Origin of the sequence: Staphylococcus schleiferi, from assembly GCF_025558325.1 — a bacterium.
GTDB classification, from domain to species: domain Bacteria; phylum Bacillota; class Bacilli; order Staphylococcales; family Staphylococcaceae; genus Staphylococcus; species Staphylococcus schleiferi.
In genome coordinates this window covers 576,715-634,385 of sequence record NZ_CP094712.1, presented here as the reverse complement: position 1 = coordinate 634,385, position 57,671 = coordinate 576,715, and the positions used below count along the sequence as shown (strand labels likewise).

General features: G+C 36.9%; 50 protein-coding genes and 2 pseudogenes (1 of these 52 running past the window's edge). 15 read left to right on the top strand and 37 right to left on the bottom strand.

From position 1 onward, the window contains the following. A protein-coding gene (locus tag MUA40_RS02655; protein WP_016426276.1) for a hypothetical protein crosses the window boundary here: on the bottom strand, nucleotides 1-56 show its start. It extends 220 nt beyond the left edge of the window; 56 of the gene's 276 nt are visible here — the first part of the coding sequence; its start codon is at nucleotides 54-56; its stop codon lies off the left edge, out of view. 177 nt (nucleotides 57-233) lie between these two features. Next, the gene (locus MUA40_RS02650; protein ID WP_262569848.1) at nucleotides 234-1,169 is read right to left on the bottom strand and encodes a bile acid:sodium symporter family protein; all 936 of its coding nucleotides are present in this window, start codon (nucleotides 1,167-1,169) and stop codon (nucleotides 234-236) included. A gap of 201 nt (nucleotides 1,170-1,370) precedes the next feature. Here MUA40_RS02650 and MUA40_RS02645 point away from each other — a divergent pair, with 201 nt between their 5' ends. After that, nucleotides 1,371-1,898 carry a hypothetical protein gene (locus tag MUA40_RS02645; RefSeq protein WP_262569847.1) on the top strand — a complete coding sequence of 176 codons (528 nt, stop codon included), beginning with the start codon at nucleotides 1,371-1,373 and terminating at the stop codon, nucleotides 1,896-1,898. Nucleotides 1,899-2,186: 288 nt separating this feature from the next. Next, the gene (locus MUA40_RS02640) at nucleotides 2,187-2,567 is read left to right on the top strand and encodes a transposase family protein (protein WP_262569846.1); all 381 of its coding nucleotides are present in this window, start codon (nucleotides 2,187-2,189) and stop codon (nucleotides 2,565-2,567) included. 381 nt (nucleotides 2,568-2,948) lie between these two features. Here MUA40_RS02640 and MUA40_RS02635 read toward each other — a convergent pair whose 3' ends face one another. The 8 genes from MUA40_RS02635 to MUA40_RS02600 all read right to left on the bottom strand — a co-directional run bounded on the left by MUA40_RS02635 (nucleotide 2,949) and on the right by MUA40_RS02600 (nucleotide 11,952). Next, complete coding sequence (locus MUA40_RS02635) at nucleotides 2,949-3,455, bottom strand: SRPBCC family protein (protein WP_126496114.1); 507 nt, start codon at nucleotides 3,453-3,455, stop codon at nucleotides 2,949-2,951. A gap of 117 nt (nucleotides 3,456-3,572) precedes the next feature. After that, nucleotides 3,573-4,874: a Na+/H+ antiporter NhaC family protein gene (locus tag MUA40_RS02630; protein ID WP_016426271.1), complete on the bottom strand. Its 1,302-nt coding sequence runs from the start codon at nucleotides 4,872-4,874 to the stop codon at nucleotides 3,573-3,575. Nucleotides 4,875-5,087: 213 nt separating this feature from the next. After that, nucleotides 5,088-6,218 (bottom strand): amidohydrolase, encoded by a 1,131-nt coding sequence (locus MUA40_RS02625; RefSeq protein WP_262569844.1) that lies wholly within the window; start codon nucleotides 6,216-6,218, stop codon nucleotides 5,088-5,090. Then, complete coding sequence (locus MUA40_RS02620) at nucleotides 6,208-6,750, bottom strand: SulP family inorganic anion transporter (protein ID WP_262569843.1); 543 nt, start codon at nucleotides 6,748-6,750, stop codon at nucleotides 6,208-6,210. The genes MUA40_RS02625 and MUA40_RS02620 overlap by 11 nt, the downstream gene beginning before the upstream one ends. After that, entirely contained in the window at nucleotides 6,737-7,408 is a 672-nt protein-coding gene (locus tag MUA40_RS02615) for a SulP family inorganic anion transporter (protein ID WP_262569842.1), read from the bottom strand. The genes MUA40_RS02620 and MUA40_RS02615 overlap by 14 nt, the downstream gene beginning before the upstream one ends. A gap of 312 nt (nucleotides 7,409-7,720) precedes the next feature. Then, a complete protein-coding gene (hutI, locus tag MUA40_RS02610; RefSeq protein ID WP_262569840.1) occupies nucleotides 7,721-8,959 on the bottom strand; it encodes an imidazolonepropionase in 1,239 nt (412 codons plus the stop codon). Then, entirely contained in the window at nucleotides 8,959-10,623 is a 1,665-nt protein-coding gene (gene hutU, locus MUA40_RS02605; RefSeq protein ID WP_126496111.1) for a urocanate hydratase, read from the bottom strand. Before hutU ends, hutI begins: the two co-directional genes overlap by 1 nt. Nucleotides 10,624-10,641: 18 nt before the next feature. Next, the gene (locus tag MUA40_RS02600) at nucleotides 10,642-11,952 is read right to left on the bottom strand and encodes a YjiH family protein (protein WP_167732763.1); all 1,311 of its coding nucleotides are present in this window, start codon (nucleotides 11,950-11,952) and stop codon (nucleotides 10,642-10,644) included. A gap of 187 nt (nucleotides 11,953-12,139) precedes the next feature. Between MUA40_RS02600 and MUA40_RS02595 the strand changes: the two genes are divergently transcribed. Then, nucleotides 12,140-13,012, top strand: coding sequence for a LysR family transcriptional regulator (locus tag MUA40_RS02595; protein WP_016426265.1), 873 nt, complete (start codon nucleotides 12,140-12,142; stop codon nucleotides 13,010-13,012). A gap of 73 nt (nucleotides 13,013-13,085) precedes the next feature. Here MUA40_RS02595 and hutG read toward each other — a convergent pair whose 3' ends face one another. Then, on the bottom strand, nucleotides 13,086-14,024 hold the full coding sequence (hutG, locus tag MUA40_RS02590) for a formimidoylglutamase (protein WP_167732761.1): 939 nt from the start codon (nucleotides 14,022-14,024) through the stop codon (nucleotides 13,086-13,088). A gap of 525 nt (nucleotides 14,025-14,549) precedes the next feature. On the opposite strand from hutG, the gene sdpC reads away from it, so the two are divergent. Continuing rightward, nucleotides 14,550-15,722, top strand: coding sequence for a peptidoglycan release complex CPBP-like subunit SdpC (gene sdpC, locus MUA40_RS12060; RefSeq protein ID WP_016426262.1), 1,173 nt, complete (start codon nucleotides 14,550-14,552; stop codon nucleotides 15,720-15,722). A 35-nt stretch (nucleotides 15,723-15,757) separates the two neighbouring features. Here sdpC and MUA40_RS02580 read toward each other — a convergent pair whose 3' ends face one another. Next, a complete protein-coding gene (locus MUA40_RS02580; protein WP_016426261.1) occupies nucleotides 15,758-16,459 on the bottom strand; it encodes a ribose 5-phosphate isomerase A in 702 nt (233 codons plus the stop codon). A gap of 121 nt (nucleotides 16,460-16,580) precedes the next feature. On the opposite strand from MUA40_RS02580, the gene MUA40_RS02575 reads away from it, so the two are divergent. Continuing rightward, the gene (locus MUA40_RS02575; protein ID WP_126496108.1) at nucleotides 16,581-17,231 is read left to right on the top strand and encodes an MOSC domain-containing protein; all 651 of its coding nucleotides are present in this window, start codon (nucleotides 16,581-16,583) and stop codon (nucleotides 17,229-17,231) included. 78 nt (nucleotides 17,232-17,309) lie between these two features. Here MUA40_RS02575 and MUA40_RS02570 read toward each other — a convergent pair whose 3' ends face one another. The 7 genes from MUA40_RS02570 to MUA40_RS02540 all read right to left on the bottom strand — a co-directional run bounded on the left by MUA40_RS02570 (nucleotide 17,310) and on the right by MUA40_RS02540 (nucleotide 23,965). Continuing rightward, nucleotides 17,310-17,519 (bottom strand): helix-turn-helix transcriptional regulator, encoded by a 210-nt coding sequence (locus tag MUA40_RS02570; RefSeq protein WP_016426259.1) that lies wholly within the window; start codon nucleotides 17,517-17,519, stop codon nucleotides 17,310-17,312. A gap of 245 nt (nucleotides 17,520-17,764) precedes the next feature. Next, the gene (locus MUA40_RS02565; protein WP_016426258.1) at nucleotides 17,765-18,787 is read right to left on the bottom strand and encodes an aldose epimerase family protein; all 1,023 of its coding nucleotides are present in this window, start codon (nucleotides 18,785-18,787) and stop codon (nucleotides 17,765-17,767) included. Between the two features lie 35 nt (nucleotides 18,788-18,822). Further along, the gene (locus MUA40_RS02560; RefSeq protein ID WP_016426257.1) at nucleotides 18,823-19,155 is read right to left on the bottom strand and encodes a YnfA family protein; all 333 of its coding nucleotides are present in this window, start codon (nucleotides 19,153-19,155) and stop codon (nucleotides 18,823-18,825) included. A gap of 190 nt (nucleotides 19,156-19,345) precedes the next feature. Next, a complete protein-coding gene (locus MUA40_RS02555; RefSeq protein WP_016426256.1) occupies nucleotides 19,346-20,596 on the bottom strand; it encodes an ABC transporter permease in 1,251 nt (416 codons plus the stop codon). Further along, complete coding sequence (locus tag MUA40_RS02550; RefSeq protein WP_126496106.1) at nucleotides 20,589-21,488, bottom strand: ABC transporter ATP-binding protein; 900 nt, start codon at nucleotides 21,486-21,488, stop codon at nucleotides 20,589-20,591. Before MUA40_RS02550 ends, MUA40_RS02555 begins: the two co-directional genes overlap by 8 nt. A gap of 258 nt (nucleotides 21,489-21,746) precedes the next feature. After that, nucleotides 21,747-23,132, bottom strand: a complete 1,386-nt coding sequence (locus MUA40_RS02545; protein WP_016426254.1) for a YfcC family protein — start codon at nucleotides 23,130-23,132, stop codon at nucleotides 21,747-21,749. A gap of 155 nt (nucleotides 23,133-23,287) precedes the next feature. Continuing rightward, nucleotides 23,288-23,965, bottom strand: coding sequence for a DUF805 domain-containing protein (locus tag MUA40_RS02540; protein ID WP_262569837.1), 678 nt, complete (start codon nucleotides 23,963-23,965; stop codon nucleotides 23,288-23,290). A gap of 179 nt (nucleotides 23,966-24,144) precedes the next feature. On the opposite strand from MUA40_RS02540, the gene MUA40_RS02535 reads away from it, so the two are divergent. Further along, a complete protein-coding gene (locus tag MUA40_RS02535) occupies nucleotides 24,145-24,759 on the top strand; it encodes a DNA-3-methyladenine glycosylase (protein ID WP_016426252.1) in 615 nt (204 codons plus the stop codon). A gap of 56 nt (nucleotides 24,760-24,815) precedes the next feature. Here the strand turns inward: MUA40_RS02535 and MUA40_RS02530 are convergent, their stop codons facing one another. The 5 genes from MUA40_RS02530 to MUA40_RS02510 all read right to left on the bottom strand — a co-directional run bounded on the left by MUA40_RS02530 (nucleotide 24,816) and on the right by MUA40_RS02510 (nucleotide 29,016). Next, nucleotides 24,816-26,138: a Na+/H+ antiporter NhaC family protein gene (locus MUA40_RS02530; RefSeq protein WP_155976516.1), complete on the bottom strand. Its 1,323-nt coding sequence runs from the start codon at nucleotides 26,136-26,138 to the stop codon at nucleotides 24,816-24,818. Between the two features lie 159 nt (nucleotides 26,139-26,297). Further along, on the bottom strand, nucleotides 26,298-27,119 hold the full coding sequence (locus MUA40_RS02525; protein ID WP_016426250.1) for a DUF4097 family beta strand repeat-containing protein: 822 nt from the start codon (nucleotides 27,117-27,119) through the stop codon (nucleotides 26,298-26,300). Further along, a complete protein-coding gene (locus MUA40_RS02520; protein ID WP_016426249.1) occupies nucleotides 27,116-27,673 on the bottom strand; it encodes an HAAS signaling domain-containing protein in 558 nt (185 codons plus the stop codon). The genes MUA40_RS02525 and MUA40_RS02520 overlap by 4 nt, the downstream gene beginning before the upstream one ends. Continuing rightward, nucleotides 27,670-27,990 carry a PadR family transcriptional regulator gene (locus MUA40_RS02515; protein WP_016426248.1) on the bottom strand — a complete coding sequence of 107 codons (321 nt, stop codon included), beginning with the start codon at nucleotides 27,988-27,990 and terminating at the stop codon, nucleotides 27,670-27,672. The genes MUA40_RS02520 and MUA40_RS02515 overlap by 4 nt, the downstream gene beginning before the upstream one ends. Nucleotides 27,991-28,152: 162 nt before the next feature. After that, nucleotides 28,153-29,016, bottom strand: a complete 864-nt coding sequence (locus tag MUA40_RS02510; RefSeq protein ID WP_016426247.1) for a hypothetical protein — start codon at nucleotides 29,014-29,016, stop codon at nucleotides 28,153-28,155. 135 nt (nucleotides 29,017-29,151) lie between these two features. Between MUA40_RS02510 and MUA40_RS02505 the strand changes: the two genes are divergently transcribed. Together MUA40_RS02505 and gltS are read left to right on the top strand one after the other, a co-directional pair. Then, nucleotides 29,152-29,985, top strand: coding sequence for an AraC family transcriptional regulator (locus MUA40_RS02505; RefSeq protein ID WP_016426246.1), 834 nt, complete (start codon nucleotides 29,152-29,154; stop codon nucleotides 29,983-29,985). 145 nt (nucleotides 29,986-30,130) lie between these two features. Continuing rightward, nucleotides 30,131-31,342, top strand: a complete 1,212-nt coding sequence (gltS, locus tag MUA40_RS02500) for a sodium/glutamate symporter (protein WP_167732759.1) — start codon at nucleotides 30,131-30,133, stop codon at nucleotides 31,340-31,342. Nucleotides 31,343-31,709: 367 nt separating this feature from the next. On the opposite strand, the gene MUA40_RS02495 is transcribed toward gltS, so the two are convergent. Next, nucleotides 31,710-32,915 carry a GTP-binding protein gene (locus tag MUA40_RS02495; protein WP_016426241.1) on the bottom strand — a complete coding sequence of 402 codons (1,206 nt, stop codon included), beginning with the start codon at nucleotides 32,913-32,915 and terminating at the stop codon, nucleotides 31,710-31,712. A 261-nt stretch (nucleotides 32,916-33,176) separates the two neighbouring features. Continuing rightward, a pseudogene (gene fni, locus MUA40_RS02490) lies at nucleotides 33,177-34,207 on the bottom strand (type 2 isopentenyl-diphosphate Delta-isomerase). 176 nt (nucleotides 34,208-34,383) lie between these two features. Here fni and MUA40_RS02485 point away from each other — a divergent pair. Next, nucleotides 34,384-34,869, top strand: coding sequence for a thioesterase family protein (locus tag MUA40_RS02485; protein ID WP_016426239.1), 486 nt, complete (start codon nucleotides 34,384-34,386; stop codon nucleotides 34,867-34,869). Between the two features lie 142 nt (nucleotides 34,870-35,011). Here MUA40_RS02485 and MUA40_RS02480 read toward each other — a convergent pair whose 3' ends face one another. Further along, the gene (locus MUA40_RS02480) at nucleotides 35,012-35,998 is read right to left on the bottom strand and encodes a PTS sugar transporter subunit IIC (protein ID WP_228480302.1); all 987 of its coding nucleotides are present in this window, start codon (nucleotides 35,996-35,998) and stop codon (nucleotides 35,012-35,014) included. Here MUA40_RS02480 and MUA40_RS02475 point away from each other — a divergent pair. Beyond that, a pseudogene (locus tag MUA40_RS02475) lies at nucleotides 35,961-36,044 on the top strand (hypothetical protein); the annotation flags it as partial. The gene MUA40_RS02480 and the pseudogene MUA40_RS02475 overlap by 38 nt on opposite strands. A gap of 475 nt (nucleotides 36,045-36,519) precedes the next feature. Here the strand turns inward: MUA40_RS02475 and MUA40_RS02470 are convergent. Next, complete coding sequence (locus tag MUA40_RS02470) at nucleotides 36,520-37,422, bottom strand: alpha/beta hydrolase fold domain-containing protein (protein WP_016426237.1); 903 nt, start codon at nucleotides 37,420-37,422, stop codon at nucleotides 36,520-36,522. A gap of 101 nt (nucleotides 37,423-37,523) precedes the next feature. After that, the gene (locus tag MUA40_RS02465; protein ID WP_126496043.1) at nucleotides 37,524-37,850 is read right to left on the bottom strand and encodes a thioredoxin family protein; all 327 of its coding nucleotides are present in this window, start codon (nucleotides 37,848-37,850) and stop codon (nucleotides 37,524-37,526) included. Between the two features lie 311 nt (nucleotides 37,851-38,161). Here MUA40_RS02465 and MUA40_RS02460 point away from each other — a divergent pair, with 311 nt between their 5' ends. Continuing rightward, nucleotides 38,162-38,785 carry a hypothetical protein gene (locus tag MUA40_RS02460; protein WP_016426235.1) on the top strand — a complete coding sequence of 208 codons (624 nt, stop codon included), beginning with the start codon at nucleotides 38,162-38,164 and terminating at the stop codon, nucleotides 38,783-38,785. A 104-nt stretch (nucleotides 38,786-38,889) separates the two neighbouring features. On the opposite strand, the gene tenA is transcribed toward MUA40_RS02460, so the two are convergent. The 4 genes from tenA to MUA40_RS02440 all read right to left on the bottom strand — a co-directional run bounded on the left by tenA (nucleotide 38,890) and on the right by MUA40_RS02440 (nucleotide 42,694). After that, nucleotides 38,890-39,567 carry a thiaminase II gene (gene tenA, locus MUA40_RS02455; RefSeq protein WP_016426234.1) on the bottom strand — a complete coding sequence of 226 codons (678 nt, stop codon included), beginning with the start codon at nucleotides 39,565-39,567 and terminating at the stop codon, nucleotides 38,890-38,892. 141 nt (nucleotides 39,568-39,708) lie between these two features. Then, nucleotides 39,709-40,251: a TetR/AcrR family transcriptional regulator gene (locus MUA40_RS02450; RefSeq protein ID WP_016426233.1), complete on the bottom strand. Its 543-nt coding sequence runs from the start codon at nucleotides 40,249-40,251 to the stop codon at nucleotides 39,709-39,711. Between the two features lie 476 nt (nucleotides 40,252-40,727). Further along, nucleotides 40,728-42,188 carry a membrane-associated protein TcaA gene (locus MUA40_RS02445; protein ID WP_228446250.1) on the bottom strand — a complete coding sequence of 487 codons (1,461 nt, stop codon included), beginning with the start codon at nucleotides 42,186-42,188 and terminating at the stop codon, nucleotides 40,728-40,730. A 41-nt stretch (nucleotides 42,189-42,229) separates the two neighbouring features. After that, complete coding sequence (locus tag MUA40_RS02440; RefSeq protein WP_016426231.1) at nucleotides 42,230-42,694, bottom strand: MarR family transcriptional regulator TcaR; 465 nt, start codon at nucleotides 42,692-42,694, stop codon at nucleotides 42,230-42,232. A 308-nt stretch (nucleotides 42,695-43,002) separates the two neighbouring features. Here MUA40_RS02440 and MUA40_RS02435 point away from each other — a divergent pair, with 308 nt between their 5' ends. Next, entirely contained in the window at nucleotides 43,003-43,788 is a 786-nt protein-coding gene (locus MUA40_RS02435) for a YdcF family protein (RefSeq protein WP_016426230.1), read from the top strand. A 122-nt stretch (nucleotides 43,789-43,910) separates the two neighbouring features. Here MUA40_RS02435 and MUA40_RS02430 read toward each other — a convergent pair whose 3' ends face one another. Both MUA40_RS02430 and MUA40_RS02425 read right to left on the bottom strand, forming a co-directional pair. Next, a complete protein-coding gene (locus MUA40_RS02430) occupies nucleotides 43,911-44,612 on the bottom strand; it encodes an ABC transporter ATP-binding protein (protein ID WP_016426229.1) in 702 nt (233 codons plus the stop codon). Continuing rightward, complete coding sequence (locus tag MUA40_RS02425) at nucleotides 44,609-45,673, bottom strand: ABC transporter permease (protein WP_016426228.1); 1,065 nt, start codon at nucleotides 45,671-45,673, stop codon at nucleotides 44,609-44,611. Before MUA40_RS02425 ends, MUA40_RS02430 begins: the two co-directional genes overlap by 4 nt. A 229-nt stretch (nucleotides 45,674-45,902) precedes the next feature. On the opposite strand from MUA40_RS02425, the gene MUA40_RS02420 reads away from it, so the two are divergent. Both MUA40_RS02420 and MUA40_RS02415 read left to right on the top strand, forming a co-directional pair. After that, nucleotides 45,903-46,580 (top strand): response regulator transcription factor, encoded by a 678-nt coding sequence (locus MUA40_RS02420; protein WP_016426227.1) that lies wholly within the window; start codon nucleotides 45,903-45,905, stop codon nucleotides 46,578-46,580. Continuing rightward, a complete protein-coding gene (locus MUA40_RS02415; protein WP_016426226.1) occupies nucleotides 46,573-47,943 on the top strand; it encodes a HAMP domain-containing sensor histidine kinase in 1,371 nt (456 codons plus the stop codon). Before MUA40_RS02420 ends, MUA40_RS02415 begins: the two co-directional genes overlap by 8 nt. 248 nt (nucleotides 47,944-48,191) lie before the next feature. Here MUA40_RS02415 and mqo read toward each other — a convergent pair whose 3' ends face one another. Then, nucleotides 48,192-49,697 (bottom strand): malate dehydrogenase (quinone), encoded by a 1,506-nt coding sequence (mqo, locus tag MUA40_RS02410; RefSeq protein ID WP_016426225.1) that lies wholly within the window; start codon nucleotides 49,695-49,697, stop codon nucleotides 48,192-48,194. Between the two features lie 601 nt (nucleotides 49,698-50,298). Here mqo and MUA40_RS02405 point away from each other — a divergent pair. After that, complete coding sequence (locus tag MUA40_RS02405) at nucleotides 50,299-51,480, top strand: glycosyltransferase family 4 protein (RefSeq protein ID WP_016426224.1); 1,182 nt, start codon at nucleotides 50,299-50,301, stop codon at nucleotides 51,478-51,480. 136 nt (nucleotides 51,481-51,616) lie between these two features. Here MUA40_RS02405 and MUA40_RS02400 read toward each other — a convergent pair whose 3' ends face one another. Next, on the bottom strand, nucleotides 51,617-57,559 hold the full coding sequence (locus MUA40_RS02400) for a Rib/alpha-like domain-containing protein (protein ID WP_262569828.1): 5,943 nt from the start codon (nucleotides 57,557-57,559) through the stop codon (nucleotides 51,617-51,619). Nucleotides 57,560-57,671: the final 112 nt, after the last annotated feature.

Below are 57,671 nucleotides of genomic sequence, written 5' to 3'. Positions count from 1 at the left end.
AACATCATTAATAATACAGTGAGCGTTATAAAATAATTTTGAAGGACTTTGACCATCGTTTCACAACCTTTCCTAGCCTACTTTTCGATATATTCAAATCATATTTTCGCACAACCTAACAAAAAAGTAAAATATGCTTTACTAAAGTTATTGCTAAGCTAAAAAAGTTTTGTTCTGATTCGTTCAATTGTTGGACATCTTTCTTATGGTTGAGACAAGTGCTTCTCCTTGATTTATAACTCCAAATCTTCCTTTGCTCTAGCCGCCCAATAACGTGCAAGTAATGGGCCTGTCACTAAATGAATAAAACTAAATACCGCTCCTGGTACTGCAGCTAATGGATTAAAATGAACCGTTGCCAGTGAGGCAGCTAATCCAGAATTTTGCATTCCGACTTCGATTGCTACTGTCTTTTTATCTTTATAATTAAGTTTAAAAAGATGTGCTAAAGCATAACCAATTGTATAACCGAGCACATTATGTAAGATGACGACAACAAAGATGAGTATCCCTGTTTCCACAATCAAAGCTTTACTAGAAGCGACCACCGCACCTAAAATAATAGAAATCGCAACAACAGAAATGAGAGGTAAAATGTCCGTCCCTACATGTGCAACACGCTTCATATATTTTTGAATAAGAATACCTAAAAGCAATGGAAATAAGACAACTTTTACAACTGAAAGAAACATTGCAAGTAATGAAACATTCATCCATTCCCGAGCAAGTAGAAACATCAGAACAGGTGTCAAAATAGCCGCTAAAATTGTTGAGATTGAAGTAATCGTAACGGATAACGACACATTCCCTTTAGCGAGATAACTGACAACATTGCTCGATGTTCCGCCTGGACAACAGCCGACGAGTAAGACACCGATGGCGATATCAGCGGGTAGATGAAACAATTTTACAACGGCGTATGCAGCAAATGGCATAATCGTATATTGCAAAAATACGCCGATAATCACGGGTTTGGGTTCTTTTAAAATGAGCTTAAAATCATCCAAAATAACGGTCAATCCCATCCCTAACATAACAACACCTAATAAATAAGGAATGATGCCTCCAAAACCTATAAAAATGCTGGGAACAAAAAATGCGAGTAGACTTGCCAGTAACATCCAAAATAAAAATGTTCGAGATGCAAATTGGCCAATACGTTGTAACATGGGCTTCACTCCTTAATTGTTATAATAATCTGAATATTAGCATAATTATAGATAGCTCACAACCTCTTTTTTACACTTATCCAACTAAAATAACGAATCAATATCGTCCAATACATTTTATTTTTACATCTATAGTCTTACTGATTTCAAAAATTTATCATGCTACAATAGATATGAGAAAAATTTAAATGAGGAATTGCAATGATTATTGATAAACTAGAAACTTTTATTTTAAATATAGATCAAATGCACCATCGTATGGCGCGACGTAAATTGTTGAAGTTACTACGTCAAGCTAACCTCCAAGTCGTCATTCATACTGAATGGATTAAGCATCAACAAAAGCACATGCTTAAGATTCAAATTCCTAAGCGTGCGCTTCCTTATGTCATCAGTTTTATCAGCTTTCACCATTATCGTATCTATCAAATCGTGCCTCTATCATTACTCGAATTAATGGAGCCCCTTCAACTCCGACCTCGTGAAGAAAGTCGATTTGAATTACACATTGATGGATTGAATGATCCTTTTATTAAAGATAAAGTCATTGATATTTTAAATGTCTTTCAAAACAAACGTATTCACTATAGCTTTGCAAAAGACAAACTGAAAGTCACAACAACGCCAGAAGTGCTTTGTCAACTCATTGCTACGTTAGCAACGCGTCATATTGATATTTGCCAAGCAAGCGCACCTGCTCGTTGTTATCGTCAATCTCGTATTTCTTAGTGCGGTATAATGATATGTGCTCGATATGAAACCACTCACAATAAAACATCTGTTCATAAATTTAGCGGGGCAGAAATTGATTTCTGCCCCGCCTCATATAGACTCGCTCGAATTGTGCACAGCGGAATATAGACCGATGCATATTTCGAGCATTTTTCGTTATTTTAAGGTTCTTCATTTTTTATGGTGGGATGACATAAGTCATCCTGCTTTTTTGTACAAAAATAGCGCAAATGCCTCTATAATTTTAAGTGACTAAACCAAAAATAAAGGAGACATATTGCGCCTATGTGTAATGATATATTAAAGTTACTAAAAATTAAAGATAATAATATTAAAATCACTAAAGTTGAAGAAGATGTAGTTATTAGAGGTAAGAAATCTAACGTCATCTTTGGTACCCTTTCATACAAGCCTATGACTTGTCCTCACTGTTATCATACGAATCCAAACCGAATACACAAACACGGAAAACGTTTATCGCGAATTACTTTTTTAAGATTCCAAGAGATAGCAGTGTATTTAAATCTGTTAAAACAACGTTTTAAATATATGGATGGAAAGTGTTACGCTTCTACAGAAAGTATGAGGATATCATTGCTTATACGATTGGAACCCCTCAATTCAATAATGGTGCGATTGAAGGAATTAATCAAAAAGTTAAACTGATTAAATTTCATATGGCTATCGCAACTTTTATAACTTCAAAAATCGCATTTTTATTATTTTTAGACTGTATAAAAGATCAAAGAAAAAAGCAATGCCACTTTTCAATAGTGAAATTGCTTAAATAGATTGCGTACCGAGTCGAGACTCCCGAGGCATAGAGCCGAAACCGAAAATCCATTTTGGCTTCTTATGAGCTACAATAAAAGCCAAAATTAGTTGAGGTAAGGCGCCTGGGAAAGCGAGACTCGAAGAAGCAATCGGAAGTTTGCGACTTAATTATTATAGACACATAACCACCATATAAAGTGTACAGCCTATTTTAATAGTACATGCTTTTGTCAATGACGGGTCATTACTCCCGAAACTTAAAATAGACACGTTTTAATTTACATCTTGCTGCGCTTCTAGTTCTTGTTGTAACGTATCAAACATCAATTCAAAGCCATGTGCCGTATGATCGTGATAAGCTTTTTTCTTTTGCTTGTATTCTAAGTTTGTCAATCGTCTTTCTTTAGGTACTAAGCCTTTATAATAAAACGTCATCTGTGTAATGCCTGGACTTCTTTCTTCAAAGTAAACTTCAATTTCATCCGCTTCATCGCTAAACTCAGGCATTTGAATCGTTTGAATGATATGGGTATCTTCAACTAATGTTTGATAAACGCCTTCAATTTCTAAGCGCTTGCCTTGACGTTGATCAACGATTCTATAAGTGCCACCCTCGACTGGATGGTTTTCTATTTCTTGATTCGTACGACGTGAAGTCATAAACCATTCTTTCAATTGCTCTGGCTCTAACCAAGCACGATACGCGCTTGTTGGTGTCGTCTTCATGAGACGTACAAGTTTTATTTCAACCCATTCATTTTGCATATGCTTCACTTCCATTCTCCATACTTTTCCCGATGCACCCCATCATCTTTATTGTAACTTAAATCCATACGCATACCGAACAAATTGAACATCTCACAACCTATTCCTAAACTTTTATAAAGAGAGATGTCGCTATTTTTTGCGTTCTAGTCTTGGAAGGTTAAAAATGATAGCCACCACACCACATAAAGCAAGCATAATCGGATAAATAGAATAAGGTAACAGCATAACAGGCGATATACTCGCGACACCCGCTGCCGCAATCAACTGAGGACTGTACGGTACAAATCCTTGAAACGCACTGCCAAAAATATCCAAAATACTTGCCGATTTACGCGCATCGATTTGATACTCATCTGCTATCTCTTTTGCTAAGGGACCTGCCATAATAATGGAAATCGTATTGTTTGCAGTTGAGATATCTGCAATACTCACTAATCCCGCAATACCAAATTCAGCGCCACGTCTAGATTTAACACGACTTTTAACAAAGTTTAACAGCCAAGTAATACCTCCGTGGTGCTCAACAAGGCCAATCATACCACCAATCAATAAAGCAATCATGGCGATATCTTGCATACCTATAATGCCTTCCGATATCACTTTTAATAAACCTGCAAAACTAAATGCATGATCAATAAGTCCTATGACACCTGCAAGCGCAACGCCACCTAATAATACTAATATGACGTTCACACCGATAATCGCAAGAATCAATACAAGTAAATAAGGGATGACTTTAAACCATTCGTAATCATAAGTTTTTGTATGATCAATTTGATAGCCCATTGTGAGCCACCAGAGTAATACAATGGTGATCAGTGCACCTGGCACTACAATTCTAAAGTTCACTTTAAACTTATCACTCATTTGCGTTTTTTGCGTGCGAACCGCAGCTATTGTCGTATCAGAAATCATAGACAAGTTGTCTCCGAACATTGCGCCACCAACAACTGTTGCCATTGCTAACGCTGCTGGGATTTCGGTAGCTTGGCTAATCCCAAAACCGACGGGCGCAATCGCAGCCACTGTTCCAACGGATGTCCCCATTGAAATAGAGATAAACATACAAATGATAAATAGACCGACTATCAAGTAATTTTGCGGGATTAATGATAGACCTAGATTCACTATTGAGGTTACACCCCCCATAGCTTGGGCTGTCTTTGAAAACGCACCTGCAAGGATAAAGATAAACATCATTAAAATAATATTGGGATGACCTGCTTTTTGAGCAAACACTTCAACTTTAGTCGTCAATTTCTCTTGACGATTCATCATAAGTGCAACAACGACACCAATAATTGCGGCAACATTTAACGGCATAAAGGTGAAATCTTTCGTAATGATACCGGCGCCTAAAAAAATACTTATAAATACAACGAGCGGTGTTAATGCCCATGGATTATTTTGATCTCGATATGGTTTAGACATTTTGAAACTCCTTATTTATAAAAAGTATAGTCCCCTTTTTTTCAATTTCATCAACAGAATTAAACTTTCCTTATATCAAAATCATTCATTGTGCATCTGTCCTTTTAAACATCCCTTTAAAAATGACTTTAAAAGTCAACATATGATATACGTATTGATTTAAAATTGAATTTTACTGTTAAACAATACATGAAATCTAATTTAACATCAATGTCAACTTGAAGCCTCCCAAATCTCTTGAATTAAAGCCACAAAATAAGCTGGTACTTTTTCTAAAATGACTTCATTAGGATTGTATTGTGCATGGTGAAGCGGAAACTGACTTTCAGAACCTATCATCGCAAAGTGAACTGGCGCGATATCTTGATAACCTGAAAAATCTTCTCCTATCGTTAAGGCACGAGGTAAAACATCAGCTTGATACCCTACATGTTGCGCGCTTTTTAATGCTATTTGTTGTAAAGTATCATCATTAAACACCGCACCTGCTAAACGTTGGTAGTCTAACTCAACTTGAGCATCAAATTGGAGTGCGAGTCCTTCACAAATTTGAGTCATACGCGCTTCAACCTGATCCCTAATATCCTTTTTAAAACTTCGAACTGTGCCCTCTATCATAGCATCTTGTGGAATGACATTCCAAGTATGGCCACTATGCACTTGCCCGATTGTCACAACCGCTTCATCATGTGGGGCAATGTTTCGACTGACAATCGTTTGCAAACTCGAAATGAGCTGACTCAATATCACGTGAGGATCTTTCGCATTGTGTGGCATCGCAGCATGTGCACCTATACCATGGATTCGAATGATAAAACGATCCACATTCGAAGTCATAAATCCAGATTTAGCACGCCATTCACCTACTTTTAATGTTGGATCATTGTGAAATCCTAAAATTGTCTTCGCACCATCTAGCACACCCGTTTTGACCACTTCAAAAGCCCCTTCACTAATTTCTTCTGCGGCTTGAAAAATAACGCGAACACGGCTTTTCAACTGCGCTTCCTGTTCTTTCAATTGAATAGCTGTGCCTAATATGGCAGCCATATGAATATCGTGACCACAAGCATGCATTACATCTTTATTTTCAGAACGAAATTTTAATGCGGTTTGTTCTTCAATAGGTAAGGCATCAATATCAGAACGGATGACGATAAAGTCTTCCCCATGACCGATTTCAGCAACTAATCCTGTTGAAAGCGGCGTATTTAATATTTTTATATCATAATGTGTTAAAATTTCACGAATCCGCTGTGTTGTCTCATATTCTTGATTAGATAATTCTGGATTTTGGTGAAAGGCTCTTCGCCATTCAATGAGTTGATTCAGTTCAACTGGCATCGTTGCCACGTCCTTTCCTATCATTTTTAAATCGTTTTACAAGATAAAATATAAGCGTTCCTATCAGTACCCCTAAAGCTAATTGATGTGTCCCGATAATCAATAAGAAGGTAATACAAATGATGCCGAATTCGATCCAGCGTCTTTCTCTTATATAATCCAATGTTTGTTTTTCAAACGTCCCCATCGCAATACGCATCAGTACGATTGCTAAAACAACAAGTGGAATTCGACCAACAATCGGTCCTAAAAACATGAGAAATAGCAATAGCATCACGCCTGTCATAAAAGTCGATAATCGGGACGTTGCGCCAAGTTGATAGTTATATTTGGACTGTCCGACGAGCGCGCTGCCTCCGATACCACCGAGTAAACCGACAATCGCATTCGTTAGCCCTTGGCCAAATGATTCTTTGTTGATACTACTTTGACTATCGGTCAAGTTATCCATCATTTGTACAGTCAAACTGGTTTGAATCGTCGCAACGACAGCAAGCATTAATCCAAATAGTGCAACTTCAAATAAGGTCATCCAAGGTCATCCACTGTAACGGCACATCTGGAAACCCAATTGTAGGCATTTCAAAATGGAGCTGAGCCAAATCTTTCACATACTTCAAATCTAAGTTGAAACATCCCGCAATAAGTGAGAAAAATAGAATTGTAACTAAAGCAGCAGGAACACGTTCAGTAACGTGTGGTAGCCAAAATAGCATGCATAAACTTCCTAAAGCGATAATATATGTCAAAGCCGACTGACCTACAACATACTTAAGCTGAGAAGTGAGCAAAAGATAGCCAAGTGCATTCATAAAGCCAATGACCACTAGCACTGGAATTTTATGAATCATTTTTTCTACATGACAAAATGCAAACAGTATTTGAAAGAGCCCCATGACAATCATCGCTGCAATAAGCATTGCTACACCGTAACGATCATTAATCAATACAGCAACAATTGACACACCACTACTCGGGGCTGATACCATTAAGCGGCGCGCGCCAAGAAAACTGATGAGCATCATCATCAACGCAGAACTCAACAACCCGATAGTTGGACTGACACCGGCGATAAAAGAAAAAGCAATGGCCCCTGGTACCATCGCAAGTGCAACAAGCATCCCTGCGCTGATATTTTGGACGACGTTACCTCGCCAGCTATTTAAATAGGCCACTACATCTCCCCTCATACCTATTCCCCCATGTCTCGTATTCAGTTGTATTTATTGTATCAAATTTAAAAAGCTAAGTTGACAAATCGATACATTTTACGCATAAGTCTAATTGCGTTAATTATTAAGAGGCTGTGACATACATGCCAAAAATAAATAGCGCTAAGATGATTTTTTAATAGAAAATTTGTCTTAGCGCTTTTTTTATGATGAAACTTCGTATGATATTTATAAGTTAAGACTTCAGCTCTTAAGCAATCGCGTTCATGAAGTCAAGACTATCAGAGATTTTATGTCCCGAACGCTTACGATAAATGATGAAACTGAAGCTTATAATAATCCCAAATGACGGTCTACAATGACACGTCCTTTTTGAATGACTTTTTCTACATGATTTACTCCATAGTGATAAGGAATATATTCATGATTAGGTGCATGCCAAATCACAATATTCGCTTGATCACCAGGATTAATGGTACCTGCATCGACATCGATTGCCTTAGCTGCATTCACAGTAACTGCATTCCATATTTCATTTGGTGATAATTTTAGTTTTAAAGCTGCAATCGCCATAACCATTTGCAAGTTATTTGTTACACAACTTCCTGGGTTGTAATCCGTAGCAATGGCAATCGCGCCATTATAGTCTAACATGCCTCTTGCATCAGCGTAGCTTTCTTTACCTAAATAAAATGTTGTTCCTGGTAAGAGTACCGCGACTGTATTCGATTGACTTAACTTCGCTTTATCTTCTTCACTTGAAGCAACAAGATGATCTGCAGAAATTGCGCCTTCATCTATGGCAAGGCCTAACCCCCCTAATGGGTCGATTTCATCTGCGTGAATTTTAACTTTAAAACCTTGTGCCTTAGCCGCTTCCATATAACGTTGAGATTCTTCAATCGTGAAAACGCCTGTTTCACAGAATATATCTGCAAAATCTGCCAATCCTTTCACTTCGGGTAATAAATCAATCATTACTTGTAAAAAGGCTGCGTTAGACGTCGCTTCTTTAGGTACAGCATGTGGTCCTAAAAAAGTATGTCGCATCGCTAAACCATATTTTTCTGCCAATCGATTAGATATTCTTAACTGTTTTAATTCATTTTCTTTATCAAGACCGTAACCACTTTTACTTTCAACCGCTAACACACCATGATGCACCATCGTTAATAATGCGTGTTCTGCTTTGGCAAAAAGCTCATCTTCCGTTGCTTGACGTGTCGCTTCAACGGTAGATAAAATACCGCCTCCTGATTCTAAAATTTCTAAATATGACTTACCTTGTCTTTTGAGTGCCATTTCATGTTCACGTGACCCACCATGAATAAGATGGGTATGTGCATCCACTAAGGCAGGTGAAACGACACGATTTGAGGCATCAATCACATCTTTAGCTTCATAATCTTCTGTGTACGGCCCTGAATAAACAATTTTCCCATCATCAACGACAACAGTTCCATTTTGAATGACCGTTAATTCATCCAATTCTTTTCCTTTTAAAGGTTGATCGACAGATTTAGGCAAAATCAATTCTTTTATATTTTGAATGATTAAATCATATGCCATTAAGCTTCATCCTCCTTTTTCATCATTGGAATATCGATTCCTTTTCTTTGTGCTGTTTCAATTGCAATATCATAGCCTGCATCTACATGTCTTACTACACCCATACCCGGATCTGTAGTCAATACACGTTTTAATCTTCTTTCTGCACGTTCACTTCCATCTGCAACAACGACCATACCTGCATGTAATGAATAACCCATGCCAACGCCGCCACCATGATGCACAGAAATCCATGAACCACCTGCTGCAGTATTGACAAGTGCATTTAAAATTGCCCAGTCACCGACAGCATCCGAACCGTCTTTCATTGACTCTGTTTCTCTATTTGGCGAGGCAACTGAGCCCGAATCTAAATGGTCACGTCCAATAACAATTGGTGCTGAAATTTCACCTTTACGCACAAGATCATTTAATGCCAGTCCCATTTTCGCACGTTCGCCGTAACCTAACCATGCAATTCTTGATGGTAAACCTTGAAAAGCAATTTTCTCAGTTGCCATATCTAACCAGCGCATGAGTTTTTCATCTTCAGGGAAAAGCTCGCGCATCAATTGGTCTGCACGCTCAATATCTTTAGGGTCACCAGACAAGGCTGCAAAACGGAAAGGCCCTTTTCCTTCACAGAAGAGCGGTCGAATATAAGCTGGGACAAAGCCAGGAAAGTCGAATGCATTTTCAAGCCCTTGGTCATAGGCAACTTGACGAATATTATTGCCATAATCAAAAGCGACCGCACCTTTTTCTTGAAATGCCAACATGGCTTCCACATGTTTTTTCATTGACTGTTGTGATTTTTGTACATAAGTTTCAGGATCACTTTCTCTCAACTGTTCCGCTTCTTCTAAAGAATAGCCTTCTGGAATATAGCCATTCAACGGGTCATGGGCTGACGTTTGATCCGTAATAATATCAATTTTAAAGTTTCGTTTTAATATTTCATGATGAACTTCAGCTGCATTTCCAACAAGCCCTATAGCTAAAGCTTCACCATTTTGTTTGGCTTTTTCAGCTTTTTCGAGCGCTTCATCTAAAGAATCAGTAATGATATCACAATATTTTGTATCAATCCGTTTATGAATACGTGAAGGGTCAACGTCTACGCCAATCACAACCCCTTCGTTCATCGTAACAGCAAGTGGTTGTGCACCACCCATGCCCCCTAATCCAGCTGTTAATGTAATTGTTCCTTTTAATGAGCCATTAAAATGCTGCTTGGCTAATTCTGCAAATGTTTCGTATGTCCCTTGAACAATCCCTTGTGAGCCGATATATATCCAACTTCCCGCAGTCATTTGGCCATACATCATTAAGCCTTTGCGATCCAATTCATGGAAGTGATCCCAATTGGCCCATTTCGGTACGAGTACAGAATTTGAAATTAAAACGCGCGGTGCTTCTTCATGTGTTTTAAAAACTGCAACGGGTTTACCTGATTGAACGAGCATCGTCTCATCTTTTTCTAATCGTCTTAACGTTTTAACTATTGCATCAAAACTTTCCCAGTTTCTTGCTGCTTTTCCGATGCCCCCGTATACAACGAGTTTGTCAGGGTGTTCTGCAACTTCTGGATCTAAATTATTATAGAGCATGCGTAAGACAGCCTCTTGTTCCCAACCTTTACATTCGATTTCCAATCCTTTTTTCGCTTTAACTTCTCTAGCCATAATGCATCTCTCCTTTGATTAAAATAGAACTAAACTTAATGGAATCGTGATTAACAATGTGAGTGTGACACGGATAAACCATATACACACAAGTTGCCAAATTGGCACTTTAATTTCTGTCGCTAAAATACACGGCACTAACGCTGAAAAGAAAATAATAGCGGATACACTCGTAATCCCTACAACAAATTTCACTTGTAAAGTGGCATTAACGACAAGTAATGAAGGTAAAAACATTTCGATAATTGAGATTGCAGATGCTTTTGCCAGTAAAGCTTGATCTGCAATAGGAAATAGATATACAAATGGATAAAAAATGTAACTTAAAATATCAATGACAGGTGTGAAATTAGCGAGCAATAAACCAACAAAACCAATCGATAAAATTGAAGGCAAAATCGCGATCGTCATTTCTAATCCATCTTTAAAATTCAGCCATACATTTTTTACAAGAGGAAGTGCTTCGTGTGATTGCTTTTTAACTTCCATCCATGCACTTTTCCAACGGCTCCCTTCAACAACGACTTCTTGATAGCCTTCTTGATTGTTGTAATACGCTGTAGAAGCTTTCGAAATCGGTGGTAAATGTGCCGAAATTGCTGTAACGACAAAAGTAATTACTAAGCAACTCCAAAAATAAAGATTCCAATGCGGAATCAGATCGAGCGTACGGGCCACAATTATCATAAAAGTAGCAGAAACGGTAGAGAATCCTGTCGCTATAATTAAAGCTTCTTTATAGTTGTATACCCCTTTTTTATACACACGATTTGTAATTAATAGCCCAAGTGAATAACTGCCTACAAAGGACGCGACTGCATCTATAGCTGATTGACCGGGCGTCTTAAATAGTGGCCTCATAATCGGTTGCATTAAAATGCCAATAAATTCTAACAAGCCATAGCCAACTAATAGCGATAATGCAATTGCACCGACAGGTATTAAGACACTGAGCGGCAACATGAGTTTTTCAAATAAAAATGGTCCATAGTCTTTTTGAAACAATAAGGCTGGACCTATTTTAAAGACATACATCACACCGATGACTGCACCTAAAACTTTAAACAATACAATGACAAAGTCAGTCACTGATTTTTTGTATTCTTTCCTCATAATAGGAAGCAATGCCCCGATTATAATCATTAACAATGCGATATACGGCATCCATTGATGCAGTCCCGATCGAATCGCAAGGTGAACATGGTCGACAATTATCGTTTTTTCACCATGCCATTGAATTGGAACAAAAAAGCAAACGACACCAATCAAGCTATAGACCCAAAAGCGCCACATCTGTTTGCCTTTTAGCACTTGTTTTTGTTCTCCCATTACAGTTCCCCCTTTAAAATCGTGATGTTATTCTCTTTGTTTCATTCAAATCATCTCCAATTGTGATATGCGAGTGCCAATGTTTTTTCAATTCTTACTATTCTCATTGTAATATGGTAAGCTATCAATAACTAATATAAATAAACTAATTATCTATAACCACAAACTATAAATAAGAGGGAACGATATGAAGATTGTACAATTGGAATATTTTATTGAAGTTGTAAACCAAAATAGTTTTACTAAAGCCGCACATATTTTACACATTAGCCAGCCTTCACTGACTGCGACAATTAAAAAAATGGAGAACGACTTAGGTTATCCATTGTTAAAAAGGACAACGAAATCGATCTCCATTACTGAAAAAGGGATTCAGTTTTATAATGAGGCCATTGAACTCGTCAAACACTATCATCAAACGATAGAGAAAATGTATGATTTAAAAATGAGCCAAACCCCTAAAATTAAAATGGCCATCATTGAATCAGCTGCACGTTGGGTTGCCAATGTGATACGCCAGCATCAAACGATACATCCCGAGCAACATTACCAAATCACAGAAATATTAGATCCACACGTACTGACACAAAAATTAATTAACTTTGATATCCATATCGGATTATCCAATGATGAGATACGACATGATGACATTATTTCTTTGCCACTTTACAAGGAAGACTATGTCGTGCTCGCGCCTAAAGACGCATTTACACCTCAAAAATCCATTTCAATTAAAAAATTACCATTAATTGTGCCCAATAAGAAATATCAAGTTCGTAAACATATTGATGATTATTTTACACGTCTTGAAGAGCGAGCTAATATTATTATGGAAGTCGACCGCTTTGAAGCAGCGACCAATTTTGTACATCAAGGCATGGGTTATGCGGTAATACCACGTATGTACTACCAGTCTTACTCTACACATGATTTACGCGCAATTCGAATTCGCCCAAGTATTGAACGAACGATATATTTAAATTACTTAAAAAAACGCCAATACAGTCCACATATATTAGATCTTGTGCAATCTTGTCGTCAATACTGGGATATGGGATAACACGAATATCATCGGTTACACATGCATCGTTTAGCTCACATCATTTTCTCATCATGCAACCTACATTGTCATTTTATGAAGCGGAACAATGAATAAAATGTGATAATAAATGTGCAACGAGTTTAGCTGTGCGTTGATCAACATCATACTTTGGATTGGTTTCCGCAATACTCACTGATGTCACTTTAGGCGATTCTAAAATACGTCTCGCTAAATCTAATACCGTATAAGGTGTCAATCCAAGCACTGCAGCAGCACTCACACCGGGTGCAAAGGCACTATCAACGACATCCATGCAAATCGTAAACAAAATCACATCATGTGCATTAATAAAGTGATCAATTTTATCCTTCACGGGTGGCCCGATTTGACCGACAAGCTCCTCAGCTAAAACGTACGCTGTATCCGTCTCTTCTGCGTAATCAAACAACGCTTGTGTATTTGCAGGGCGTTGGATACCTAAAACAAAATAATCTAAGTTTTCGTCCTCAGTTAACATTTGTCTAAAGCTTGTACCAGAAGTTGAGTGCGCCTCATAGCGGTTATCAAAATGTGCATCAATGTTAATGACACCTATAGATTGATCAGGATAGGCTGCACGGACACCTAAATACTGTGCATATGCGATGTCATGGCCGCCTCCCAATAAAAATGTTCTTTGATGCTGTTGGAGTAATTGGTGTACATAACGCCCGAACTTTTGTTGTGAAGCGAATAATGTATCAGCGGAATGGGTCCAATTGCCATAATCCACTATGTTTAATGACGTCGATGCAGGCAATCCTGCAAATGCACGTTTAATCGCATCAGGTCCATCTTTAGCACCGACACGACCTTGGTTCAGCCGGACACCTTCATCAATGGCATAACCGAATAAAGCAACATCTGCTTGTTGTTGTGCAACCTCTTCAATATGAGCTAACTGGATGGTTTGAAATTGACGAAATGCGCGCTGATCCGTTTCACTATCTAAGCGACCTGTCCACAATTCTTGATTTGGCTTTTGATACATAAGAACCCCCTCTTTCGTACGAGACTTCAATAAGGTTGTCCCATCTCAGCAAAAATTGAAATAGCATGCTTGGTGACAAGCACATATTCGTGTTAAGTAGCGACTACGCTTGAATCGTTTGACCTGCTGTAATAGATGAGACACCCCTACGTCATAATTTTCTACAATTCTATGCTACTATTTTTACCCTTGAAAATACAAAGAAAACGTTAACAAATGGGAAGCGTCATAAATCAATGAAGATATTCCTTTTGATATTTGAGTCGGTAAAGACACGATTGAACGTATCATGTGAGGTTTATATTACACGATAAAATCTGTAACAATTTTCTTAACTTATATTACAATTCAATGATATTTGACTGTTAATAATTTATTTCTTTACAATATATGTTTATAATGAACGTTAGATTCTATGACTTGATCGTCGTCCTTTCTTGCGTTGTAATTCATTGCAGCATATGTTGATGGGACACCCTCATGCATACGAACCTCATTAGCTACGTTTAATATGGAGGATTTTTTATGAATCGAACGCGTATTTCAGGCTTCCAATGGGCAATGACCATCTTTGTGTTTTTTATTTTTGCATATGCAAGCCCCTTGATTTTACAAGACTTCCAGAAAGCATCTGGTTTCAAGCCGTTTGTATTTGCATTAAATAGCTTAGGTCCATTTATTGCCGCGGTATTATGTATCATTATATTTAAAAATAAAAAAGAACAACTTGGTGGATTAAAGTTAGGGATTAATTTAAAAGTTATTGAAAGAATTTTATTAGCACTGACTTTACCTTTAATTATTTTTATCATCGGTATGTATAGTTTTAATACATATGCGGATAGTTTTATCTTATTACAGTCTAAAGACTTGTCTGAGACGATCTGGACTATTTTAATCGGCCATCTTCTTATGGCATTCTTTATCGAGTTTGGTTTTCGTTCTTATCTATTAAATATTGTCGAAGCAAAATTGCCACACTTCTTTGCGAACATCGTTGTCAGTGTCCTTTATTTAGTATGGGATGTGAACACTGCATTTGGATCAACCTATACTTTATTCAGTGCACTCTACGTTTTCTCATTCTCAATGATAGCAGGCGAACTTGTTAGAGGGACAGGCGGGCGTTCAATTTATATCGCTACGCTATTCCATGCAGCCATGTCCTTTGCTAGAGTCTTTTTCTTTAGTGAAGAAATTGGAGATGTTTTCTCTATGAAAGTCCTTGCTTATTCTACAGCAAGTGTTGCAGCTGTCGTTGTCGTATTAGGTCTCATCATGCGTCTCTTTACACCACGTCATAAAGGCGAAGATGACGATACACCATTGATGTTCGATACATCTCAAGAGGAAGAAGATAATCCACTTGAAGAACATTATGAAACAGAAACAGCAGCGGAACCAAAGCCAACAACAAAAAGTTCTGATGCGCCAAATACAAGCGTGCAACCAGAACAACAAAATGACGCAAATGTTGACGAAGAATTAACGTCTAAAGAACAAATCAAAGATGAAGAAAAACAAACGAACGAAACAAATCAATCTATTCAAGAGCGTGAGGCGACATCATCGGATACAGCCGATGAAGAAAAAGTAAATATTGAAAATACGGATAATGAGGTTCAATCATCTGCAGAAACAACGACAGATGAAAACGACGTGACAAAAACGTCAAAACATGAGGACAAAACAGATTGATATTATAAATAAAAAGTAGCCGGTCAACGACCGCGCTACTTTTTTATTTGTTCGGAGTGATGAATCACTTTTAAGCCTTCATCTGTTCCAACGATGGCTTCTTCAACAGTGTCTAAGAAATAGCCTGTTTCTAATATGCCAACAAGGTGAATTAAGTATTCATGAAATACATACGGATCAATGCTTTGATTTAGCGTACAATCTAAAATATAGTTCCCATTATCTGTAATAAAGGGAATATCACCAATCATTCGTCGTATCACTTTAACGTCAAATGCTTGTTCAATGGTACGAATCAACTGACGCCAGTTGAAAGCATCCACTTCAACAGGGAGCTTAAACGTTTGTCCTAAATAATCAACTAACTTTGTTTGATCCGCAATAACGATAAATCGTTCCGCAAAAGTATCGATGACCTTTTCTCGAAACAGCGCCCCACCGCCGCCTTTAATTAAGTTCAAGTTCGGATCAATTTCATCTGCACCATCTATCGCGATATCGATATGCGTCACATCATTCACATCAACAATTGGAATATCTAATGACTTCGCTTGTAGTGCTGTACGTTCTGAAGTACATACGCCTTTAATTTGATACCCCTTTTCATGGATGAGTTGCGCAATTTTCGGAACGAGTAATTCGATTGTACTTCCTGTTCCAATGCCCACCGTCATGCCATCTTCAATACGACTTGTCGCTTCATCTAGTGTCATTTGTTTTAGTTGCTTAATGCCCATTGTCGCACTCCTTTTTTATGACTTATGTATCTGTCTTTATTGTACAATATTCATCTGAAAAAGCCATGACGAATCAACCGAATTACGTTAAAATAAACCTTAAATATGAGGAGGAAGCAAAATGAAATATCAAATCCATGCCATCTCAACGGGAAAAATAGAATCTTTACAATATCGAAACGATCGACCTATGAAAAGTGCACTTAACAAAAAGCCTATTCAAGATAAGGTATGGCTATCTCAAACAGGTTTAATCACAGACGAACAAGAATATAAAGACCATGGCGGACCTGATAAAGCACTCTGTTTATACAGTTATTCTCATTATGATATGTGGAAAGAGGTTATTCAGCCCTTACCTGATTATGCTTTATTTGGCGAAAATCTTACTGTACATCATGTAGATGAGACGACATTATTTTTTGGTGATCAATACCAACTTGGAGAAGCACGTATCGAAGTCTCTGAAATACGTGAACCTTGTTGGAAAATCCAAAGTAAATATGGTTATCCTCACCTTGTTAAAGATATGACGTCTTCTGGAAAAACAGGCTGTTACTTCCGCGTCTTACAAGAAGGCTATGTTTCTCCAAATGATGACTTGCAACTTATAAAAAGTGCGCCTGAAGCAACAAGACTTTCTGTTCAAGAACTCAATGATATTTATTATAACGATAGAAGAAATAAAGACCGCCTCGCATATGCGATTCAAAATCCATTTCTTACACAAAAGCGCAGACAAAAACTTGAAAAAATGCTTGCACGCCTCTAGCTTTATGGATGCAAAAAAAGCAGGCTGACATTTGTCACCCTACTATGTATCGACTTTAATTGGCATTGAAACAGGAAACTAGGTATTGAAGTCTTTGGCTTCAAAGATAAAGACCTGTTCAACAGGCTCATTGAAAATACGCGCAATCTTTACCGCTGTCAAAATAGAGGGCATAAAATCATTGCGCTCTATTAATGACACGGTTTGACGAGAGATACCCGCCTTTTCGGCTAATTGTGTCTGATTATAGCCGTCTCTTGCACGTAATTCTTTCAAACGATTGCGCATCGCATCATCTCCTCAAATAAAAGTAAAAGTTGGGATGAAACTATAAATTTGATATAAGATGCATTTTACACCTTTAACAAGGCAGAAATAAAGATAAAAGCAAACTGCTACCAATGCCTTTTTATTTTCCACATACAAATGGTCTTTTGTACGATTCTTAAACAGAAATAGGAGGCGGAAAACTTCATATCCTCTCTTCCAACATCCTTAAACCTACCCCACACTTACCTGAATTCACAATGCATTTAACAATTGGATAATCTTTGGATTTGAAATGCCGTTTTAGAATAAAAAGGTGTATTGGCTTTCAAAATCGAATAGGCCTTAGGACCTAATAACTGTATATCATTCGGTAAGCTTTGCGTTTCGACTGTAATACCTGAATGAGGCTTAAAAATATTCATATGGCTTTTCCAATTTTCAGAGTCATTTAGCGTATAAAGCACAACTTGAGGCGCATCTGTTGAGACATGCAAAGCAAGGTCATCATTTGAAATCGATAGTTGACCCTCCGCCACTTCAAAAGGATGATCTAAACCTCTCTTCGCATTCACTTGTTGCTGGATGCTCTCCTTTGTAGTATTAAAAAGTTGTGCTAACTGAATCTGATTCGAACCCATTTCTTCGACGAGATCAATCGGAGTTAGCCTAGGCATGCCTGTTTCATCTAAAGGATACATTGCTAATCGATCACTTGCAATCACATGGTTATCCACCACATTGCTATCTCGATTTAAATTAAAATACACATGATTCATTGGATTAAATAGTGTATCTGCATCTGATTGTGCTTCATACTCAATTGTCCATGTTTCCGATGTATCATACGTAAAAGTCACTTTTACATCTATATTTCCCGGGTAATGATCTTCTTCTTGTCGCATTTGTGTGGTAAAGACAACTTGCACCTTTTCTGAAAGATCCTCTTTAATGATTTGATAATCAAACAGCCGATCTGACAGACCATGATGTCCACCATGTAAATGATGTGGCGAATCATTTTGTTCAAGAGTATAGGTTTTGCCTTCCAATTCAAATTGACCGTTTGCTATGCGACCGCCGACTCTTCCAACTGTTGCACCAAAATAAAAAGGATGATGAGGATAAAATTCATCAGCTTCAACTTCGTTCCCTAAAACAATATTATTGTCACCAATTCTCCAGCTAACAATACGTGCACCGTAATTCATGAATACAATTTTACTTTTGTTATTTTCTATTTTGATGAGTTCAATACCATTAGATTGTTGTTCAATATTAATAAACATTTTTACACTGTACTCCTTTACACTGCTCCCAAAGTTTATCCCCTAGTTGGCAATACCATTATGAGCACCCCTATGATACAAATGGCACCACCAATCAAATCAAACTTGTCCGGCGGTTCTTTATCAATCCAATATGACCATAAAAGGCTCATAACGATAAAGACACCCCCATACGCTGCATATACACGTCCAAAAGTTGGAAAGGTTTGAAATGTCGCAATCACACCATATAAAATGAGTACGACACCACCGATGAATCCAAACATGAATGGTCGCTCTGCGCGTAGCCATAGCCATATGAGATAACCGCCACCGATTTCACATAATCCTGCTATGATAAAAATCACTGTGGAATACACAAAACTCACATCTTCACCTCATATATTTTACTCTATTCTAACAGTATACTACAAAATATAAATGATAAGACAATCACGCTTACATAAAGTAAAAATGACTTGCGGCCATCACCGATAAAAAGGTAACTGAATTCCTAAAACAGTAGTGTCTGTTTACGAAACCCGTTACCTTAATTTTATTCATCATTTTGACGTCTTTTTAAGATTGGTTTTGGCGTTGAAAAGCGCGTTTTAAAACATTGACCCATCCTTTTTCAAACGATAAAACCGAATTTTTATATGTTTTTGCAGCAATAATAAATAACACAATAATCAGCACAATGTGAATGATTACTGCAATAATACCTTCTATCGTTGAGACATTGGATAAGGATAAGCGAGAGAATGTCACAAACGGTGAGAAGAACGGTACATAACTCGTAATTTTGATAAATAAATTGTCTGGATTAAGCGCACCAAAATAACCTGAGTAAAATGCACCCATTATTAATAAAGTCATTGGCATTAATGATTGTGCCATATCTTCTATTCTAGACGTTAAGTTACCTAAAATAGCAGCTAAGATAACATAACTAAAGATGCCAAGAATCAAGAAAATCAATCCGAAAATAATTAAGCGAACGATATGAGGTGTAAATTCTACAGATATCGAGTCAAATGTATGTTTTAAATCAAATATAAAATAACAAGCGACGACAGTGATAAAGAGTGCTAAAACTTGAGTGAATGCCACAGCTAATACAGCTAAAATCTTGGCTAAGATATGATGCACAGGACTGACACTCGTAATAATCATTTCGGAAACACGCGATGTTTTTTCTGTCGCTACTTCCATCGCTATTTGTTGTGCATAGTTAATTGTAATAAAAAACATTAGAAATGTTCCTGCCATTACAATTGCTTTACTAAAACCTTCTTCTTCAGAACTTAAATTTTGATCTGCTTGACCTTCTTTTTGAACAATTTGGCTTTTAACATTACTATGTGCTTGTAACTTTTGTAAATCTTGTCCTTGAAGTCCAAGATCTTGTGCAACCTTTTGCACTTGTAGTTGAGTCAAAACAGATTGTAATGTCGATTTATCTTTATCTGAAGGTGTATCGTGGCTTAAAATAGTTCCATTGAGTTCATGTGTCTTCGTTTCATTAATAATGAAAGCTTGATCAATATCTTCCTTTTTTAATTTCTGCTTTGCTTGTTTTTCTGATACATGTTCAAACTTCGTGTCTTCATTAACAATCGAATATTGCTTTTTGACTTGTTGATACAAATTTTTATCCTGCGTTACGATTGCAATACGGTCTTCTCCACCGTCAAACAGTTTAATGATTTTATCCACATTCGCTAAACCGATGATGAGTAAAATCATGATGACCGTCGTCGTGATAAAAGATCTAGATCTCAACTTCTTTTGGTATGTGATTTGGAAAGTCGCTAAAAATTTATGCATTTTTGTCACCTACCTTCTCTATAAAGATTTCATTAATCGTTGGTTCCATTAGTTGAAAACGTTTCGCATAACCTTTTTGTTGAACGATTTGAAATATTGCTTCTGCCACAGTTTCACTTTCAATTGTAAAATGTTTTTCTGAGCGATGGGTTTCATAATGTAAAACACCCGGAAGTTGCGCCGCTTCTGATAAGTCATAAGGCGCATCGACGACAAGACGTTGATAGCCTGCTTGATGTTTCACTTGTTGAATGTCCCCTTGTACAACCATCTGTCCACGATTTAATATGCATATATCATCGCAGAGCTCTTCGACATGTTCCATACGATGTGAGCTAAAGATAATCGTCGTCCCTTTGGCGTTAAGACCTTTTACAGCATCTTTTAACAACTCTACATTAACTGGGTCTAACCCACTAAATGGCTCATCCAAAATCAATAGTGACGGTTCATGAATCATACTTGCAAGCAATTGTACTTTCTGTTGGTTTCCTTTAGATAGCGCTTCTATTTTTTTATGACGGTTTTCTGTAATTTGAAAGCGCGCTAACCAGTAATCTAAAGCTTTTTTAATATCCGCATTTTTCATCCCTTTTAAAGTCGCTAAATATTTGAGTTCTTCTGTTACAGTCAATTTAGGATGTAATCCTCTTTCTTCTGGTAAATAGCCAATTATGTCATACATCGTCTTATCTATCTTTTTACCTTCGTATGTAATTTTGCCTTCAGTCGGTTCAGATAATCCCAAAATCATACGAAATGTCGTCGTCTTACCCGCACCATTTCGGCCTAAAAAGCCCAACATTTTACCTTTTTGAAGTTCAAACGAAATATCATCTACTGCCACAAATTGTTTGAACTTTTTCGTGACCTGCTCTACTTTTAACGTCATTGATGTAGCTCCTTTCGCTATACGATTACTTTGAATATACAAGAATTCAGTTAAAATGACAAGTATATTTGTCAAAATGACTTATTTATGTTTCATTAACGGCATTGTAGTACCCTTAAAGCATAACGTAAATTGAAGCAGTTAACCTCACTTAATGTCACTTTGTAGAAAAAAGTGTAGCCAAGATGAAGTACTGCCTTAAAAGATGTCAGCACAGCACCTCAATCTCAACTACACGGGAGCCTCTTTTCTATTTATTTAATAACCTACTAAATATGCTACAGACATTGCCACTGCACATATCACTACCCATGCAAGTATCAGTTTCCATACAAATTTAATCCACTGTGTATAGCTTATATTAGCGACTGCTAAGGCACCCATTAGAACAGCAGATGTTGGAAAGAGACTATTACTAATTGCATCACCATATTGAAAAGCTAAAACTGTAATTTGTCGATTCACCTCGAGTAAATCTGAAATTGGCACTAACAACGGCATTGTAGTTAAAGCTTGACCTGATCCAGATGGAATGAAAAAGTTGAGGAAAAATTGAAAAATGAACATCCCTATAATCGTCACAACTGATGGTAATCCTTCTAACATTGATGTCATGAAATAGACAATCGTATCGATAATCTTTCCGTTTTCTAAAATAACGATAATCCCTTTCGCAAAACCAACAATCATTGCACCAAATAAGACATTTTTCATGCCCTCTAATAAAGCGTCGAATGTACCGTTGAAGCCCAATCCAGCTACAAAGCCAGCAAGGAGTCCCGCTAACAAAAAGTTTGCACTCATTTCATTAAATGTCCAACCGAATTTAAAAATCCCAAAAATATTCAATCCAATAGCGCCAACAATGAATAATAGGCTGACGAATTGTCTACGCGAAAATGATGGAACCGCTTCTTGTTGATGACGATCCACTTCTTCCTGTTCTAATTTGTATACGATACTCTGTTCAGGCGAACGTTTCACACGTCGCGCATAGCGCATGACCACCACCATTGCGGCCAGCAGAATAAAAATATAAATGATAGAACGCAATCCCCATCCTGAGAATAGTGGGAGTTCGGCGACGCTTTGTGCAACGCCGACTGTAAATGGATTGAGCATCCCTCCAATAAAGCCACTCGCTGCACCTAAAATAACGATTGCCGCCCCCGTCAATGCATCGTAACCTAAAGTTCGTGCAATTATAATCCCGATAGGCACAAAAATAATCGTTTCTTCCGCGAGTCCAATTGAAAAACCTAAAATTGAAAACATTAACATAGTGAGCGGGATCATTAACACTTTAAACTGCCCTAATTGCGTCATCAATCGCCGAATCCCTGCTTCTATTGCACCGCTCTTATGTACAACGCCAAAAGCGCCGCCTACTAAAAAAATATAAAAAACAATTTCTCCACCACTTATTAATCCTTCTGGTACAGCACGAAAGATATCCAATAAACTTGCAGGGTGTGAAGGTAATACATGATAAGAATCAGGCACAACAACCGTCTGACTATTGACCTTTTTTCGTTCAAATGTACCCGCCGGTATCAGATAAGTCAATAGTGCAGCCACCACAATCACCATCATCAATAAAGCATACGTATGTGGCATTTTAAGTTTTTTCAGCTTGTTTTTCATGATTAAAACATCCCTCTTGTTTAAATTTTCGAAATAAACTGACTTTTATTTATATACACTTAATCCATCTGTTCTAATCATGCGCTCTGAATTAAACAAAAATGCTCAAAAATGAAATGCTTGCTTACTTCATCTCATCTTTGAGCACACTTGATTTAATATTTATAAGGATCTTGTTCTATTTGTTTTTGTTGTGATGTTTCGTATGATGTGAATGATTCCTCGTTTGAAGCATCATCTTTTAGTTCATCGTTAGGGAAGCCCTTATCATGACCGGCCTCAATATATTTAGGCGAAGGTCCATATTTATTGACTTGTTCCTTACTATCAAGCAAGGCAATAATTAAACACACAATATTTAAAATGATTGTGAGGCTAAGTAAAGTATAACCTAACCAATCTGGAATAAAATCAAAATTCAAGTTTCCAGTCACTTTTGTATCGACCCCATTGATGTTTCCTTCAGAAATATCTTCATCAGGGCTTAGGTCACTGATAATATTATAAATGATACTAACGATAAAACTAATCATTGGAATCCACATTGAAAAGACCACATCATGAAATCTTCTGACCTGTAACGCTAAATTAGGAATAATGGTTGCTAACGCATAGAGGAATATAAGAATGACTAGAATTACACCTAAAATGGGTCCTGCTCCTGGGATAAAGAAACATAAGAATGCAATGAAAAATGTGACAACATAAATCAAAAAATTCCAAAGCGCTACCCACCAGTATTCACTTCGACGACTTCGCCCTTTGAAGTTAAAGTAATTTAACCAAAAATATTTGTAGGCCTCTACAAAGCCAACTTTCGGCGTGACGTACATGATTGATCCTCCTTGTATTTTCTCTTTTCTTCAGTGTACCATACTCTTTAATGAATGTAACAGGTCCCTTTTTCACGATGCATCTCTTTAATATATTTCCCTTCGATGTGGCTATGAGTTGGTTTTGACACGCAAGTTCGCTACAATATGAATCATCATCATATATGGAGGCACGTATTATGGATTTTATTCATCGTCCAACGATTCAAACTGCTCAAGACTTATTAGGCGTTCAATTGATTTATGAATCTGAACACCATACGCTTACAGGATATATTGTTGAAACTGAAGCTTATCTCGGCCATCAAGATCAAGCTGCACATGGTTTTCAAGGGAAGCGCACACCGAAAGTCGAATCTCTCTATCAAGAAGGTGGCACGATTTATGCGCATACGATGCACCGACAATTATTAATTAATTTTGTGACCCAAACAGCTGGTGTTCCTGAAGGCGTCCTTATCCGTGCCATTCAACCAGAGCAAGGCATCGATATTATGGAATACAATCGTGGCAAAAAAGGCTATGAATTAACGAACGGGCCGGGAAAATTAACACAAGCATTACAAATTCCGCGTGCAATAGATGGCTCCAAATTGAATATAGGCCGATTAAAAATTGATACAAAACATCGCAAATATCCAAGAGCAATTGTAGCAGGCCCTCGAATTGGCATCCCAAATAAAGGACAGTGGACGGATGAACCGCTACGTTTTACGGTTAAAGGAAACCCCTATGTGTCCCATATGCGTGCGAAAGATCGGTTACCCGCACATGAAACGTGGAAATCTTCGTAATAAAAAAGCAATGAATCTCGAACTGAAAACGCTGTTCGAAATCCATTGCTTTTTCTTTATGCTGTTTCTTTCCTACGAAACATACCGATATGAATCGAAATAATGGTACAAATAACTAAAATAATTGGATAAAACGAATATTTCAATACTTCTAAATATGTGACATGACCAAATTGTTCGGCCATTAACATACCACTATCGTGCGGTAGTACCATCAATGCACTCGCTGCAAAGATATCTAATAAGCTTGCCATTCGTTTGGGCGCAATTTTATACATTTGTCCAATTTCTTTAGCAATCGGTGCTGATATAATAATTGCGACCACATTATGCACTAATGCAGCGGATAAAAAGCCTGATAGAAAGCTCATCGCATATTCAGCGCTTTTCGGTCCATTCGCACGTTTTTTCATCGTTTCAATAATCCAATCGATACCCCCGTAATATCGAATCAACGCAACAAGTCCGGAAATTAAAAACGCGATAAGGAAAATCATAAAGGTACCTTCCATACCTTCACCTATTTTAGTAGTCCATTCAAAAACGCCAATATTTCCTCTTGCTACACCAATCACGCCTGTGAGTAAAATCCCCGAAATAAGGACGAGCATGACGTTCATTCCTGCAATAGCAGCAACCAACACAAATAAATAAGGAAGTAAATCAATAAAGTTATAACTTAAATCTTTATCAATATGTCCCGTACCACCCACAATGGCATAAATAATAAATGTAATCACCGCAGCTGGAAGTGCGATTAAAAAATTCGCTTTAAACTTGTCTTTCATTTTAGCACCGACACCTGTTGTTGCAGCGATTGTTGTATCTGAAATAATAGACAAGTTATCCCCGAAATAAGCCCCTGCAATGACAGCAGCTGCAGCGGCTGCAACATTTAAGTCAGCAGACTGTGCTACAGCAACACCAATCGGGATAAACGCCGCTTGCGTTCCCGTTGATGTCCCTAATGATGTGGCTACAAAAGCACTCATCACAAAGATACCAGGTATGAGTAAACTTGGTGGTATGACTGAAAGCCCCATATTTACCATTGCTTCTTGTCCGCCCATCGCAGAAGCAGCGCTCGCGAATCCTCCTGCTAACAATAAAATTAATCCAAGTTCAGCAATACCTGAAGAACCCGCGTTTTCAGTAAAGATCTTAATCTTTTTCGCAACTGGTGTTTTCCGATCATAACAAACCCAAGCAATAACTATGGCTATAAATATCGCAACATGCCGTGGCAATCGACTGAATGGGTCTTTAGCACCTATCGCAGTAAAATATAAACCTACCCCAATATATAAGACGAGAAAAATGATAAGGGGTAATAATGCGAGTGCACCATACTGTTTTTGACTTCTTAATTCTTGTGACATCTCTTTCTCCTTATACCTTAGTTTCACGATAAGGATTATACACCATTATTTAACTTTGACAAGTCACTTGCTTCATTACTTCTACATATTCGTTTTAAGATTATTTACTCACTATCATACAATCCAAACAAATGATGGTTTTCGTATAAAGTCGTTTTCTTAATCATCAGTTGAAAAAGTAACATAACCCGTCTTATTTTTAATAACGACCCGATGCTGTCCTTCACCAACTTGCTTATGCTTTAAGTTTTCAATATCTTCTAAATCGACATTCCCATAGCGATTTTGTATATCGAATCTCGTATTACGGGGCTGTGTTTTATAAGTGACTTCGACGCCTCCTTTTTCATTTTCAATTGTTATCGGAATATCTATTGGTACATCACTTAAATCTGTATGACCTAAACGGTTATGAATGAGTATCTCTTTATAATCTGTTGATTCGCTTTCTATAAAACCAGAACCTATTTGCGCATTCAGCGTATCGATCTGACTATGATTGATTACGATTGAGCCAGAATCTGTATCTACACTCAACTTATTGATATTTAATTGTTCGATATTCATGGCACTTTTTGCTGACTTTAATGAAAGTTCATCTAATTTCGATTTTGGAATCGTGATTAACACTTTATGACGTTCTACATCTTTAAAAGGATTGACATTAATACGAGGTTCTACTGCATCATTTCCTTTAATGTTAATATTTAATTGTTGTTGATGTTGCTTAGCTTGAATCGCATTTTTCTTGTCAGTAAACGCACCTTCAATTTTGAGTTGATTCCCAGTAGTAAATTCCACATCTTTTCCTTTAGCTTCAATATGTAGCGATTTTATTTGAGACGTATCAAACTTCTTCTCTATTTTGTCATAGTGCACTTTAGACTGTTGATTAAAAAAGGTGTAATAGATGGTACCTACAATACCAACGATAAAGAGGAGCAAGCCGACTAAAAATAAAATCTTGAGTGTCTTTTTCATGATTGATCACCTCTCTTGATCAATTGAATATTCCATTTTAAATATTTAATGACAATCAAGTAACTCCATTTCACAATAATAATGATTAAAACGACGAGCATGATACCTAAGCCAAGCCACCCTATCGCTGCAAACCAATCTGAAATTAAAACAAGGGCTGTTGTAAACTTTTGTTGATAGAACACTAAAAAAGGGGCTGCCAAGCCAATGAGTCCTACGAATGCAAGGCTGATAAGCAAACTAATGTATATCAATAATGGACCTGTAATTAAAATAAAATTAATAACGCTCAACCCTAATACAGTTATAATTGCTTGTCCCGTATTAGAAAAACCCTTGTGCTTTTCTGCTTCACCTACTGCACTTTCAGCATTAATTGCTTTCGCCATATCTTTAGGATGACCTAGCATCTTGACGATTTGTTGTTCAGTTTTGCCATCATTCAAACCTTCAATAAAATGATTTTCGTATTCTGAGACAATATCCTGTTTCTCTGTTTCAGACATATTTTTCAAATGCTCATAAAGTAAGGCTAAATATTCATTCTTTGTCATGCTTGCTCACTCTCTTCTATAAATAGTTGTACGATATCTACAAACGCACGCCATTCCGATTTTAATTGATTCAAGCGCACCAAACCTAACTCTGTTAATTCATAATATTTTCTTGCTGGTCCTTCTGTTGAAGGTTGATAATATGTCGAAAGATAACCCTCTTTCACTAAACGCCTTAATAAGGGATAAACGGTACCTTCTGCAATCATCATTCGCTTAGAAATGTTTTGCACAAGGGAGTAACCATATTGTGCCTCTCCTTTAATAATCAAAAGGACAATCATTTCTAATGCACCTTTTTTAAATTGTATATTCATCACAAAACCTCCAACTATACATCAATCAGTACTGTTTAAAGTATAATACTAAACTTAACTTACCTAAGCTATTAAACATTACAAGGTACTGATTAAAAATTAAAACACAATCTTTCAATAATGAATGGTTGTGTTTTATTTTTTGATGCTTATATTCGTTTTTTAATGTGTTAGGACAACTGGTTCATGTTTTCCATTGATCTCAATACGATGTGCAATGGTTTCATGTTCGGTTTCTATATACAAAATAAAAGGAGGATGTCCATCTTGACTAAGCGGAATATGAATTGATGTCACCTTATCTATATCAATGTCACTTTCCAATATCATACGCGCTTCGGCATCAACAAGCACAAAGGAAGGAAGCGGTGCACCATCAATATCTAAAATCTGTAATTGTAGCATCAAACCATGCTGATTGATATCTTTAATGACGATTTCATAATTCTCAATACGATCATTCGCCCGTTCTAAAATATAAAGATTTTGGCATAAATCCATTTCGAAATCTAGCTCAGCTGAATCGCTTACAACATCCATTGACTGAAAACCAGTGATTAACTCTATCTTATTATTTTGCCCATTAATCATCGCCGTCACATCGAATTCAATTACGGCTTGCGTTGTATCGACAACCCCCAAACTCATGTCATTCACTTTAATGAGAAAAAGTTGATTGATGCCTTCTATATTTAGATGATAATCTTTACTGTCATCAAAGTCTTTGATATCAAAATATTGTTGGTAACTTAACCAGTTCGTACATCCAAGTTGTTCTAAATCTAATCCGACATCCCCTGAATCATGCTGTTCCGACTTCTCCCATGTGTAAGCGACTTCTTCGTCAGTCTCAAAGCGTTTCACTGTTGACTCCCATTCACCAGCTAAAACGGTTATTGTATGATTTATATAATCCATAGAATACGAATTAAAAACATGTCGATTAATATAAGGTATATAACGTATTCTACGTGCAAGGGGTTGAGGTTGCGCCTGTCGCATTGGCTTATTCCTTAATTTTTTCATTTTCCATACACCTCTAAATAGAATATTATTTTTTATTATACAATTAATTTAACACTATAAAAGATATGAGAATATATACCAATCATCACAAATTATGGTAAAATGTTTCCATATCTTTAAGCAGAAGGTGTTGGCATGCAAATATTATGGAAAATGTTTAAAAAAGACCAATTCGAGGCACACGTTGATGAGTGTGGCATCGAAGTTGGAACGCCTCAAGGGGGTTACCAATATACTGTGTCAAAACCGGCTGTATTACATATCGTCATGGCAGGGACTGGCAGACTCATTTATCAAAATCAAACTTATATTTTAAAACCGGGTGATTTATTTCTGCTTCAACAAGGTATGGAAGTTCATTATGAATCAGAACTAAATGAGCCGTGGACTTATTATTGGGTCGGCTTTAGTGGCAAAATTGCACTAGACTATTTGAATCGAACCACTTTAAAAGAGCGTATTGTAGTCCAAAATGAAAACACGGGTGCGATTGAACATATCATTTATCGCATGTGTCATCGCTCGGTTCACTATTCGACTGAAGCATCAGATGATATCCAGCATATGCGTGACTTGTATGAACTGCTCTATCAGTTACATTTGCATTTCCCAAAACCGTTTGCTGTTGTTCAGACTGAGATTTATTCAAATGTGCGTGAAGCGATCCGCTATATCAATGACAATTATATGAAGGCCATTACGATTGCCGATGTCGCAAAGCACGTCAATGTGAGCCGAAGCTACTTGTATAAAATGTTCAAAAAACATATCGATCAATCCCCACAAAATTACTTAATCCATGTTCGGATGTATCAAGCTTCAAAACTTTTTAAAGGAACCAACTTGCAAATCCAAGAAATCGCATATCGTGTTGGTTATAAAGACCCTCTCCTTTTTTCTAAAACTTTCAAAAAACAGTTTGGCATGAGTGCAACAGCATATAGAAAATCACAACAACCTTCTGATTAATTTGAACTATTTAATAATAGTATATTGTGAGAGATTACATCCAATTTTATATTTATATAGATTTTTGCCCTTAAAAAAAGTATAATTATTTAGTATGGGGTTGAAAGCCCTTTCTATTTCATTAACTTAAAGGGGGAACGTAACAGTGATAGAGCTGAACAGTATTACAACGTTGTTTGTTGCGTGTCTATTGCTTATTATTGGTCAAGCAATCGTCAATAAAGTTGCACTTTTTAATCGATTAAGCATCCCTTCACCCGTAATCGGTGGACTGATTTTTGCGATTATATCTGCGATTCTTTCTTCAACAGGTGTGCTTCATATTAAATTAGACGGTGACTTTTTCAGAGACTTTTTTATGCTTGCCTTTTTTACAACAATTGGTTTAGGCGCTTCATTCAAGTTATTAAAACTGGGTGGAAAAGTATTAATCGTCTATTGGATTTTATGTGGTGTGCTTGCGACATTCCAAAATATCATTGGGGTTTCAATGGCAAAAGTTTTACATATTGATCCTTTACTCGGGTTAACTGCCGGTGCCATGTCAATGGAAGGTGGACATGGGAATGCCACTGCATATGGTCAAACAATTCAAAGTTATGGTATTGACTCAGCTGTAACGGCAGCATTAGCGGCGGCAACACTGGGTCTTGTTGCTGGTGGCTTAATGGGTGGCCCCGTTGTGCGTTACCTTATAAAAAAACACGATTTAGCACCTGCACATACAGAAGAAACACAAAAAGATTATTCAGAAATCGACATTAATCGTCGCTTACATAAAAACTTTTCTATTAACGAAGTCTTTTTCATTCAAATGACGGTCATCCTATTTTGTATGGGATTAGGGACATTTTTAGGCAAAGCATTTAGTGAATGGTCAGGCTTGAATATTCCATTATATGTTGCGTCTATGTTTATCGCTGTCATCATCCGTAACATTTCAGAGTATACGAACTTAAATTTAATTGATTTAAAACTGACAAATCAAATTGGCGATATTTCATTGAGTGTGTTTTTATCCATCGCGTTAATGAGCATCAAACTCACGGATGTGTATCATCTTGCACTACCGCTTATTGTTATTGTCATTTGTCAGGTTATTTTCGTAGCGCTCTTTTCTATCTTTGTTGTCTTCCGTTGTCTCGGTAAAGACTATGATGCTGCCGTCATGATTGGTGGTTTTATCGGACACGGCTTAGGTGCAACACCTAATGCGATGGCCAATTTAGATGCGATTACGAAAAAGTTTGGGAATTCTCCACGTGCCTATCTTGTTGTACCTATCGTGGGTGCATTCCTCGTAGATTTACTCGGTGTACCAATTATCACAACTTTTATTAATATTTTTAAACCTTAATGGATATTATGTAAGAGATTGATTTATGATATTGAAGTAAAAATACCTAAGCTATTTTCACTTCTTAAGCTAACATTTTAAAACGGATGCTAAAACATACTAAGATTAGCTGTGAAGAAATTTATGACGATAGATTTCTTCACAGCTAATCTTAGTATGTTTAATCTATATATATAATCTCTCTCGTTAATTGCGTTTTTTTCATTATTCATTCAATGATACGCACGTGTCTTATTTTTATAATAGTGTACACTAGGAAAGCGAAGTCATCTCATACAAAGTTTAATCATAAAAAAGCGCTAGGACGACTTTTATTAAAAATCATCTTAGCGCTTTTTATTTTGGGATTGACATCCCAGTTCATTTTTTATGCTTCTTGTCGTCGAATTTCCCAGTAATAAGGATTTTCTAATTGTGACCAATCTGCATCAATTTCATCACTATTTAATAGACAAGCATCTAATTCTGCTGTAATTTTTTCTTCATCTAAATCTACACCAATAATAACGAGTTGCGTATGACGATCTCCATATTCAGGATCCCAATCTGCGCGCACATCTTCTCTTTCTTGTAAGATTGCAGCTTTTTCAGCTTTAGGCATTGTTGCGACCCAAAATGTGACAGGATGAATATCTACAGCCGTACCAGCTTGAGAAACAAGACACGCAACTTGGTTGTATTGGGCTAACCATGCAATCCCTTTTGCACGTACAATTGATTCTGACATATTTTCCAACCACGTATTAAAACGTGCTGCATGGAATGGTAAACGACGTTTGTAAACAAATGATGAAATACCGTATTCTTCTGTTTCCGGCGTATGTGTTGCATGACCGCCTGCTTCAAGTTCTTGTAACCAGCCTGCTGATTGACTCGCAGTATCAAAATCAAAACGTCCTGTTTCTAATACATCATCTAAATCAACCACTGAATTTACTGTACGGATAATTTTTGCGGATGGTTGTAACTTACGTAACATCGCTTCTAATCGATTCGCTTCTTCTTCACTAACTAAGTCGACTTTGTTTAATACGAGGACATCACAGAATTCGATTTGATCAATTAACAAATCTGCGATAGTTCTTTCATCTTCTTCGCCCACTGCTTGATCACGATCTAATAACATATCGCCTGATTGGTAATCTTTAATAAAACGGTTAGCGTCCACAACTGTAACCATCGTATCTAGATTACAAATTTCTGTTAAGTCGATACCAAGCTCTTCATCGACATATGAGAATGTTTGTGCAACGGGTACAGGTTCAGAAATGCCTGTTGACTCGATCACAATTTGATCAATACCACCACGTTGAACAATACGTTCGACTTCTTTCAATAAATCTTCTCTTAACGTACAACAGATACAACCGTTTGATAACTCTACTAATTTTTCATCAGTACGAGACAATCCGCCCCCATCGGCAACAAGATCTTTATCTATATTGACTTCACTCATATCATTGACAATAACAGCTATTCTTTTACCCTCTCTGTTATTAAGAATATGGTTGAGTAACGTTGTTTTTCCTGAGCCTAAATAGCCACTTAAAACGGTAACAGGTATTTTACCCATTATAAACCCTCCTCTATTCTACTACAAATCGTAATAATTACGTTTTACAGTATATAACATATTCTTACAATAACGCAATGATAAATTCTTTTAACCGTTTAAGTTTCATCAATCTAGCGCTTTAGAAGTCCTCTAAAATAAAAATGCCCTCCAAAGTTTCCATTTTTTAAATGTTCACTTTAGAGGGTGAATATCCTATTTTTTGTTACATTGATTTTTATGTCGAAAACCTATCTCTTCATTTTAAGAAGCAATCTTAAGCTAGAGTTGTCGTTGTTGCATCCAGTTTTTCAAATAAGGATCAAATACAATCGCTGACTGTCTCAACTCTTGAATCGTTCGTGCATTTAGTAAAGTCATGATATGCGCCATTTGTGTTTTAAAATTCTCTATATATTGAACCGTCTCTTCAACACCTGCTTCATGGACGCGTTTTAGAATAGGGCGAGACATTCCCACCGCTTCAGCACCTAGGCGCAATGCCTTCACTGCATCAAGCGGATGACGTATTCCCCCACTCGCTAAAAGATGTACACGATTACTTAAATTACGTGCCTCTAATAATGAGACGACTGTAGATTGTCCCCAATCACTTAAATATTCCAATCTTTAAGGACACGACGCTCATTTTCAATAGAGATAAAGTTTGTACCGCCCCGTCCACTGACATCGACATATTTCACGCCATGGTCAATCAAATCTTGTATCGTATCATAACTCATTCCGAAACCGACTTCTTTAACGATAACCGGTATTTGAATAGCTTCTACAATTTTTTTAATCTGTGTCATCCAATGTTTAAATTCACGTTGTCCCTCTGGCATGACAAGCTCTTGGGGGGCATTTACATGGATTTGTAGTGCATTCGCATCTACAATTGAGATGGCCTCTTTTGCTTGAGCAACCGATGCTTCTGCACTAATATTTGCCCAAATCTGTCCTTCTGGATGGTTTTGACGTACCACTTCATATGAATGACGCACATCTGGATTTTTAAAAGCCGCATGCATACTTCCAACTGCAATCGGCAAATGTGTGGCTGCTGCAACTTGGGCCAACTTCGTATTCATGTCAGCTGTCCATTCAGAGCCTCCTGTCATCGCATTCACATAAAGTACGTGTGCCATTTCTAATGCTTGGCATCTTGATTTTAACGAAACATCTTCGACATCAATTGTAGGTATCGCATGATGGACAAATTGGATTCGATCAAAATCAGATTGCTGTGCTTCACTTTGTGCAAGCGCTAATAGAACATGTTCATTTTTTCGTTGTTCTCTTTTTTCAGTCATTGAGTAGCGTCCCCTTATCATCTTTTCTTGTTTTGACTATATCATAACCTATCGCATGATGAACACCTTTCGACCTTTAAAACCAAATTTCTACTGTTATCTTTACCAGTATTTAACATCACAAAACTTTAAAATTTACGTTATAATATGACAAAAATGCAAAACGAGGTGTTAATATGATTCACTTTCCATTTTATGATGAAAATAGCGTCCAAGAAGATTGGATTGATCGCAATCAACATATGAATGACTCAGAATATGCACGTGTCTTTAGTTTAGCGATTGATCACTTTCACGATCAAATCGGTTTGTCCAATCCTGAAAGAGATGCAAGAAATTATACTGTTTTCACCCTTGAAACGCACATCAACTTTCTCAAAGAACTGACATTGCATACGCCTATTGCCATTAAAGTCAATATTTACGATTTTGATGAAAAGCGAACACATTACTTCCTAGAATTAATCAATCGCAATACGAACGAAGTTGCCGCAACTGCAGAAACGATGATGATGGGCATTGATAAGTCGACACGCCACGCAGCCCCTTATCCTGAAGATATATTTGCACAGATCCAACATTATGCCCATTCACAAAACAGAACGGATTGGCCTGAGCAATTGGGGCATCGCATACAAATACCTAAAAAAGAAAAAAACTAATAACGAAAAGCTTTAAATTGCACTGCATTTTCTATAGAAACATAAAAAGACTGCGCGCCTCAATCTTAAATTAAGCGTCCGCAGTCTTTTAACATGTCATGTCTTCTTTACATATGAAGTTCCGGATTATTTAACGAATTATTTAAGCGTCAGTCGCACCACGGCGAATCATATCTGCTTTAGTGACGATAGGATATTTTTTGAATACGATTGAGCCAATATAGCCCCATATTAAACCAATAATTCCCATAATCACACCATAGATAACGACAGTCCCCCAATGATTAAAACCAAACATTACGATAAAACCTGCAATTGGCGTTGCAGTTCCGGTCGCATCATTCACAAGTCCAGAAAGAGCAATGACTAAGCCGGCGGTTGCGCCTCCGAAGAAGTTCGTAATATAAATAGGAATAGGGTTGGCCGAGACAATGTCTGCTTGTGATAATGGTTCAATACTTACAGATATTGTGGATTTACGGTCACCTAATTTGAGACGATGGAATAAAGTTCCGTTCATGAACGCTGAACTGAACGCTGCCATCGCACCAATAGCCATTGGCACACCTGTAAGGCCAAGCAAAGCCGTCAGTGCCATAGAGCTTAATGGTGCCGTACCTACTACCGTAATGATACCACCTAAAATAATCCCCATAATGATTGGGCTTGTATCAGTTGAGCTTTGGATAATGTCACCAATTTTAATTAATGTATTTTTAACGACTGGTGTGAACAATAATGCCACAGCTCGTGATAATGGCGCTACGATTAACACGGCCACAATCAAGTCGACACCATCCGGCACATATTTTTCGGTATATTTCATTAAGTAACCAATTAAATAACCTGCAAAGAAACCAGGTAATAAATCTAAGCCACCACAAGCCGCTGCAATGACTAAAGCGTAAACAGGTGAAACACCAATCGCTAATGCTGTTAAACCTGCTGCTGCCACACCACCTAAATTTCCGGCTGCAGCGCCGACTTGTTCAAGGAAAGCATTATGAAATACACGTCCCCCAACGTATTTGTTAAATGCTTCGACTAAAAACGTCGCGATAGCTGCATTCGCAAGTGCACCCATAGCACGCATGCCGTTTGGCGCTTTATATGTAAATAACGTGAAAATGACAAGTACTAAAATTAAAAAAGCAGTACCGATTAATAAATCCATAATGTCCCCCTCTTGTTATTCGAAAAGGCCCCTTAAATTTACATATTTATCAATTTCTGAATAACTTTATAATATTGATATTTTTGCATATAGTTAATTCTACTAAAAATTTTACTTAATTGCACGGCGCTTTACTTCATTTAAGAAATTGTTTGTCTCAGACGTTCATTTGATTCTATATTTAATCCAAAAAAAGCTTTATAAAAACAAAATTATTATGTAAATACGATAATCCGTTTCAATTTTGTCTTTATAACGCGAACATACGCTCACCATTCATCTTGCTATATCTATTATTTTTTCAAAACGTTTTGACTCAAAGCATTGTCTTTCATGCCTCGAAAATAAACTACTTCAATATAGAAAAACAGAATGGACTTTGATAAAAAGCACATTTGCATCTGCTTTTCATCAAAGACCATTCTGCTTATTTATTGTAGAAGTAGCACACCATCGCATGTCTGGCTTCATCTCTTTTATGGATGGATTGTTTTACGGATTTGTTTTAAAACTTTTCTAGATTCAACGATAGGATATAACGGAAAAGCCGTGACCATATCTTTATATTCATAAAAATGAATCGGCTGTTGCTCTGCCTCAAAATAATCAGCAAGCTTACGCATATCTGGATAAAAGATTTCACTTGTACCACCAAACATATAAACGGGTGGTAAACCACGAACTGGACCATACATTGGTGACACACGCGGATTTTTACGCTCTAAATCGTCGACCCAAACTTTAGCGACAGATTTTAAGCTAAACACATTTTGAATAGGGTCTTTCTTTTGAACTTGCTCTGTAATATCTGGATTAGAGAGCGAGAGATCGAGCCAAGGTGAAATTAAGTACAACTGGCGGGGCAATGGTAGCTCATCTTGCTCCATTAATTTTTGAACAAAGCTTAATGCCATATTTCCACCAGAAGCATCCCCCATAATCACAATATTATCTGCATCTGTTTCTTTCAGTAAACGACGATACGCTTGTTCAATGGCTTGATGCGTTTCACGATACGTATATTCCGGTGCTTTTGGGTAAATAGGCAAAACCACTTCATGTAACGTTTCATAAGCTAATTTATCCATAAATCGCCAATGAAAAACAGAGGGTTGTAACACAAAAGTGCCACCATAAATATATAAAATCTTATTTTTAATATGATGACCAAAGTTAAAACGAAAAACTTGCATGTCATCAAACATATCCTTCACTAAGTTCGATTTGACATTGATTTGCTCAGGTTGTTTATGTTTTTCTTTATTGAGTTGGCGTCGTTTTTCTAAATAGGCATCGATCTCATCTTGTGTTTTAAATTTAATATGACGTTGATGCGATAAATATCTCCCCATTAAATTACTCATGACATTACGTTTCAATTCAATCCCTCACTTTTGTCTACATTGTCCTCTTATTATGATTAATTCTATTTTAGGCTCCTAAAATAGAACATTCGCATTCTTTTTCATTATAATACGTTTTATCTATTGATGCTCTCATAAATTTTAAATAATTGTGATTCTAAACGATCTAAATCAATAAATCGACCTTCTCGATGCATTTCTTTCCCTTCGTAAAATAGGATATCAACTGGAACTGTAAAAATGGATAAAGCCCCGGCAATTTCGGGCACATCATCCGCACTCAAATGCCCTAAAGCAACACCTTCATATCGTTCAACGAGCGCTTCAACTCTTGGCAATACCGCATGACAAACTGAACAATTTTCTCTCGAAATATGCACAATTGCGATTTCATGCGTCTGTATAAACTGTTCATAGGCTTCTAAACTTTTTAATCTTTCCATCATCTACCTCCTTGCTATCATACAAATGATAACATTGATATACAAACATTTTTCAATGAATGCTTTTAAATTTCACTTGATAGGAAATTTATCCTATATGGATGGAGAAAATATCATTTATTGTAGCACCTATCAAGACAAATCTTTTTAAAACATCATCCAAAGACAAGAAAAAAAGGATTGCGATGAGCAGAACCTTTCAGATTTGTTGCTTACGACTATTAATATAGGCGTAGGTATAATATAATGCTTATATTATTGTCATTATCATTCGTTCAAAATCTCAAATCTTATTCTTGGAGGCGTCCTTTATGAAAGAGAAATCTCAATCCCAGCCCCATTTCCAGCAACAGTTTGACTATCAAACCATTCATCGTGGTAAGCGTTATGGCAAAAAACGTCGCTCATGGGTTAGTTTTACTCTTACTTTAATTGCGGCGGTATTTGTAACGATAGCTGCCTACAGCATGTATTCCGATACGCTGTTTAAAATGGGTTTCATTAATGAAAATGTCACTTTTGATAAGCTTAAAGTCATTACAACGCAATTGAGCAGCATTACACTCATTGATATTTCTGCAGTTGAACAAAAGCTCAGCGTTTTAATTAAAGTATTGAATGTTTTCTTTATACTATCTCTTGTTAACATCGTCTTAGCTTTATTAACACTCATTTTTAATCGTACGCTTTTAAAAATACTTAATTTCATCATTGCATTTTTCATCACATTGATTCCGATTGGTTTTCTTTACTACATTGATGAAGTTGCTGATGAATTTGCGAAACAACTTGCACCTTATGTTGGTCAAGTCGACGCTTCTAATTTATTAGCAGGCGCCAATGCGTTACATAATGCTATTATTTTCATGGGGATTGCGACATTCCTTTATTTCATTAGCTTATTCTTTAGAAATCGCCGTCCGAAAATTAAATAATAAATCGAAGCCACCTTCCGCATTCATTACTTTTGGATTGAAGGTGGCTTCGATTTTAATTTACTGTACAACAATTTCGCTTCAATGATTCATCTTATATCAACTTACTTATAAGGCACTGGCCACGTTTCAAGGTTTTCTGCCATATCCCAAAACATATATTCAAAGTAGCTCGTATAAACCACAATATCTTCTAATGCTCGTAACTTCTCTTCGGGCATACCTTCTGTGACCTGATTCATGATCCGTACAACATCGTCTTTAAATGTCGTAAATGCTTCCGAACTATACATCTCAATCCATTCCCCATAGAATGGATGATCAATCGCACCCTCAATTTGGCTCAGCGCTTCTCCAATATATTGATAACTCCAAGTACACGTTAAAACAGCCGCAATCACGTTTTCAATATCTCCGCGTTGCGCAAGATTCAACATATAACTCGTATACGCTAAAGTCGTACTCGCTGGCTTTGTTTCCTCTAACTCTTGTTCTGAAATGCCAAATCTTGCTGCATATTGTCTATGTAATGCCATTTCTGTATTTAATGTGCCTGCGACTAACTCACCGAATGTTGTCATCATCTCTAAATCCGACGCTTTAGTAACACCTATCGCAAAGAGTCGCGTATAATCGATTAAATAAATATAGTCTTGTTTTAACCAATGTTTAAACTTTTCTTGATCAAGTGAGCCGTCACCAATCCCTTTAACAAACGGATGATCAAGATAACTTTGCCAAATCGGTTTTACCCGTTCAAACAGTCGATCTGTAAATGTCATAACCGCATCCCCTCTCATCGTTTCTTTATTTAACATCACATAAATTTCCGAAAACTTCAAGAACAGAGGCAAAATTTGATTCCAATTTTTATTCACCAGTAAAACGGATGAATGTCGTTCTGTTAGCCCATTTCATATTTGTTATTCGTGCTTAAAACTAATTAATTTTTGATAGAGTTTATCCATATAATAAGCATCGAATGCAATATTACAATCAATGCGCCATTGATTCATAGATTGTATCGTAGACGTATACACATAACCGAACACTTCTACTGGGAAGTGCGGTTCAAAAGGCAGCGTCATCTCATGTGATTTCAGCTCACCTTCAAAGTACTTGGAAAATTGTTTTAAAATTAATCGATAAAATTTAGGATTTTCTTTTTGTGTTTGTAAAATGTTTATAATTTGTTGATCAAATGCTTTTTCCAGACTGCTAAAAGGATAATATAGCCGCTCTTCAAATTGTAAATTAAAATAAGGTTTCATCACACCTCTACAAACATACCAAAGTAGCTCATATTTATCTTTAAAATGCTGATAAAAAGTCGTTCGATGCACATTGGCTTTGTGACAAATATGATTAATTGTAATTTTAGTGAGCAATTGCTCTTCTAATAACTCTAAAAATATTTGAGATAATCTTAAATTTGTCTTTTGTACACGTATATCTTTTTCATTCATAATCCCCACCTTCACCTTTCTTCATGCTTAAAGGTGTTACCCCTTAATATGGCGTCTCTTTATACACATTTTGTTTATTATAAACTAACTTTTAATTCATTTACAATGAAAAAATTCTTGAAACGACATAATTATCAAATGTATATTGTTTTACTACATCTTTTATATAAGTATCATATTTAATTATATAAAAAAAGACGAACAAAGCTTTAATTAGAAAATAAATCGTTCAGGTGACGATTAAATGTACAAATATTGAGCTATTGGGATGGTTGATATGAATGGAAGTCGCTTCAAAATGTCAACTTTTCTAAATGACTGGAAACAAAAAAAACAGAATAGAAATTCAAAAAATTAATTTTGATTTCATAATCCTGTCTTTTTGAACGAAGCATCGTGACATATTATCATACAAATACACAATACACTATTCATCAGCCACAATCTGTCTATCGCTTCACTTATGGGCCATGCTTTTAATAGTCTTCATAATTGACGATTTTTAAATGTTCCCCATTGGCATCACCATCAATTAAATAATGGGATTGAATGATTTGACCTTGCTCATTTTCTTTTTCAACTAACACCGAATAAAAATCATTATTTTTACTTACATTCGTCACTTTGGGGTTTGTAAAATGATATTGTGTGTGTCCATTAATTTTCGCTTTCATGACCTCATAATTAGATGTATCTTTTAATAGATAACTTGAAACCTCAGCAAAATCTGATTTTTCATAGGCTTTATTGAGCGCACCTGTGTATTTCTTGATAAACTCACTGACTTTGTCAAAAGTATTCTTTTGTTTGGATGCATTAAATTTTTTAATTTCATCCTTATCAAAGGACAATTCCACTTCATTTTCAGACTGTATGTCATTCTTTTTGATTACTTTTTCATTCGACTTAAACTTTTGATCATAGGATTTTCCTTCCGCATAAATCACTATATCTTTGTTAAGCGGGAATGATTCATACGTTTCATCTGATCGCGGTTTAATTTTTTCACCATTAATGACAATCATTAAGTCTTTTTTATTCAAACCTTCAGTATTTTTAAGTTTCACTTTTACTTTCGCTTCTTCAAAATCCTCTGTTACAGGTATCGTCTCGTTGCTACTTTGATCAAAATCAAACTTCAGTTGTCCTTCATAAGTCCCTCGGTCTGTTGTCTTAACTGCATCAACTGCGTACCGTCCAGGGATGTAATTCCCTAAAGCGACGGATTGCCCTTTTTCAGTAATGATTTTCTTCTTCAAACCGTCTGATTCAAATTCAAAAGTTGCTTTTTCATTTGATTTGATGACAGCTTGTTTTGTAGGTGCTTTAAATCCGATATTATCAAAAATGAGATAGCGCCGCCCATTTTTACTAATTCGTAAAACATCTTGCCCCTTTTTCGTTTTAACGTAAGAAGCAACGGCTGTCTCATGATTTAAACTATCCACAGTGCGGAAAACATCTTTTTCAAATTTTTTCATTCCTATTTCATCTTTAATATATTTGATGTAAGTTGCCGCTTCTTTTCGACCTACTTTATTGTCCTTTGAACTAAGAATATTCGATACTTTTGCGACGTCATCGTTATTCACAGCATTAATTAATATTTTTGCTTGCGCTTCAGGAGAATTGAAATTTCTTAATAATAAAAACAAAATCATTAACAAAATTAGAATAAACGTAACGATAGCAATAGGTATGACCGTCTTTAATGGGAGACGATTTTTATGAGGAGGTGTTGAGTTTCCTTTAGTTTGTCGACTCAATGATGGCGTAGGTTCTTTCGAATAAGAAACTTGACTACCACAATGTCGACATATATTTTTCTGATTTATCGTTTCTTCTTCACAAACTGGACACCAGCTCATATTTTCACCTCTATTCCTTCTAATTAAAATTTTAACGATGCCTTTATCAAAACTTTTAGATTGCCCCATTAAGACGGCATCATTGGATAAAAACAATCTATTCGACTCAATTATAAACGACTGAGCTGAGATTTGATACGTTCATCTATCTTTTCAAGCATTTCCCGCGTAGCTTCAATTTGATTAAGCGGAATATCTGATAACATTTTATTGGCAAGATTAGCTATCAAATCGCGCGATGCACGTACATAATTTGCCCCTTCTTCGGTAAGTGCTACATATTTTAATCGTTTATCGTATTCATGATTCATTGTCATCCACTGAACTAGCCCAAGGTCCACGAGTTTCTTAATCCGCCTACTGACAGCTGCTTTATTGACACCTTGCTTTAAAGTAATTTCCGTTAAAGTTAATGATTTATGACTAGAGAGCATCAAAAGGACACTTGATTGTTCGTTAGAAACCCCATATTTCGAACGCAAATCTTTTAATAACGCTGTCGTTAACGCATTCATATTCGTCATAAACTCACCCATAAACGTTACATGTTGACTCATTGTTTTAGAATCAGCCATCGTTCATCACCACCTTCACAACATTCGACGATCTTTACTATCGTAACAACAATTATTTTATAATGAAACGGTCTTTTTTATCATTTTCTTGGAGAATTTAGTATGATGATTGTAAATGACAAATAAAGGACACACTTATTTAAATGAATATACTCACTTATTTTTTATTAACAAGCTACATTATAATCTTAATATTTATAAAGATAAAGCCACATCGTATATTAAATATTTCATTGTTTTATATTTTAATGCTAATCAATATGCTCATCGTTAGCAATACCTTTATTTTAGGAGAGAATCGGCTTCTTATGATGGGCATACTTTTAGGGTTAGGTTTATGTGCAATTGCGACATTACCTTTTCGATTTTTGATTAAACGCAACTACACGATAAAGTACGTTTTATTATATCATTTCATGCTGATCAGTTTAATTTTAGGTTGCTTTTTCGTGAAAGCCGTAATTCCAAGTGTTTTAACCCTCCCTTTTGATTTACTGATTAACTTGACAATCGTGTTTGTCGCATCGTGGCAATGTTACCTTTTGATGACTTATCAATTTAAACAAGTACGACCGCTGTATCAAAACCCAACGATTCTCATTTTAGGTGCAGGTATTTTTACAGAGCGTGTGACACCTTTATTAAAATCACGTTTAGATGCTGCCATGACATTGATCCCACAGGGTTCTTCTCAATTCAAATTGATTATGAGTGGTGGACAAGGTCCCGATGAACCGATACCAGAAGCATTAGCTATGCAACGCTATTTAATACAACATGGTATTTCACCGCAACATATCGTTTTAGAAGACGCTTCGACAAACACACAAGAGAATATTATATTTTCTAAAGCTTACTTGGATGCATCAGATATCGAAAAATTAGTCATCGTCACAAGCGACTTTCATATTATGCGTGCCCTTCGTATTGCACAACGCGAAGGGATTCAAGCGACTGGTTTCGGTGCACCTACACCACGCCTTGGCATCTCTTTACTCCACGATTATTGTGGATTGCTTTTCAAATATCCTTTTACTTGGTGGATTTTTGGTATCGTACAAGTTCTTATCGGTATCTATGGGCTATTGATGTAAACGTGCATGTGCCATTTGTTTGTCCACTTCATCACAATAAAAAGACTCGACTTTTGCGTGTGCTACTACACATTTTCAAAAATCGAGTCTTTCTTTTTATATGATTTAAAAGCTTATCAAGTTCATGATTGAACTGCTATTTTTGATGCATGCGTTTTATCAGATAATTGACCATCTTTCAGGTAAATCATACGATCAGCATAGTCGAATAATCGCTCATCATGTGTCACCATAATGCCGATTGCACCTTCTTCTTTCACTTGACTTTTAATCATTTCTACCACTTCCGTTGCACGCTTTGCATCTAAGCTTGCGGTAGGCTCATCCGCTAATAACAATTGTGGTTGATTCATCCAAGCACGCATAATCGCCACACGTTGCTTTTCTCCACCAGATAGCATATGTGGATAGGCATCTAGTCGATGTGCCAAGCCAATACGTTTTAACAGCGCAACCGCACGTTCACGAGCCGCCTTTTTACTCATTCCCGCTTCTTTTCCTACCAATTCTAATTGCGCACTGACTTTTAAATAAGGCACAAGATGTGCAGCTTGAAAAATAAAGCCAATATCTTTTAATCTTTTTTCAGTTAATTCACTTTGATTTAAATGATTGAACGCTTCACCATTTAATAAAACTTGACCTTCTGTAGGAGAAAGCAGCCCGCCAATAATAGATAATAATGTTGATTTACCCGATCCAGATGCACCATTTAAAATGACAAATTCACCAGGATTGACTTCAAAATTAATATTGTTCAGAACCTTGGTCTCTGCTTCACCCTTACCAAACGTTTTGACTAAATCTTGGACAATTAAACTCATTGATTTCCACCTCCAATTGCTTCAATAGGGTCAATTTTAAAAACACGAATCAACGATAACAGCGCCCCAATCACGGCGACCACGATAAAGACAATCACAACGAGCACCATGTTCATCATACTAATATGAAACGGCATTGTAACAGGCAATGCTGCGGAAAGGCCTGCAATAACTCCCAATGCAATCAAGACACCAATGATTGTAATAAACAGAATTTGGAATAGTAATGACCATAATAAGTGACTTGTCTTCATTCCGATTGCTTTCAAAATACCGATTTCTGCCGTTTTTTGAATCGTCATCACATAGAAAAATGCAGTCAAAACAATAGCAGTAATTACAAATAAGCTGACAATCATCATATTCAGTGGTGCTTGTTCTGCTTGATAACTTGGAATTGCACCCGTTAAATCGTCTTTATTTACGACTTTCACATCTTTTATCTGTTTAAGATGGTCAATATCATTTTTACTCACATGATTCAAAAAGTATAAAGCAGTCGCACTTTGATGATTGGCAACTTTCTTAAGACCGCCTTCATTGACCAATGCCACATTCGTATGTGCATACATCGCATCATCGAAGAAGCCGACAACTTTCAATTTTGTATCATTCCCTTTGATATGAATCGTATCACCGATGTGTAAACCTTCTCCCTCGAGTTTACTATTTATAGTGACTTCCCCGTCATGTTGTGGAAGTTGACCTGCTTTTAATGAAGGTAATTCTTGCTTCGGCATTGTTGCGAATAACATATCCATCGTATCCCCTTTAAATTTTCCAGTTGCCATGGTTAATTTTAAAGGAGACTGCGTAACGAATTTTTCAACGGCTTGCTGTTCCGAATCTGACAAATTCGATTTTTCAAGTTGTTGATCCACGCCTTTTTGAATCACAAATTGTTCTGATTTAAAGGAATCAATAAGCGAAATATTTTCTCTTGCTAAGCCCTGTGCTAATCCCGTAATAAAGAGCACCATACTTGCCAGTAAGATCACAATAAACGTAATTAACAGATATTTAAATTTATGAAACTTCAGTTCATTTAATGCAATAGACATGAACACGACTCCCTTTCTTTCTCATTTCTCTCACAGTTTACTTCGGAAATATGAACTGAATATGAACAATAGACGGTTTCATCATTTTTATTAAATATTTTCGTGAAAGACGTTTAGGGAGCGCTGTGCAACAATCACCTTTGGTTACCCAGTTTCAAAATAGACATGATACAATAGATAACAAATTATGAAACGTCGCTCTCATTTATAAAAGAAAGGTTGTGGAAGCATGCCAGTCACGTGTTTAATCGTAGACGATGACCCTGAAATACTAAACTATGTCGAAACACGCCTCCAACATGAAGGCTATCATGCCGTTTCATTAAAAAGTGGAGAAGCCGCACTGAGTTACCTTGAAAAGCACACGATTGATATTGCAATTGTAGATATTATGATGGACGGTATGGACGGTTTTGAGCTATGCCAAACTTTAAAATATGACTATGAATATCCCGTCATTATGTTAACAGCACGAGATGCCCTAAACGATAAGGAACGCGCCTTTTTAGCTGGAACAGATGATTATGTCACAAAACCGTTCGAAGTGGCTGAACTTGTCTTTAGAATTAAAGCTGTATTAAGACGATATCAAGTCGAAACAGCTACACAACTGACATTAGGAAATTTAACAATAGATCAAAGTCAATTAGAAGTAAAAGTGGGGTCTAAAGGCATGATATTACCTAATAAAGAGTTTGCCTTACTGAGTTTATTAGTTGCTTACCCTAGACAAGTTTTTGAACGTGAATCACTGATTGAAAAAATATGGGGCTTGGATTATGAGGGGGATGAAAGAACTGTGGATGTCCACATTAAACGCTTGCGCACGCGATTGGCTAAGCTTGGAGCTAATATCCATATCGAAACCGTTCGTGGTATCGGTTATAAGGTGATGGAAAATGCTTAAATCACTTTATTCTCGTTTTGCTATTTATACACTGACGGTTATGATTATTAGCGCCCTTTTAAGTTTTGAAATTTCCAATATTTATTATCACTTTGAACTCAAAGACAAAAACGATGCGAAAATAATGGCTACTTTAAAACGCGCACAAGCTTATAAAGAAGCACAGCAAGAACAAGATTTAAAGCGCTATTTAACATTATTAGGAAATCTTAATTATCAAGTGGTCGCATACAATGCAAAGGGGGAAGTTCAATCTTTCGGAGAACCTTTTAGGAAAGATAATTTAAATCGCGCAACAATTTCACACGTCTTATCCGGTCATGACTATCACGGAATCGCAAAAAGACCTTTTCATCCTTTTATTACTGGCTTTTTTGATAATGAAACACGTAATACAGTCGGCACTCAATTTAAAACTGATCATGGTCGTTATGCCGTATTTATCCGACCTGATATCGGTCATACCTTTGCAGAATTTAGAATTTTTCTGCTCGTTTTACTCGTATTACTCGTTGTTATTTCTATTTTACTTGTTATTTGGTCCACTTATGCTTTAGTGAAGCCTGTGAAACAACTTAGAAATGCAACAGAACGTATGATGTCTGGTGATTTCGCAACACCAATTGCTATTACACGTCGTGATGAATTGGGGACATTACAACAACATTTTGATACGATGCGCCTTGAATTAAAACAACTCGATGATATGCGCCAACACTTTGTACAAAATGTCTCTCATGAGATTAAAACGCCTTTAACACATATTCATCATTTATTAACCCAATTACAACAAGAAAAAACAACGCCTAAACAATCGGACTATATTGCTAAGATTTATGATGAAACTCATCGCTTAAGTCAATTGACACGTCAGCTTCTATTGTTATCTGAACTGGACAATGATGCACATCTTCAATTTGACGATGACATCAAAGTACATCAATGTGTATTGGCTATCTTAAAAAACGAAAACTATGCGATTGACCAAAAGAATCAAGTCTTAATATATGATCTGGATGAAGTTACGATTAAAGGAAATCAACGTTTACTGACCCAGGCTTTTGAAAATATCATTCGTAATGCGATTAAATATACAGATACTTATGGGACGATTGAAATCCAACTCACAGCAAATGATAAGAATGTTTACTTTGAGGTCACAGACGATGGCCCTGGTATGTCTGAATCAGTTCAAAAACACATCTTTGAGCGTTTTTATAAAACGACATCACATACTGATAGCAATGGATTAGGCCTAGCAATTACAAAATCTATTATAGAACGCCATCATGGAGAAATTAGCGTTAACAGTCAACTGGGTGACGGCACGACATTTACAATCATATTGCCACGCCATGCTTAACAAGAGTCTAAAGCCTTGAGCAGAACGCACATAAGCTGTAACAATCTGAATCTGGAAAAGACTTTCGTTTCTATAAGAAAGTAATCACCTTAGCTCCCCCGCGTTTCCCTCATTTATTATTTAACAAATGAGGTTCAATTTCATTATGTCATTAAAAAAAGGGACAAAACTTTTGATTTCAAGTTTTGTCCCATTCATTAGGCTTTGGTTACGCCTTTATAACTTCTATATTTAAAGATAAGTCACTATTAACTTAATAATGTACCAGACTCATCTAATTTTAATTGTTTTGAAATTTCATGATTCAAAGATTTAAAAAGTTCGATTTCATCTGTAAGACGCTTACCGAATGAAGGTACCATTTCTTTTACACGTGGCTCCCATTCTTTAAATTGATTTGGAAATGCACGTTGTAAAATGTCGAGCATCACTGCAACTGCAGTAGAAGCACCTGGTGATGCGCCTAGAAGTGCCGCAAGTGTACCATCTTTAGAAGTAATCACTTCCGTACCAAATTGAAGCGTGCCTTTACCTTTTTCTTTAGTATCTTTAATCACTTGAACACGTTGACCGGCCACAACTACTTCCCAGTCTTCATTTTGTGCAGTTGGTACAAAGGCTTTTAAATCCGCCATTCTTTGATCATTTGAAAGTAACAGCTGTTGGATGAGATACTTCGTTAATCCCATTTCTTTCGCACCCGCTGCTAACATAGTTGTGACATTATTAGGTTTCACAGATTTAATGAGATCTAAATATGAACCTGTTTTCAAAAATTTAGGTGAAAAACCTGCAAAAGGACCAAATAATAATGCACGTTCACCATCAATAAAACGTGTATCCAAGTGTGGAACCGACATAGGTGGTGCACCTACTTCAGCCTTACCATAAACTTTAGCTCTATGTTTTTGCACAACTTCTGGATTTTTGCATACTAAAAACAGCCCACTTACCGGAAAGCCTCCAATATGTTTGGATTCAGGGATACCTGTTTTTTGTAATAACGGTAAACTAGCGCCCCCTGCCCCAATGAATACAAATTTAGATGACACTGTGAAAACACGATTTTCTTTTAAATCTTTAATCTTCACAGTCCAAGTTCCATCTTTATGTTGCTTTAAGTCTAACACCTCATGTTCGTAATACAGCGCGCCCCCTTTGGCTTTAATTTGTGACAATAACTTACGTGTTAATGCCCCAAAATTGACATCTGTCCCCGATTCATCTCGCGTTGCCGCAATCGGTGTCGTTGTATCTTCACGGCCTTCCATCATTAAAGGCACCCATTCTTTTAATGTTTCAAAATCATCTGCTAGAGACATGCCTTGGAACAGTACATTTTCACGGAGTGCTTTTACACGTGCTTCTAAAAATCTTACATTTTCTTCCCCAGTTACAAAACTCATATGAGGTACTGTACGAATAAATGCTTCAGGATTTTGTAATTGACCTTTTTTAACGAGATATGACCAAAATTGTTTAGACACTTGGAATTGCTCGTTAATTTTAATCGCTTTAGAAATATCCATCGTGCCGTCTTCTTTTTCGCTTGTATAGTTTAATTCGCATAATGCAGAATGACCTGTTCCAGCATTATTCCATACATTTGAACTTTCTTGCGCACATTCATCTAAGCGTTCAAAAACATTAATATCCCAGTCTGGTTCCAACTCTTTTAGTAATGTGCCTAATGTAGCACTCATAATTCCGCCGCCGATAAGTACGACATCTGTCTTGTTATGTAAGTTGTTCATAACAATCCAGTCCCCCTTTTCGTTTTAAATCATTTGTTTGCATGTAGGATAGACAATTTTAACCCAGAATCCATTGCCACATTCTATCCCGTGAGGAGCGCTCAACTTCTAACGGCTTTAGTTTAAGCAGCAATAGAAGTACGTCACTGGCTACGTATCAACTAGCGACCACACTTAAATGTGAATTCATTCATATTCCCAGCTTTGCCCTTTGTTAAGCGTGAGTACGTAATCAAATGGATTGCGCCATCTCACCGCGAAATATGTAAAAATTGACGTAACATGGTGACAGCGTCAGCCTCAAACTCACATTGACTCAAATGAATCATCATCAATCTTTCAAAATTGTTTGATAAATGTGCCTCAAAGTACACCCATCATGATGATTATTACTTCAATTATATACCTTAATCATAGAAGAAAAAAGCGTTTGCGATTAAAATTATGAATTTTTAATACTACTATTTTTACTTTCAAACAAATTAACATTTTTATGTATATATAAATTTTCAAATATTCCGAATAAAATTATCACTTCTCTAACACTAATGATTTTAAGAATGATATAATATATAAAAAGCAAGCAATTGAGGGATGCGACATGAAGTCTATCACTTTTTTAATGCATAACATTTATGCAGTTGGCGGTACAGTAAAAACCATTACAAACCTCGCGAACCAACTCGTTCGTCAAGGACACCAAGTGACAATTATTTCTATTTTCAAATCTAAAGATAAACCCTATTTCAATCTTGATTCACGTGTCATCGTCAAGCCTCTCATCTATTATCAACTCAGAATACGTCACTTGATGCCGCTCGCTGCCAACCGAATTCGTAAATTTACACCGTTATTAAAACCAAAATATTTATCCAAATACGAGCCCGGCTATCGTCAATATTCAAGTTATATTGAGAAAAAAATCATCCATGCCATTCAAAATGATCAATCAGATGTTTTTGTCGGCACGCGTGCAAGCCATAACATATTAATTGCTCGGTTTGGTAAACATCACCAAGTAACAATCGGAATGGAACATATGAACTTAGATGCCCATTCCCCTGAATTAAAAGATGAAATTCTGACTTATTATCCACAACTCAGCGCAGTGACAACTTTAACGGTTCAAGACAAAAAGCGCTATGCTGAATACTTGGATATTCCAATTTTTGTCGTTACCAATATGATTGATGAAAAACGCCACCACATTATGAAAAAGCGACAAATTATTGCTGCAGGTCGATTTGAATATGAAAAAGGGTTCGATCTATTAATACAAGCCATTTTTGAAATTCAAGATGATTTAAGAGACTTTGGTTACACTGTTTCTATTTTTGGTGACGGTAGTGAAAAAGAAGCCTTACAACAACAAATCAATTTTTTACGCATTCAAGATTTAATCTTTTTACGTCCAACAACGCAACACTTAAGTACCTATATTGCTGAAAGTAAGATCACTTGCATACCATCGCGCAACGAAGGATTTGGCATGACCATTTTGGAAGCAATGAATCAGGGGAGCATCGTGATTAGTTTTGATGGCAACACTGGACCCGAATCCATCATAAATCACGGTCAAAATGGATTTTTAGTTCCACACCACCAACCCTCACAATTGGCAATGCAAATATTGGAAATCATGGAATATGATAGCTCTAAATACCTTAAACCGATTATACAAAATGGGTATAAAACTGTAGATAACTACCAACCAGAAGCCATATATCAACAATTCAAAGACACTATAGATGCCGTCGTTCAGCCACACAATATAAACTCATAATAAAAGCCATTCAAAGATATTTGTTTCATCTTTGAATGGCTTTGTTTTATTTTTATAAATTTACAACTATTTCATAAGTTATAAAGGTAATTGAAGGGGAGAACTTGTCCCCTTCAATTTTTAATAATCACTTCATTTATTGATCTTTATTACGCTTTCTGCGTCCAATAAATAGTAGAGATCCTAATCCTGCAAATAATGTTCCGAATACTGTAGCGTTATTATCATTTCCACCTGTATCAGGTAATGATTTTTGGTTACCTTTATTCGAAATTTGCTCATTATTTTTACTTTCTTCAGACTGACCTTCAGCTTGTTCTACAATTGTTACTGGGACATTAATATGACTTGCTTTGCCATCCGGATACGTCACTGTTACAGCCACATCTGTTGTTCCTGATTGTGTTCCATCTGGCAATTGGTTTGGATTGTCTACTGTCACTTGTGGTGTGCCTTTATCTTCTTGATAGTCTGGTACTGTGATTACGCCAATCACATCTTCAACAGTAACACCCGTACCTTTCTTCGTAATACCTTCTACTTTTGGTTCATTGCCATCTTTATCCACTTGCTCACCGATTGTCACTGATACTGTAATATGGTCTGTCGTTCCATCTGGGTACGTCACTGTTACACCCACATCTGTTGTACCTGATTGACTACCATCTGGTAATTGTGTTGGGTCATCGATAGTAACTTTTGGTGTTTCTTTACCTTCTGGATAGTTTGGAATTGTTACTGATCCAATGATATCTTCGACTGTTACACCTGTACCGTGATCTTTGTTTACACCATTGCTTTGTGGTTCGTAGGCATCATTATCTGCTTGCTCACCAATTGTAACTGGTACTGTAATGTGATCCGTTGTGCCATCTGGGTATGTCACTGTTACGCCTACATTTGTTGTTCCTGATTGACTTCCGTCTGGTAATTGTGACGGGTCATCGATAGTAACTTTTGGTGTTTCTTTACCTTCTGGGTAATTTGGAATCGTTACTGATCCAATGATATCTTCGACTGTTACACCTGTACCGTGATCTTTGTTTACACCATTGCTTTGTGGTTCGTAGGCATCATTATCTGCTTGCTCACCAATTGTAACTGGTACTGTAATGTGATCTGTTGTGCCATCTGGGTACGTCACCGTTACACCCACGCTTGTCGTACCTGATTGACTTCCGTCTGGTAATTGTGTTGGGTCGTCTATAGTAACTTTTGGTGTTTCTTTACCTTCTGGATAGTTTGGAATAGTTACTGATCCAATGATATCTTCGACTGTTACACCTGTACCGTGATCTTTGTTTACACCATTGCTTTGTGGTTCGTAGGCATCATTGTCTGGTTGTTCGCCAATTGTAACTGGTACTGTAATGTGATCTGTTGTGCCATCTGGATACGTAACAGTCACACCTACATTTGTTGTACCTGATTGAGTACCATCCGATAATTGTGTTGGGTCATCGATAGTAACTTTTGGTGTTTCTTTACCTTCTGGGTAATTTGGAATCGTTACTGAACCAATGATGTCTTCAGCTGTTACACCTGTGCCATGATCTTTATTCACGCCATTGCTTTGTGGCTCGTAGGCATCATTATCTGCTTGCTCACCAATTGTAACCGGTACTGTAATGTGATCTGTTGTGCCATCTGGATACGTAACAGTCACACCTACATTTGTTGTACCTGATTGACTTCCGTCTGGTAATTGTGACGGGTCATCGATAGTAACTTTTGGTACCTCTTTTCCTTCTGGGTAATTTGGAATAGTTACTGATCCAATGATGTCTTCAGCTGTTACACCTGTGCCATGATCTTTGTTTACACCATTACTTTGCGGTTCGTAGGCATCATTATCCGCTTGTTCGCCAATTGTCACTGGTACTGTAATGTGATCCGTTGTGCCATCTGGGTATGTCACTGTTACGCCTACATTTGTTGTTCCTGCTTCATTTCCATTTGGCAATTCATTTGGATTATCTACCGTTACAGTGTAGTCCCCTTTATTTTCTGGATAATTAGGCACTGTTACTGAATTAATCACATCTTCAGTTGTCACACCTGTGCCGTAATCTTTGTTCACACCATTGCTTTGTGGCTCGTAGGCATCATTATCTGATTGCTCACCGATTGTCACTGGCACCGTAATATGGTCCGTTGTGCCATCTGGGTACGTCACTGTTACACCTACATTTGTTGTTCCCGCTTCATTTCCATTTGGCAATTGCTCTGGACTGTCTACTGTAATATTCGGTGTGCCTTTTCCTTCTGGATAGTTCGGTACCGTCACTGATCCGATTACTTCATCTGCTGTTACACCTGTACCGTAATCTTTATTCACGCCGTTACTTTCTGGTTGATAAGCGTCGTTATCCGCTTGTTCACCAATTGTCACTGGCACTGTAATGTGGTCTGTCGTTCCATCTGGATAAGTGACCGTTACGCCTACATTTGTTGTACCTGATTGAGTACCATCCGGTAATTGTGCTGGATTATCTACCGATACAGTGTAGTCGCCCTTATCTTCTGGATAGTTCGGTACTGTCACAGAATTAATCACATCTTCAGTTGTTACACCTGTACCATAATCTTTATTCACACCATTGCTTTGTGGTTCGTAGGCATCGTTATCCGCTTGTTCACCAATTGTAACCGGCACCGTAATGTGATCCGTTGTGCCATCTGGATATGTCACTGTTACACCTACATTTGTTGTTCCTGCTTCGTTACCATTTGGCAATTGCTCAGGACTGTCTACTGTAATATTTGGTGTGCCTTTATCTGCTGGATAGTTCGGTACCGTCACTGATCCAATTACTTCGTCAGCTGTTACACCTGTACCGTAATCTTTGTTTACGCCGTTGCTTTGTGGTTCGTAGGCATCATTATCCGCTTGTTCACCGATTGTGACCGGTACTGTAATGTGATCCGTTGTGCCATCTGGATATGTGACTGTTACACCCACATTTGTTGTTCCTGATTGTGTACCATTTGGTAATTGTGCTGGATCATCAACCGCTACAGTGTAATCTCCTTTATTTTCCGGATAGTTTGGTACTGTTACTGATCCGATTACTTCATCTGCTGTTACACCTGTACCGTAATCTTTGTTCACACCATTGCTTTGTGGTTGATAAGCATCATTGTCTGCTTGTTCGCCAATTGTCACTGGTACTGTAATGTGGTCCGTTGTTCCATCTGGATATGTGACTGTCACGCCTACATTTGTTGTTCCTGATTGTGTACCATTTGGTAATTGTGCTGGATTATCTACCGTTACAGTGTAATCTCCTTTGTCTGTTGGATAGTTCGGCACTGTGACTGATCCGATTACTTCATCTGCTGTTACACCTGTACCGTAATCTTTGTTCACACCGTTACTTTGTGGTTCGTAGGCATCATTGTCTGGTTGTTCACCAATTGTGACTGGTACTGTAATGTGATCCGTTGTGCCATCTGGGTATGTCACTGTTACGCCTGCATTTGTTGTACCTGATTGAGTACCATTTGGTAATTGTGCTGGATCATCAACCGCTACAGTGTAATCTCCTTTATTTTCCGGATAGTTTGGAACTGTTACAGAATTAATCACATCTTCAGTTGTTACACCTGTGCCGTAATCTTTTGTTACGCCGTTGCTTTCTGGTTCATAAGTACGCTCATCAGTAATTTTTACAATGAATGAATCTGCCGCAACATTATTACCACCCGCTACGAGATATACTGTATAAACATCCCCATCTTTAGCAGTTTCTGGTACTACCAATACACCTTTTTGCTCTCCATCTGTTAAAGAAGTAATGTCTTCAGTTTTTTGTACAACATTACCATTCTTATCTCTCCATTCAATATTAGTTGGAATTGGAGATAACTGGCCACCAGTTAAATCAATATTAACTGTATCGCCCGGAATAGCTGGTTTGTCTGTATTATTAAAGTTAACAATATTTAAATTAATATCTGTATTAGGTACGACAGCAAAATTCACATTGTACCACATTGGATTTTGAACCAAATTCTGTCCTGGTGCCGCTTGAGGCGTCCATGATAAATTACTGTTTGGTTTTCTAAACTCAGGACTTGTGTAAGACGAATAAGTTTTAACGATATTTCCTTCTGGATCTGTTACATATCCATATAAATAATTAGGATTCAAACTATCTTTCGGGAATCTTAAAGTGTATCTTCCTTCTGAATCTGTTTCTCCATAAACCGTTGCAGAAATATATTCTGGATGATCTGTTAATAGCGTTTTAGCAGCATCAGCTCTTTCACCTTCTGGCAAGCTATCAACTTGCGCTTTATATGCTTGTGCCCCCTCGTTCGTTAAAGAAGACATAATCACAGTGTATCCTTCAGCTTGTGGATCTTTATTATTATCATTAGGACCCGTACCAGAGTTAGCGTAATCTCCTGCACCGGTTTCTAACCATACATTACCTGAGACAGTATTTCTTGCATTTGTTGAAACTGCAATATTATTTATAGGACCTTGTTCGTCATGAATCCAATCTTGACGCTCTTTTGTTACATAATCGTTTGTAGGACGTACGCCCATGAATACCCCTGTCCGTTGCATATTTGTTCCAACTAAAGGAAACTGACCAAGACTTGAGTTTGTAACTGAGTTAACATAAGAACCAGGGAAGAAGCCACCCGCTTGGCGAATCATTGATGCTGTATTTCCATTTACTGTTTGGAAATCCTCAATCCACAGTCGATAGTACTGACCTGATACCGCTCTATACTTATGTTCATTTCCTAGCGCATCCACCCAAGCTTTTCTTAAATCAAATGCATAAGCACCTGGACCCACTTGTGACGCATTTGAAGAAGATAATTTATTTGTTGTACTTGCTACATAAGTTGGTGAAACTGAACCATCTTTATCAATCCATTGCATATACACTTTAGTGCCTTCTGGTACAGGAGATAATCCGTTTTCTGTTGTTGCAGGTGTACCTCTGTCTACAACCCACGCTCTACCTGATAGGGTATTGGCTGCATTCGAAGCATCAGTTGAAGAATTAATATAACCATTTGCGAGTGCATCAGCTTCAATAATTTCTTTTGATCCGATTGACAACGCTGTTGGTGTTGCTGCCGCTAAATTCGTTGCTTGTCTATTAGCTGCAGTTGGTGCAGCACGAAAAGCTGTTGCAACAGGTGTGTTCGCATTTTGTTGATTTGCTAATGCATTAATTAACGCGAATTGTAATTCTTGTGCTGTCAATTTATCTCCATCTAAGTTTAAATCACTGATTACTTTTTCTGCTTCTTTTGTTGTGATGTTTGCTGCCTTTGCATAGTAATCAACTGCAGTCGCTCTATCTGTAACACGATTAATATCTGGAGATACATTTGAAATGTTATTATTGGCTTTAATCACTTCTTTATTGCCATCAACCTCTGTTGCCGCTTCATTCGGTAAGGTAATTTTATCTGAATTATCAGAATTTTTATTCGTGCTTAAATCTTCTTTTTCAACTGTTGATTGCGTTTGATTTGATGAATCAGTCGATGTTTCAACTTCAGGCTTCTCATTATTGTTTGATTCTATTTGCTTATGAGATTCTGCATTATCTTCATTTGCTGTGCTTGTTGAATTCTCTTCTTTTAATGTTTGTGGGTTTTCACTAGTCGTGTTTTCTTCTAAAGTTTCATTTGGAGTTGTTTCAGTTTCTGCTTTTTCATTGTCAGTTTCATTCGAAGTAGGCTCTGTAGTCGATTCTGGAGTGTTTTCATTTGTGTCGTCATTTTCTTCAATCGAATTTGATGTGGCTTCGTTTTTAGCTATATTTGAGGCTTCAGTTGTAATTTCATTGTTAGCAGGTTCTTCCTTAGTGACCTCAGTTGTTTCTTCACGATTTAAATTTTCATCGCTTGTGACTCCATCGGAAGCAGTGCTGCTTTCTACATTTTCTGTTGCGCCCTCTTTTTCAGCTGCTTTCGCTTCATCATTAGAAGCACCAAATATTAACGTGACCCCTAATAAAATAGAAGCTGTACCTACTGTAAACTTACGTATCGAATACCTATTGTTTACATTCGGCAAAAAATCAAGTTTTCTAGATTTTTTCATTAAACTAAAACCTCCTAAAGTATTTATCTCAATTCAATAAAGGTTACTTTATTAAATTAAAGATAATAAAAATTAAATCTCTATTTATAACCTACTATCAAAATAAGATTTG

Coding starts and splice junctions, on each gene's coding strand:
- MUA40_RS02635 (WP_126496114.1), bottom strand. CDS start 3,455: ATGGAAGTGAAGCATATGCAAAATGAATGGGTTGAAATAAAACTTGTA.
- MUA40_RS02530 (WP_155976516.1), bottom strand. CDS start 26,138: ATGTCACAAGAATTAAGAAGTCAAAAACAGTATGGTGCACTCGCATTA.
- MUA40_RS02615 (WP_262569842.1), bottom strand. CDS start 7,408: ATGAGGGGAGATGTAGTGGCCTATTTAAATAGCTGGCGAGGTAACGTC.
- hutI (WP_262569840.1), bottom strand. CDS start 8,959: ATGGCATATGATTTAATCATTCAAAATATAAAAGAATTGATTTTGCCT.
- MUA40_RS02435 (WP_016426230.1), top strand. CDS start 43,003: ATGATGGGCATACTTTTAGGGTTAGGTTTATGTGCAATTGCGACATTA.
- hutG (WP_167732761.1), bottom strand. CDS start 14,024: ATGTATCAAAAGCCAAATCAAGAATTGTGGACAGGTCGCTTAGATAGT.
- MUA40_RS02630 (WP_016426271.1), bottom strand. CDS start 4,874: ATGTCTAAACCATATCGAGATCAAAATAATCCATGGGCATTAACACCG.
- MUA40_RS02645 (WP_262569847.1), top strand. CDS start 1,371: ATGATTATTGATAAACTAGAAACTTTTATTTTAAATATAGATCAAATG.
- MUA40_RS02425 (WP_016426228.1), bottom strand. CDS start 45,673: ATGTCTATTGCATTAAATGAACTGAAGTTTCATAAATTTAAATATCTG.
- MUA40_RS02450 (WP_016426233.1), bottom strand. CDS start 40,251: ATGAATGAAAAAGATATACGTGTACAAAAGACAAATTTAAGATTATCT.
- MUA40_RS02540 (WP_262569837.1), bottom strand. CDS start 23,965: ATGTACGTCACGCCGAAAGTTGGCTTTGTAGAGGCCTACAAATATTTT.
- MUA40_RS02515 (WP_016426248.1), bottom strand. CDS start 27,990: ATGAATATACAATTTAAAAAAGGTGCATTAGAAATGATTGTCCTTTTG.
- MUA40_RS02440 (WP_016426231.1), bottom strand. CDS start 42,694: ATGGCTGATTCTAAAACAATGAGTCAACATGTAACGTTTATGGGTGAG.
- MUA40_RS02525 (WP_016426250.1), bottom strand. CDS start 27,119: ATGAAAAAGACACTCAAGATTTTATTTTTAGTCGGCTTGCTCCTCTTT.
- MUA40_RS02420 (WP_016426227.1), top strand. CDS start 45,903: ATGCCAGTCACGTGTTTAATCGTAGACGATGACCCTGAAATACTAAAC.
- MUA40_RS02415 (WP_016426226.1), top strand. CDS start 46,573: ATGCTTAAATCACTTTATTCTCGTTTTGCTATTTATACACTGACGGTT.
- MUA40_RS02640 (WP_262569846.1), top strand. CDS start 2,187: ATGTGTAATGATATATTAAAGTTACTAAAAATTAAAGATAATAATATT.
- hutU (WP_126496111.1), bottom strand. CDS start 10,623: ATGGCTAGAGAAGTTAAAGCGAAAAAAGGATTGGAAATCGAATGTAAA.
- MUA40_RS02405 (WP_016426224.1), top strand. CDS start 50,299: ATGAAGTCTATCACTTTTTTAATGCATAACATTTATGCAGTTGGCGGT.
- MUA40_RS02485 (WP_016426239.1), top strand. CDS start 34,384: ATGATTCACTTTCCATTTTATGATGAAAATAGCGTCCAAGAAGATTGG.
- MUA40_RS02460 (WP_016426235.1), top strand. CDS start 38,162: ATGAAAGAGAAATCTCAATCCCAGCCCCATTTCCAGCAACAGTTTGAC.
- MUA40_RS02595 (WP_016426265.1), top strand. CDS start 12,140: ATGAAGATTGTACAATTGGAATATTTTATTGAAGTTGTAAACCAAAAT.
- sdpC (WP_016426262.1), top strand. CDS start 14,550: ATGAATCGAACGCGTATTTCAGGCTTCCAATGGGCAATGACCATCTTT.
- MUA40_RS02445 (WP_228446250.1), bottom strand. CDS start 42,188: ATGGGGCAATCTAAAAGTTTTGATAAAGGCATCGTTAAAATTTTAATT.
- MUA40_RS02535 (WP_016426252.1), top strand. CDS start 24,145: ATGGATTTTATTCATCGTCCAACGATTCAAACTGCTCAAGACTTATTA.
- MUA40_RS02625 (WP_262569844.1), bottom strand. CDS start 6,218: ATGCCAGTTGAACTGAATCAACTCATTGAATGGCGAAGAGCCTTTCAC.
- MUA40_RS02495 (WP_016426241.1), bottom strand. CDS start 32,915: ATGGGTAAAATACCTGTTACCGTTTTAAGTGGCTATTTAGGCTCAGGA.
- MUA40_RS02550 (WP_126496106.1), bottom strand. CDS start 21,488: ATGACGTTAAAAGTAGAGCAGGTCACGAAAAAGTTCAAACAATTTGTG.
- mqo (WP_016426225.1), bottom strand. CDS start 49,697: ATGAACAACTTACATAACAAGACAGATGTCGTACTTATCGGCGGCGGA.
- MUA40_RS02650 (WP_262569848.1), bottom strand. CDS start 1,169: ATGTTACAACGTATTGGCCAATTTGCATCTCGAACATTTTTATTTTGG.
- MUA40_RS02620 (WP_262569843.1), bottom strand. CDS start 6,750: ATGACCTTATTTGAAGTTGCACTATTTGGATTAATGCTTGCTGTCGTT.
- MUA40_RS02600 (WP_167732763.1), bottom strand. CDS start 11,952: ATGGGAGAACAAAAACAAGTGCTAAAAGGCAAACAGATGTGGCGCTTT.
- MUA40_RS02510 (WP_016426247.1), bottom strand. CDS start 29,016: ATGAAAAAATTAAGGAATAAGCCAATGCGACAGGCGCAACCTCAACCC.
- MUA40_RS02565 (WP_016426258.1), bottom strand. CDS start 18,787: ATGTTTATTAATATTGAACAACAATCTAATGGTATTGAACTCATCAAA.
- MUA40_RS02575 (WP_126496108.1), top strand. CDS start 16,581: ATGAAATATCAAATCCATGCCATCTCAACGGGAAAAATAGAATCTTTA.
- MUA40_RS02570 (WP_016426259.1), bottom strand. CDS start 17,519: ATGCGCAATCGTTTGAAAGAATTACGTGCAAGAGACGGCTATAATCAG.
- MUA40_RS02580 (WP_016426261.1), bottom strand. CDS start 16,459: ATGGGCATTAAGCAACTAAAACAAATGACACTAGATGAAGCGACAAGT.
- MUA40_RS02520 (WP_016426249.1), bottom strand. CDS start 27,673: ATGACAAAGAATGAATATTTAGCCTTACTTTATGAGCATTTGAAAAAT.
- tenA (WP_016426234.1), bottom strand. CDS start 39,567: ATGACATTTACAGATCGACTGTTTGAACGGGTAAAACCGATTTGGCAA.
- MUA40_RS02400 (WP_262569828.1), bottom strand. CDS start 57,559: ATGAAAAAATCTAGAAAACTTGATTTTTTGCCGAATGTAAACAATAGG.
- MUA40_RS02430 (WP_016426229.1), bottom strand. CDS start 44,612: ATGAGTTTAATTGTCCAAGATTTAGTCAAAACGTTTGGTAAGGGTGAA.
- MUA40_RS02505 (WP_016426246.1), top strand. CDS start 29,152: ATGCAAATATTATGGAAAATGTTTAAAAAAGACCAATTCGAGGCACAC.
- MUA40_RS02545 (WP_016426254.1), bottom strand. CDS start 23,132: ATGAAAAACAAGCTGAAAAAACTTAAAATGCCACATACGTATGCTTTA.
- MUA40_RS02555 (WP_016426256.1), bottom strand. CDS start 20,596: ATGCATAAATTTTTAGCGACTTTCCAAATCACATACCAAAAGAAGTTG.
- MUA40_RS02465 (WP_126496043.1), bottom strand. CDS start 37,850: ATGGAAAGATTAAAAAGTTTAGAAGCCTATGAACAGTTTATACAGACG.